This is a genomic window from Bradyrhizobium sp. BR 10261 (assembly GCF_019455395.1).
GTDB classification, from domain to species: domain Bacteria; phylum Pseudomonadota; class Alphaproteobacteria; order Rhizobiales; family Xanthobacteraceae; genus Bradyrhizobium; species Bradyrhizobium manausense.
Genome location: NZ_JACOFQ010000025.1, coordinates 1 through 56,437, shown reverse-complemented (window position 1 = coordinate 56,437; position 56,437 = coordinate 1). Strand labels below are relative to the sequence as shown.

Sequence of the window (56,437 nt, the reverse complement as noted above, 5' to 3'; positions counted from 1 at the left end):
CCGACGGTCTCCGTGTAGCGGCAGCGGGGCCGTGCATCCTTCGAGGCTCCCCGCGCGGCGCCTCGCACCGCGCGGCTCGCGCCTCAGGATGACAGTGTATCAGTGTCGCGTTGCCTCTAGCTCTCGTCATACACTCCAGCTACGCTCCACCCAACCATAAACGTCGGGAGGAAGCGTTGCCCAAGCTCGATCATCTCCGGCCCAGCGGCCTGCACCACAATCCCGCTTATTCCCACGTCGTCACCGCCTCCGGGGCGCGAACGATCTACATCTCCGGCCAGGTGTCGGTGGACGAAGAGGGGCGGATCGTCGGCGAGGGCGACATCGCCGCGCAGACCACGCAGGTGATGCAGAATCTCGGCCACGCCTTGAAGGCAGCCGGCGCCACCTACGCCAACATCGTCAAGATCACGACCTTCGTCGTCGGCTACAAGCCGGAGCTGCGCCCGATCATCGGCAAGGCCCGCTCGGCCTTCTTCGAAGGCATGGAGCCGCCGGCCAGTACACTCGTCGGCGTCTCCGCGCTGGCCGCGCCGGAATGGCTGATCGAGATCGAGGCGATCGCGGTGGCGGATTGAGACCGCAAGCCGCTTCCGCAAAACTTGAAAACAACCCCATGCACAGTAGAAGCGCCGTCTCGGAACGGCGCGTCATTTCGTTTTTCTAGAATTTACTTTGACCCGTCGGGCAAAACAGGAGTACTGTGCCATCATAGCCATCGTTGCGCGGCAGCGGCCGATCGAGGCAGGCGAGCGGCACCCGTTCTTCAAGGGCCAGCGGAACGACCTGCCGCAGCATCGCATACGCTTTCACGGCGGCTGATCCGCATGGGCAGGCCTTTGGCCGTTCGAAGCGTGATCCGCTGAACCGGCCAGACGTCGGCGTCCGCAGACAGGCGCATATCGAAGTTCCGGATCAGGACGGCCAGGATGATGGTGGCTTCCTGCAGCGCGAAAGAAGAACCGATGCATGTCCGCGGGCCGATGCCGAACGGCAGATAGGTGAACCGCGCAATGGTGGACCGCGCGTCCGGCAGGAAGCGCGACGGGTCGAAAACATTGGGCCGGTCCCATATGGCCCTGTGCCGGTGCAGCACGTAAGGCGCGATCACGATCAGCGAGCGCCGCCCGACTTCGACGTCGCCCAGCAGGTCGCTCTCGAGGGCAGAACGGCTCAGCGCTGCGATCGGCGGGTACAGGCGAAGCGCCTCCTCCACGACCGCTCTGGCTACGACAAGCCGGTCGGCCAGGCCATCAGGCGAAGAGAGCTCGCGCTCGGCCTCTTCGCGGACGCGCGCGCGCCACTCAGGCGATTGTGAAAGCAGAAAGAAAGACCAGGTGAGCGTATTTGCCGTGGTCTCGTGACCGGCTGAAAGAAACGTCAGGATGTTCGAGCGGATCTCCGTCGAATCCAGCCGCTGGCCTGTCGACGGATCGAGCGCCTTCAGCAAGAGCGTCAAAAGATCGTCGGGGGCGTCGTCCCGGGCAAGCCGTTCGTGCCTCATCTGAACGATCCTGTCGATGATCCCCTCGAAATAGGCCATCGTGCGCCGCAGGCGCCCGTGGCCGGGACGCGGCACGAAGGTGGGCACCCCGAGCAGATCGAGCGCCCCGATGCGGCCGACCACGTCGAAGTAAGCGGTCATCGCCGAGCTGAATTCGCCGAGGTCGCCGCCGATTCCGTCGGAGAAGATCGTCAGCGTGAGCACCCTCAGAGTGATCAGGGTCATCTCCGCAGCAACGTCTATCGTGGTTGCTCCCAGCTTCGACCATTTCACCACCAACTCGTCTGCTGCCGTCAGCATCGCTCTCGTGAACGAATTCACCGTCCGCCGCGCGAACAACGGGGCGAGCGCTCTGCGCTGGATCTCCCACCGTTCGCCCTCGACGCTGAGCAGTCCGTCGGCGAGGCCCGAGGAGAGAATCCGGCGCTGGATGGCGTCTTTCGGATAATTCTTCGCATTGTCCATCAGCACGCGCTTGATGGCCTGCGGCTCGTGAACCAGGAACGCGTCAAGGAAAGGAAGGCGAAGCTTGCAAATCGGATCGCGGAAGAAGTCTTCGCTCCAGCATTCCAGCGGATTGCGCCTCAGCCGGATCAGGATGTCGACAAGGCCCAGCCGGCCCTGTGGAGGAACCGGCGCCGGGGGGCAGGGTTCGTTGCGATGCAACATGGGCGGCGAATGACTGAACCAGAATGTCCGAAAACGGGAAAAACCGGCAAAAGGTTCCAACCCTTCACCTTCTACTTGTCGCAGCCCCACGGATCAACCGCGTAAGCTTTTCCGCGCTGACGAAAAGCCTACGCTGCATCCGGAGCCATCGCGCAAGGATGATGCGCTCCGACTTCGACCTTCGGAACGATGAAGATCAGACGCCAGTCTCCCACCCAGCCTAACCATTGCGACGTAGATCACGAACACCATGACATGCGCGAGATAGAGTTGCCAGACGCGCCGCCAGAGGCGAGTCGCGCCGATAAGAAAGCCGTGGTCTCGCATCATGCGGCCGAAAACCAGAGCCGCCGTGTATCCCGATATGAACACGAACAAATCGGCGCCGTCGCTAAAACCGTAGTTGCGTGTTGGTCCAGTTCACGACGTTGTTCGGCATGTGGTTGAGAAAGATTGCCCAGTTTGCGACGCCGCGCAGCAGATCAAGACGCAGATCTCGCCCTTCCGAAAACATGGCTGCAATTTTCATGATTGCTCGCGGGTGTGGTTCCACCTGGCGAGTTCAAGATCGGCGCCTTGCTCCGCAAAGAAAGGCATCACTCCTCATCCAGGCCGAAGTCGAAGGTTGTTGCTGGGCCACCCTTGCGCACAGCGGCAAATCGATCGAGCGCCAGTGTCAGCACGACCGACCTGGAGTTCAAATCAGTAAGGCCAAGCTTCAGTGTTTTGCCGGACTCCAGTTCCGCTATGAGACGCGCATCCACCGGCGCCGCCGCGATGCAGATGTTGGTAAGGCACCAATTGAACGGGATCTGGGTTGGCTGCCCCTGGTCGATCGTGACCTCGGCTCCACGCTGCAGGTCGGCTCCTTGTGGTACGAACAACTGCAAGCGGGCCGGCCCGTCAGCGCGCTGGATCAGGTCGACCCGAGTCACAACCTGATCGAGATCGTCGCTTCCGGTAGATGTCGTCCGGCAGATCGTCGACCCGTCGGACGATTCGAAGCAAAGCTTTTGCCACTCCGAGTACTGTATCTTTTCTGGAACGCGCACTCGCGGAGGGTTGACCCGAAACCCAACCGTGGAAGGAGCGCTCGCTTGCTGTTGTGCATTGCCGGTTACAGAATTTTTATCAAGGAAGTCGCTGACAAGCGGAGACCAGATCGGCACCGCGTCAGGGGAATCGATCATGAAATGACCGTCGCTTCCAAATGCCGGCAGCATGCGATAGTCCGCGCTTCCTCCCGCTGCCAAGAATGCGTCATGCATCCGCTTCGTCAGCTCCGGCCCAAAATAAGTATCGTTCTTTGTGTATATCCACAGCATCGGCACGCGCGCAGTCCGACCGAACTCGCCGGTGGCAGCGACGAGCTTGTCCGGCCCGCAATTGTTGTTGGGCTTGCCGTCCACTCTGCCTCCACGTCCCGCTGCGAACGTGACGATGGCCTGAACTGATGGGGGGTTGAGGCTCGCAAGGGCGATCGACCCCCAGCCGCCGCCCGACTGGCCCACAACGACGACCTTGCCCGGCTGAATGTTCTTCTTCTTGCTCATGTAGTCGATGACCCACTCATTCAGAGTGGCAATCGCGAGGCCGGGACCACGAAAGTTCGGATTGTCGCAGCTGCCGATATGCGCAAACACGGACCCGTAGAGCCCCTGATCTTTATCATCGAGACTGCTGGCGCCATATCGTAGCGGGGAGATGACGAAATAGCCGCGCTTCGCGAACCATTGCGCGGCTGCGCGGTATTCGATGGTCGGGAACATCGTTCGTTCCTGGAGGCCCAGCGCAATCCCGTGGTTCATGATCACGAGCGGAAATGGGCCGTCGCCGACCGGCTTCACGACGAAGGCAAGCACGGGTAGTGCAAAGGGTAGCGCCCAGATTTCCTCTTGAATTCTTGGCGGTGCAGCAACGTCGTCTGCAGCGGCCGGAGAATGGAGAGGCGGCAGACAAGCCAGCAAGATCAGAGGGAAGAGAAGGCGCTTCAGCATCTTCCTGCTCCGTGGCAAGGTTTGCCGCAAGTGGAGATCAGAAGCAAAGGCATCGGAAATCCGCCGCTCCGAGGGGTACCCGAAAGCCTAGGTAGGCGAGATGCGAATTTGTTGATTCAGATCAAGCCTCAAGGTCCAGCAGCGCCAAGGTCGCAAACGGCGGACCGCTGTGTCGTGTTGACGGACTGCTTGTGGCCCGTTTGAGACCTAACGATGAGCACTGAAGATGTCGGCTCATCAGAAGGCATCGCGGCAGGACTAAACCGACGCGATTGCCCCTGAACGGACCTCGACGCTCGATTAGCCTGGCCCCGCGGCGCCACTAACCTCAAGCCCAACGGTGTCGTCAACCCGACGGAACCATGCACCGCAGAGCAATTTAACCCGCAGCGGCCCCTCTTGATTTGAGAATGCAAAGATGAGGAGGACAACATGCCGAACGGGTATTGGATCGGGCGCATCGATGTGATCAAATCCGAATACACCAAAGCCTACGGTCCCGCCCTCGCGGCGGTGCTCCGCAAATACCACGCGAAATTCCTGGTACGCGGCGGCACCTTCGAGGCGGTGGAGGGCAAGGCGCGCGACCGCAACATCGTGATCGAGTTCAAGGACTACGAAACCGCGCTCGCCTGCTACCGCTCACCTGAATACACCAAGGCGAGGGCACTGCGCGCGGGCGCCGTGGACATCGATATCATCGTGATCGAAGGCTACGACGGCCTGCAGCCCACCGATTGAGCCCCGCTTTGGCGGCGCGCACCACGCAGTTTGAACTTTGCCTCGTAGGTCGTTCGCACCGCCGAATGTCTCCTTCGGTCCATCAGCGACGTGACGACACCGCTCATTGAGGTCGGCTTAGCCGGGCGGAACGGACTGGATTTGCTCGCGCGCATCGCAATCGTGCACCCCACCGAAGGGCCAGAGGGACTGACCATCGCGGGTCGTCGCGCCTACAAGGCGTACTTTTATGAACTGAATAAGCTTGACTATATGAAGGCCAAAAGCTCCCCGTGGAGCGGTATTCGGCCCTGGGTCAACTCGACCGCTATGGAGACGTGGCCCGAGCCGCTGTCGAAAACCATCCCGACCTGATCATCTGTCTTGGCAGCCCACTTGCGCTGCGACTTAAACAATTAACGCCTACCATTCCGATTGTCGCTACGAGTGCTGATCCGGTCGCAGCTGGAATTCAGCCGCACAAAGAAATGACACAATGGCCCAGAGGCCGGCGTTACAGAATGGAAATTTCGTAGGCATGCTCTGCGGATGTCTACCGAGACCTAATTTACGACTGGTAAAATCACTCGGAATGATGCTCCGCGCTTGCCGTCCGACGATGCAGTTAGAGTGCCCTTATGATTTTCGACTATTGAGCGGCAGATAGCGAGTCCCAATCCTGTGCCATTCACCTTGGTCGTGACGAACGCCTCAAATATCTGCTCCAACCGTTCTGGATCAATTCCGGGTCCCGTATCGGCTATCTCCAAAACGGCGTTTCCGTTGCCATCCGATTTGGTTTTCAATCTCAATGTCCGATAAGTGGGCTCGACCGCTTCCATAGCCTGTATCGCGTTGCGAATCAGATTGGCGATGACTTCCTCGAGTTGAACGCGGTTAGCCATGATCCGTGGCAATTCCCCGTCCAATTCAATGGTTGTTTGGATGTGACCAAGATCCTCGTGGAGGAGCTGCAATACAGCACGCCCGGCAGCGTTTAGATCGATCGGACTCTTCTCCGCGCCAGCTCTCCCAAAGAGCTGACGTACATTGTTCAGAATTTCATTCGCCCGCTCGACGTCGACGACCATGTCATTCAACGCTGGTCGAACCTCTTCGAGATCAGGTTTGGCGACTTGAAGCATTGCTTGTGCCGCCTCCGCGTTGAGCCGGGCGGAGCTGAGCGGCTGCTTGATCTCATGCGAAATTGAAGCCAATGCCGCTTGCAAGGTCATGAGCTTGTTTTCCTGCTGCCGCAGGAGCTGCATGTTTGCGCGGGCCAATCGATCGTAAAGCCTGGTCGTTTCGCCAAGCAGGCGCACCAGAATGTAAACCGAGGTCGCGAGCAGGAACGTCCGGCCCGCGTAATAGCCAAGAGACCAGCGCGAAATGCTGAAGAAGATCGGAAGTATCTTGTCGGGCACCATCCCACCCAGAACCAGGATCAGCCAGTAATCGAGGATCGAGCGTCGGCGCATCCAGAGGACTGCAATTGCGGCGACAGTGACCGATAGCTCCGCAGCGGAAGCAATAGCGGCCCGCACGGGGATCATGTGGATGCGATCTGGGGCAAAGATGGCCGGCAAAAATTGCTCTCCCGCGGTGGTAACCCAAGTGAGGGCACACACAAGAATGCAGACGAGCGCCACGCACCAACCAATCGCGGGCACCGCCGAACCATGTTCCTTCGCGCGAGGGCGATCCCGGTCCTTGATCCAACCATAGGCCGCCATGAAAGCCGGCGAGCCGATGTGCCAGAAGATGTAGAGCCAGGTTGAGCTCTGTGGGCCCGCGCCCAAGAGGCCGTCCGTCGCAAAGGCGCCCGGAAATGTGAGCGCCTGGGGAATGACGATCAACGCCGTAAAGACGTAACCGCTGGCCAATATCAAAAGGGCAGTTGATCGTGTGATCGAATACTGGGCGAATAACAGCACAGCGGTGATGAGATCATTGGCGAACATGACCGCTTGCACTGAAGGAATGAACGCCGGAAACGGCCTCAACGGTATTTCCGCGAGCGGCGCGACGACGACAAAAGCAACCAGTTGCACGACGGCGAGGATGAGGACCACACGACGTTGCTGCGGCGTCGCGGGCAGGTCCGCGACCGCCAGAATGGAATGCTCGCGGGAGATGGCCTTGTTTTCCACGCGGTGCCTCTCGTTAGCGTGGACGATAGGATTTTGTGCCGAAACAATCCAGATCGCTGGCCTAGCTTTCAGATTACTATCCGAAGAAGTCGATCGACATCGCCTGAGGTCCGCTAGGCGTCAATGGCGCCCCTTTTGACTGACGACCGGGCGTTTCCGGTTTACTCTCGACTGCGGGCTCGCTTCAACGCCCCAACAACCACGTTCCTCAATGCAGAACGCAGTTGCCTCTTGCGTGTCCGCTCTCAATGGTGCGCGCCAGTGACCGGTTCTGGTACGAGTTCGACTTCGATCCCGACAATAGGCCTCGGATCAGGTCATGGCGGGCGCCCTCTGGCGGTTGTCTATCTCCGTCGCGTCAGTTTCCGGGTTCGCGAGACCCCCGACTGGAAACAGCGCGCGCGAGACCTTGCGGATGCTGTTGCGCGGCTTCATCCGCGAGCACGGCGAGCAATCGGCTCCGGTGAGGCTGCTAAATTCCCAACTCAGGCAACTCTCACTCCGACGCGCAGGAAAGTTGCAGGAATAGACGTGGCCTCCTTGCTTCTGTTCTGAGCAGTGAAAAGGCTCTCCATTTCCTTTTGCAGATCCGCCCTGCGTCCGTTCTTGTCCGCCGCTTCGAACGCGTTCATCGTGGGTCCGTAATAGTCCCGGAACACATTGACGAACTGTGCGGGTGTGCCCGGGAAGTTGAACGTGTAAGTATCCCGGACGAAGGAAATGTTTTCCTTTGGGATGCCGGCGGCTCCAAATCTCTCGATAACGTTGCTCTCGACCCCCCAAGTCATGGGGCTGACAAAGCCTTCCGGAGGAGGCGGAGTATATGACGCGGCAATCTTCAATATTTGTGCAACGAGGGTCGGATCGCCCGGAATCCAGTTTCCCATGATGATTTGCCCGCCCGGGCGGGTAACACGCACCATTTCCTTGGCGACATCAAACGGTCGTGGGGCGAACATTGCGCCGAAAATGCTTACTACTCGATCGAAGCTTTGGTTGGCGAGGTCATCAAGGTGGGAGGCATCACCTTCCTGGAAGCGGCAGTTGGAAAGACCCATCTCCTGCGCGCGTTTGTTTCCGGCTTGCACGAGGTTGCTGGCAATATCCACACCGGTCACGTCCGCACCGAGCTGAGCCTGGGGGATAGCCGTCGTCCCGTCACCGCATCCAAGGTCAAGAACCTTGATGCCCTTGGCGGGACCGAGCGACCTTGCAAGTGCGTCGCCACTCTCCCGCATGGTGGACGCGAGCCTGGTGAAGTCTCCCTTTTCCCAGAGTGCCTTGTTAGGATTCGTGCTCATTATTGTTCTCCAGCTCAAGTAGGCCCCACAGGGTCGTCGTCATCGGAACCGCCACTGCACGTCGTTGCGAATGCGCCGCCGACCTTCGCAACGTGACGACAGAACCAGAAAATGGAGCCGCCGGGGCCTGACTGCAGACACGCCATGGATAAGCGCGGCTCGAGCGAGTTGCGGCGGTCCACTGTTGGTCTCGCAAATTGCTTTAAGGGTTCAAATTCCAAGCGCCGTTGAGGAGTTTTTCCCGCAGAGCGGAGCAGATCGCTCCACTGCCGCGCGGCATCGGCAAACCACTTAAGGACGCGATGATCGAATAAGCTGCCTTCGCTTGCGGGGCTACAATGTCCGTTCTTGTCCGTTCTTGGGCCCGTAGCGGACATGGGCTTCGAACACCCTGACGTCCGGTCGGCGTCCAATTTGAGCGACCAAGATCACGGCGAATCTTGGCGAGCTGATCGCTTATCGCTATGGTTCATGAGGACTATCGGAGCCAGGGTGATGATCCGCCGCAAGGGATCCGACGACATCGATGCGCCGGGACCCACTCGGTGGCAGAGCTGTTGGCTCCCGGGCTCGAGTGCATTGCGGTATCGGGTGGGACGACGGTGCGATCGCTATTTCTCAGTGTCCTGGCATTGCTGTTCAGCCTCGTTGCCGGCCAGGCCATGGCGGAAAAGCGCATCGCTTTGGTGATCGGCATGGCCGAATACCGGCAGGTGCCGCGGCTGACCAATCCCGCACGCGACGCCGAAGCGATCGCGGCGCTGTTGCGCAAGGCAGGATTTGACCTGATCGAGAGCAAGCGGGACCTCGGCATCGCCGACCTTCGCCGCGCCATTCGCGAGTTCTCGGAAAGCGCGCGGCAGGCCGACATCGCTGTGGTCTATTACGCCGGCCATGGCATCGAGGTCGACGGAATCAACTACCTGATCCCGGTCGACGCCAAGCTCACCAGCGATTTCGACATCGAGGATGAGACGATCTCCCTCGACCGCCTGCTGCGCGCGCTCGACCCGGCCAAGCGCCTCAAGCTCGTGATTCTGGACGCATGCCGCGACAATCCCTTCGCCACGACCATGAAGCGGACGATCGCCAGCCGTGCGATCGGCCGGGGCCTAGCCAAGATCGAGCCGCCGATGTCGGACACGCTCGTGGCCTTTGCCGCAAAAGCCGGCGCGCTCGCCAGTGACGGGGACGGGCAGAACAGCCCGTTCGCGCTGGCGCTGGTCAAGCACATTACCGAGCCCGGGCTTGATCTCCGCATCGCCTTCGGCCGCGTCCGCGACGATGTGCTGAGTGCGACAGGCAACCGGCAGGAACCCTTCGTCTATGGATCGTTCGGGGGCGATACGATGTCGCTGGTGCCAAAGCCCGTCGATCCCGACGCCGAAGCGCGGATCGACTACGAGCTCGCCGCGCAGGTCGGCACCGTGCAGGCCTGGGAGTCCTTCCTCGCCAAACATTCCTCGGGCTTCCTTGCCAATTTGGCGCGCGAGCAAAAAGCGAAGGTCACCGCAGCCCAGCAGAGCCGGGACAAGGCTGATCAGGCGCGGCGCCAAGCCGAGGAGCAGGCCGCGCAGAAGACGGCCGAGTTCCTCAGGCAGCTCGAAGAGCAGAGCGCGCGCCAGACTGCGGAAGCCAAGAAGAAGCTTTCCGATCAGGCCAAGCGCGAGCTCGACGAAGCGCGTCAGCAGATCGCGGAGCAGGCCAAGAAGGAGCTGGATCAAGCGAGGCAGAAGCTCAGTCTCGCTCAGCAGCAGGCTGATGCGGCGCGGCAGCAGGTCGAGCAGGCGAAGGCTGAAGCGGCCGCGGAAGCCAGCCAGCAGGTCGAACAGGCCCAGCGCGAGAGCCCACAGCCATCGGGCAAAATCGCCGCGCTGACTCCGGACGAGCCGGCCTCGCCATCAGCACCTGCGATGGATCCGGCTGATATCGCGCGCCTGTTGCAAGCGCATCTGAAACGCGTCGGCTGCTACGGCGGCAGCGCCGACGGCAAATGGGACGAGAGCTCCCAGAAGGCACTCGGCTTGTTCAACACAAGCGCGCAAACCAAGTTCGATATCAAGCTCGCGAGCCTCGATGCGTTGGATGCCGTGCGCAGCAAGACCCGACGCGTCTGCCCGCCGGTCTGTCCCCAGGGCGAGCGCGTGGATGGCGATCGTTGCGTACAAAGCGGATGCGGCAACGGCTATGTGCTAAACAACAGCGGCGCCTGCGAGAAGCGTCCGGTGCCGGGGACAAAGTCGAAGGCGATCTCTCGTCAGGATCAACAGGTCACGCCTCATGTGCCATCGCGTCCCAGCGGGGCCGGAAAGTGCTTCACGTTGGGAGGCAAGCAGTACTGCGAATAGAGGCGCGGTCTGTCGCGCCGCTCGCCTCCAGTTAGCGAACGACGACGGAAAAATGCACGAGAAACTTCCCTGACTCGTTGCGCTGCCGATAGCTCACTTCGACGGTGAAATCGTCCGGTCCCGCGTACCCCTTTGACGGCTGGTAGGCGAACACATTCCCGTTCACGCCAGCGATGCCGTGCTTTGCTCTTTGGACCACGCGATTGCCGACAATGCTGGCGTGGGAGGGACCGTTGGGCCGATAGGGGCGTTCGCAAGCTTGATCCTGACCAACGGTCAGCGTCGCCTCATATCGGCAGTTGTTGCAAAAATCCCTTCCAGGGTTGAATCCCGGAGACGTGCACTCCGCTATCGCCGGGGCCGAGGAAATCACCAGAGACCCGAGGCAAAGCGGACCCAATCTCGACAACATACCGATGCCTCCCGGCTTCCGCTCGAATATCGCAAGCCTTAGGCCGCGCCTTCTTCGATCGCCGGAGCCGACCGGGGCGTGGAAACCAGCGCGGCGAAGCCCGCGAGCAGCGGCATGGCGAGAAAAAGAGCGACCGCAGCGACGTCAAAGGCGATGCCCGCGCTGCCGGCGCGGTGGGCGAAGACGCCCGCGATCGGCGGCAACGCCAGCATGCTCCCGTAGAACGCGGAGAAGTAGATTCCCATTCCGACCGCGCGCGCCTGGACGGGAAGCGCCCATGTCGGCAGGCTGGCGAAGGTCGCACCGGACAGGCCGGCCACCAGCCCCAGTGCTGCGAAGATGAGAACGTCGTGGTCGGACATCGGAATGGCTGCCATCCCGAGCGCGGCGAGCAGCAGGGACGCGGCGGCGATCCAGATGCCGAGGCCTCGCCGGATCGCAAGCGCGCCGCCGAGCGGAATGGCCGCGATGGTGACCCACAGCGCGACGCTGACGTGAGAGGCGGCGATCTCGGCCGTATAGCCCCTCTCAGTGAGAAGCAGCGGACCGAACGCAAACGCATTGGCGAAAGTGGCGTTGGCAGTGCCGGCGACGAGGCCTGCAATGACCACCGCGGCTGTGACGACCGCGCCTGGGAAGGCCGCGGACAACGGCACGACCGGCCGCGCCTGCTTCGGCAGCGCGACCAATAGGATCAGCGCCATCAGGGTCAGGATCGCCATTGCTATCGAGGCGCCGTTCAGCCCGAACTTGTCCGCGATCGGCGGCAACGCGACCAGCGCCAGCGCTATCCCGCACGGCCACGAGCCGGCGAAAGCCGCCATCGCAAGGCCGAACTGCCGACCAGTGAACATATCGGCGATCATCTTGGTGCCGGCGATGGTAAACACCACCGCGCCCGTACCCGCGACGATTCTGGCCAGCAGGCGCGCGTTCCAGTCGCTCGACAGATCGACGACGGCGCCGGCGAACATCAGCGCCGCGCACAGCAGAAGCGTCGTTCGTTCGCCGAGCCTTTGGACCACTATTCCTCCAGGAAGCGCAACCAGGACGCTGGGCGCCAGATAGGCGCCGACCAGGATGCCGAGCCGGGCGTAATCGAGGCCCTCCGCTCGAAGCAGCGGGCCGAGCGCTCCGACGCTTTCGAACTGCATGCCCATGACGCAGCGCACTGTGAAAAGCAGCGCCAGAATTCGCCATTTCGATTCCACGTGGCCCCCCCGGTCCAACGATTGTATCCGGCCAGTGTCACGGCGAAGCTCCCGCGAAGCAAGCCGCGATCTCGGCTTGACCCAAGAATTTGAGCCCAAACATCGAAAACTACGGGTCACCCCGGTTCCAATCGCATGAGGCGAGCAGAGGTCAGTCGGCCAGCGGCCTATGACACAGCCTGGGATGAATCCGGCCCGCTCATGTCTCGCAATAGAGCCATTGCTTCATCGGCCCTGTCGTCAGGCACGAAGAGGTGGTCGTGATGAAAGGCTGACACGGCATTGACGCTGATGCCGGCTGCAGCGAGACGCGCGGTGATGGCCGCCAGGAATCCGACGGCGTCGAGTGCGGAGTGGACTGTCAGGGTGATGAGGCGCGAGGGGAATGCAGGGTTGAGTCCTGCCGCTTCGGCCTCCTCACATGGGACGACCAGCGTCGTTCCTTCCTGCTCGCGGAACGTCAGCAGCGGGTTGAGTGATGCCGGAACAGGCTCGTTTGTCGCGATCGTGCAGAACACGAAGATGCCCGGCTGCAACTGTGGCTTCACGTTCTTCAATAGCGCGATGAGATCGCGTTCGGCTGGCATGGTGCTTCCACAAAGTCGTCCTGGCGAAAGCCAGGACGACCCGGGGATGAGACTTCGCGGGCGACGTACCATCACTCCTGCGCCTTCTCGGGCCCCTCATAGGCGATGCCACGAATAACGGCGTCATTGCCGAACTTCTTGCGCAGGCTGTCCACCGCACGCTCGGCGTGCGCGGCGCGGCGGTCGAGCATGTCGGTGTCGTCGGCGGGGGAGCCGTCGCGCAGGGCGCTGACGCCGGCGCCCATCAGGCGGAAGGCGGTGCCGTCGATCTCTTTCGCCAGCATCTCGCGGCAGATCGAGAAGATCTTTGCGGCAAGCTGCGTCGGGGCCGCGATCGACTGCGAGCGGGTGCGTTGGCGGAAATCGGCGGTCTTGAGCTTCAGCGTGATGGTCGAGCCGGCAAGCTCGCTGCTTTTCAGCCGCGATGATGTCTTCTCGCACAGCCGCCACAGGATCTTCTCCAGCGTCGCGAAATCGCGGATGTCGGTCTCGAACGTCGTTTCGCTGGAAATCGTCTTGGCGCCGCGATCGGCCTCGACGCGGCGATCGTCGATGCCGCGCGCGAGCCGCCAGAGCCGGCGGCCGTCGCTGGGAAACAGCCGCATCAGCTCGATCTCGTCGGCCTTTTGCAGATCGGCTATGAGGCGGAAGCCGCGCTGCATGAGACGTTCTTGCGTTGCGGGGCCGACGCCGAAGATGAAGCCGACCGGCCGCGAAGCCAGCATCGTCCGCGCTTCCTCCTGGTCGAGCGCGGCAAAGCCGCGCGGCTTGTCGAGATCGGAGGCGATCTTGGCCAGGAACTTGTTGCAGGACAGGCCGACCGAGACGGTGATGCCGACGTCGCGCTCGACCTCGCGGGCAAAGCGCGCCAGCACCTTTGCCGGGATCATGCCGTGCACCCGCTCGGTGCCGGAGAGATCGAGGAAGGCCTCGTCGATCGAGAGCGGCTCGACCAGCGGCGTCAGCGCCTGCATGGCCTGCCGCACCTCGCGGCCGACGCGGACGTACTTCGTCATGTTGGGCGGGATCACGGTCGCATGCGGGCAGGCCTCCAGCGCCTTGAACATCGGCATCGCCGAGCGGACGCCATAGGTGCGCGCGATGTAGCAGGCCGCCGAGACCACGCCGCGTTTTCCGCCGCCGATGATGACGGGCTTGTCGGCGATGTCAGGATTGTCGCGCTTCTCGACCGTCGCATAGAAGGCGTCGCAATCGACATGGGCGATGGTCAGCCCTGCAAGCGCCCGGTGGCGGACGAGGCGAGGGGAGCCGCAGGCGGAACAGCGCCGCCCGCCCATATCCTGATCGGCCAGACAATCCCGGCAGAAACAGCGGGGCCCGGCCGCCTCCAGGGCGGTCACGGCACGTCGCGCTCCCAGGTCCGGTCGCCGAGCGCATCGCCCAGCACCTGCCGCGCCGCGGCAACGTTGGTCGGATGCAGTTCCGAGGCCTTGGCAAAGGCCTTGACGGTGTCGTCATCGCGCAGCACGAAATCGAGCACGCTGAGCAGGAAATGCGGGTCCGAGGCGGCATTCCGGAGCGTCTCCGGACCGACCCCTGTCTCGGCCAGGAACAGGCCCAGCCTTTCAGGCTCGCCGGCGACGAAGGACAGCGCCTGAATCGCAACGATTTCAGCGACTTCGCGGGGGTTGTGAACAGGCTTTTTCACGGGCCCGGTTTGCCTTTCCGTTAACTTTCGGTGTCTACTTTGGACTATGCCCGAGTCTCGAGACTGAGTCTTTATGTTGAGGCTTGGGCGGGAGCCTTGCGGCCCCAGACAAGCAACTGGAAACCACATCGCAGAAAGTGGCCCCTCGGTTTAACCAAACTCAAGCGACTCTGGGGCTAGTTTGAATCCAGTTTTCGAAGCGCCGGAAAGCGGCGCCTGAGGCGTTTACATGCATCGGTCGTCGGGACCAAACAGGAGGGCGGGATGGCTAAGACCGTCCTGATCGTGGAAGACAACGAGCTCAACATGAAGCTCTTCCGCGACCTGTTGGAGGCGCATGGCTACCAGACCTCCGGCACCAGCAACGGTTACGAGGCGCTCGACCTCGTGCGCAAGATGCGGCCCGACCTCGTGCTGATGGATATCCAATTGCCGCAGGTCTCGGGGCTCGAGGTGACGCGCTGGATCAAGGACGATCCGGAGCTGCGTTCCATTCCCGTCGTCGCGGTCACGGCCTTCGCGATGAAGGGCGACGAAGAGCGCATCCGCGAGGGCGGCTGCGAAGCCTATTTGTCCAAGCCGATCTCGGTCGGCAAATTCATTGAGACGGTCCGGCGTTTTATCGGGTAGGAGTGAGTTTCGGTGTCCGCGCGTATCCTTGTCGTCGATGACGTTCCCGCCAACGTCAAGCTCCTCGAAGCCCGTTTGTCGGCCGAATATTTCGACGTGATGACCGCCTCGAACGGCACCGAGGCGCTGGCGCTGGCCCGCCGCGCCGAATGCGACATCATCCTGCTCGACGTGATGATGCCCGACATGGACGGCTTCGAGGTCTGCCGCCGCCTCAAGACCGATCCGGCCACCCACCACATTCCCGTCGTCATGGTCACCGCGCTTGACAGCCCGGCCGATCGCAATCGTGGTCTCGAGGCCGGCGCCGACGATTTCCTGACAAAACCCGTCTCCGACGTCGTGTTGATCGCGCGCGTGCGCTCGCTGACGCGGCTGAAGATGATGACCGACGAGCTGCGCATGCGCGCCATCACCTCGCTCGAGATCGGCATGCAGGCGCCCGAGCGCAGCGCTGTCGCCGATACCGGCAAGGGCGGCCGCGTCCTGCTGGTCGACGATCGCGAGTCGTCCTATGAGCGGCTGGCGTCGATCCTTGCCGCCGAGCACACTGTCGACGTCGAGCCCAATCCGACCGAAGCGCTGTTCCATGCGGCTGAGGGCAATTACGACCTCCTGATCGTCTCGCTCGATCTGAACAATTTCGACGGCCTCAGGCTATGCAGTCAGGCCCGCTCGCTGGAGCGCACGCGCCACGTGCCGATCCTGGCGATCGCGGAAGCGGAGAATTCGACCCGGCTGCTGCGCGGCCTCGAAATCGGCGTCAACGACTATCTGCTGCGCCCGCTCGACAAGACCGAGCTGCTGGCGCGCGCCCGCACGCAAATTCGCCGCCGCCGCTACACCGATCATCTGCGCGACAACGTGCAGAATTCGATCGAGATGGCGATCACGGACGCGCTCACCGGCCTGCACAATCGCCGCTACATGGAGAGCCATCTGGCAACGCTCGCCGAGCAGGCCGCGACGCGCGGCAAGCCGCTGGCGCTGATGATTTTGGACATCGACTATTTCAAGTCGATCAACGACAATTTCGGCCATGACGGCGGCGACGATGTGCTGCGCGAATTCGCGGTGCGCGTGCGCAAGTCGATCCGCGGCATCGATCTGGCCTGCCGCTACGGCGGCGAGGAGTTCGTCATCGTGATGCCGGAGACCGATCTGCACGTCGCCGGCATGGTCGCCGAGCGCCTGCGCCGCTCGATTGCCGGCGAGCCGTTCACCGTCCACAAGGGCACCAAGCGCATCGAGGTGACGATCTCGATCGGGCTGACCACGCTGGAGCAGAAGGGCGAGGCGGTCGCCGACGTCCTCAAGCGCGCCGACATGGCGCTCTATCGCGCCAAGCACGATGGACGCAATCGCGTGGTGTCGCACGCGGCGTGATAGTCGTGTGCCGTCGCTGGTGCCACACCCTCCGCTGTCATTCCCCTCGCAGGCGGAGAATCCAGTACGCTGCGGCGTCTCGGTTCAACCACAGCTGCCTCTGGAATGCTGGATTACCCGCCTTCGCGGGTGATGACACCGATAGGTGCGGCCACAGTTATGATTGCGGTGCGCGCTTGCCCTTCACCGGCTTCGCATCGCCGTCCACATCCACCCCCGCATTCCGCAGCAACACCTTTGCCGCTTCCTTGGCCGCGCGCGCCATTGCGGGATCGTCACGCACTAAATCCTGGGCGATGGAGCCGTCGACCAGCAGCACGAGCTGCGTTGCGAGCGCGTCCGTATCGGCGACGCCGAGCTCGGTCAGTCGCTCGCGGAACCAGACGCGGCGGCTTTCCTTGAAGGCGATGGCGATCTTCTTCACCGCGCGATCGGTGGGGCCGAGCTCGGCGACTGCGTTGACAAACGGGCAGCCGCGAAAATCCTTCGCTGCAAAGCGCCGCTCCAGTGAATCGAAGGTGGCGAGGATCTGCTCGGCCGGCGGCTTGTCGGAGGGACGGGCGCTGACGAAGCGGCGCTCCAGATAGGCCGCGATCAGCGCGTCCTTGGACGGGAAGTGGTTGTAGAGCGTGCGCTTGCTGATGCCGATCTCGGCCGCGATGGTGTCGACGCCGATGGCGCGAATGCCTTGCAGATAGAACAGTCTGTCGGCGGTCTGAAGGATCCGCTCTTTCATGTCGGATTTTTCGGCGGACGGCATAACACAGACCTGTGTAACAAGCGCCTTGACAGCGCCGTCCCCTTATAGACTAATTACACAGGTCTGTGTAACCAAAATCAACCGACAACGCAGATGCCGGCGCGCGGCCAGCGCCCATGAGGGAGAACAAAAATGCCCCTGTTGCAGGTCCTGCGTCCGGCATTGCCGATCCTGATCGGCGCCTCGATCATGCTGACGCTGAGCATGGGGCTGCGGCAGTCGCTCGGCATCTTCATGCCGCCGCTGACGCACGACATCCATCTCTCGGTGTCGGATTTCACGCTGGCGCTCGCCGTGCAGAACCTCGCCTGGGGTTTTCTCCAGCCGCTCGCCGGGGCGATGACGGTGCGCTACGGCTTCCGCCCGATCATGATCGCGGGCGCGCTGATGTACATCGTCGGCCTCGCTTTGATGGCCACGGCGAACGGGCTCGTCAGCATCATGATCGGCGCGGGCGTGCTGATCGGCACCTCGCTGGCCTGCACCGCGGCTGCGATCGCGATGTCGGTGGCGGCGCGCGCGGTGCCCGAGACGGTGCGCTCGACCGTGCTCGGCATCGTCTCAGGCGCCGGCTCGCTCGGTGCGCTGCTGTCGGCGCCGATCGGGCAGATGCTCAACGAGGGTTTTGGCTGGCGCATCGGCCTTGCCGGCTTCGTCGTCATGTCGGTGCTGATGATCCCCGCGGCGTGGTACGCCGGCCGCGTCGACGCCATTCCGCTGCCAAAGCCTGCTGCCGACGATATCGGCGACGCCACGGCCGCCTCCGTGACGAGGGCCGCGTTCGGCAACGCCTCCTTCGCGGTGATGACCTGCGCCTATCTCGTCTGCGGCATGCAGCTCGTGTTCCTCACCACGCATCTGCCGTCTTATCTCGCCATCTGCGGGCTCGATCCGATGCTGAGCGCGCAGACGCTCGGCATGATCGGAGGCTTCAACGTGCTGGGATCGCTGTTCTTCGGCTGGGCTGGCCAGCGCTGGAACAAGCTGGCGCTGCTGGGCGCGATCTACCTCCTGCGCTCGCTCGCGCTGGCCTGGTACTTCATGCTGCCGGCAACGCCGTTCTCGACGCTGCTGTTCGGCGCCATCATGGGCTTCCTGTGGATGGGCGTCGGCCCGCTGGTCGCCGGCGCGGTCGCCGAGATGTTCGGCCTGCGCTGGCAGGCGATGATTCAGGGCCTGGCCTTCATGAGCCACCAGATCGGCAGCTTCCTCGGCGCCTACGGAGGAGGGCTGATCTACGACGCACTCGGCTCCTATTCCATGGCCTGGCGCATCGGTGTCGCGCTCGGCCTTGCCGGCGGCATTGTCCAGATCGCATTCGCGCTGATCAAACCGACCGCGCCGCCCTTGCTGCGAACCGCGTAGGCATCATCAGCCGCTGCTCATCCGTTGGGCGATGCGCAGCTGCGTGAAGCAGCGCGCGGCGCAGTTGCCGCAAAGCAGCAAACTGGAATCGAAGCGCATTCAGCAGCTTGATTGAATCGTTTCGATGGTGCGAATCTTGCATATACTTTCAGCTGGAATTGGAACCGTCTCTGACGCTGTCCCGATCTGGCGACAAGGGAAAGGCCGATAAGCCATGAGGCTGGTCGATGCCAGTCTCCAGACATCGACGCTCGACGACCTCATCGCGCCGAGCCTCGATGATTTTGCCCCGAAAATCCGAGCCGATCACGCTGGCACTGTCGCTCCGGCGCGAATGATCATCCCTGCGGTTCCACTCAAAGCAATGCCCAGAAGCCAATCTCTTGCGCTTGATCTCTTGAGACTTGGGAGGACGATGATGGAGTCGAGAACATCCACGCGCCAAAGGCTCGTGACACTGGTGGTCGCGCTGTTGGGAATTGCGCTTCTCTACCTCGCCCTCGGCGAGGTCGCGCTCGCCGAGGATGCGGCCCCGCCCGCGTGCGGCGGCAAGATCCTCGAGAAGTGCACGCCCAATTCCGGCGACACCGCCTGGATGCTCACCTCCGTTGCGCTGGTGCTGATGATGACGGTTCCGGGGCTTGGGCTGTTCTATGGCGGCATGGTGCGCAAGAAGAACGTGGGCGACACCGTGATGACGAGCTTCGCGGTGACCTGCCTCGTCACCATCCTGTTCGCGATTCTGACCTACAGCCTGGCCTTCCGCGCCGGCACGCCGTTCATCGGCGGGCTGGATCGCATGTTCCTGAGGGACATCCTCAGCGACATCGGCAAGGGCGGGATCGGCAATCCCAATCCGCTCGCGGCGACGATTCCCGAAAGCGTCTACATCTGCTTCCAGATGACGTTCGCGATCATCACGCCGGCACTGATTGCAGGGGCGTTCGCCGAGCGGATGAAATTCTCCGCGATGCTCTGGTTCATCGGCCTGTGGGCGATCCTCGTCTACGCGCCGATCGCGCATTGGGTGTGGGGCCCCGACGGCATCTTCTCGTCCGGCAACGACGCCGCCTGGGTCAAGGTGCTCGATTTCGCCGGCGGAACCGTCGTGCACATCAACGCCGGCGTCGCGGGCCTGATGTGCGCCATCATGCTAGGCAAGCGCAAGGAAACGGGACCGGCGCACAATATGGTGCTGACCTTCATCGGCGCCTCGCTGCTATGGGTCGGCTGGTTCGGCTTCAACGCGGGCTCCGCGGTGACGGCAGGCATGCAGGCCGGCATGGCGATGCTGGTGACGCAGATCGCAACGGCGGTCGCCGGCTTCACCTGGATGCTGGTGGAGTGGTCGCTCAAGGGCAAGCCGACGGTTGTCGGCATCTGCTCGGGCGCGGTCGCGGGCCTCGTCGCCATCACGCCGGCGTCCGGTTTCGTGGGCCCGGTGGGGGCCTTTGTAATCGGCATCGCGGCCGGCGTCATCTGCTACTGGGGATGCACCGGACTCAAGGCCATGTTCGGCTATGACGATGCGCTCGATTGCTTCGGCGTCCATGCCCTCGGCGGCATCGTCGGCGCGCTGCTCACCGGCGTCTTTGCCGTCGAGCAATATGGCGGCACCGCGGGCGTGCTGGAAGGAAATCCCGGCCAGTTCGTCAACCAGTGCATCGGCGTCGCCACCGTCTTTGTTTACGACGCCGTCGTCAGCCTGATCATCCTCTCCGCGATCAAGCTGTTCGTCGGTTTGCGGGTGTCGGAGGATATGGAGCGCGACGGTCTCGACCTCGCACTGCATGGCGAGGTCGTGCACTAGCTGCGGTAGTAGCGCCACATCCGCAGAAAGGTACGATGGATCATGTCGGGCGGCTGATCGAACGGCTCGACATTGATCCGTACCATATTGGTGTGGCTCATCCGCCAGGGCAGGCGCATCAGCCAGCGCCAGGACGGTTGCTTGCGCCAGTCGGCCACGAGCGCGCTGGTGAGCGGTGCGTTCAGCACGATCTGCAGTTCATGCACCGTCATGGCGCGCTCGGCGATCTCGATGAGATCGATGCGCTCGATGGCGCGCCAGCGGATCAGTCCGAAGGACTGGATGAAGATGCCGTATTGGTTCGCGCCGATCGTGGGCCGGCCGGTCTCGAGCAGCGGAATGTTGTAGTAGGTGAACCCGGCCGCGAGTGCTGCGAGCGCAAGCCAGTAGATCGCGCCGGTGAGAAGCGCAGCCGTGCAGAAAATCGCGGCGAGCGCCGCCGTGACGTAGACCGGAAAATAGGTATCGTCGCGGCCGTAAGCGACCGAATAGCCACCGACATGTCCCTCGTCCAAGGCTGCGATCATGGATTTGGAGGCTACGACCATTGGTCGCAAATAAAAACGGGGTCGCGAGCGCCCCGTAAAACTCGGCAGCATTGGCCGATCTTACTTTGATCTCGCCGACTTGGCCGCCTGCGCGCTCATCAGGCAGGCAGGAGGGACGCCTGATCCTCCCTTGCGCGCCACGCGGCGATTTGCTTTTCGAGTTCGCGGCATACGTCGTCCACCACGCTGGCCCAGTCGCCGCGCGTCGTTTGCCTGAACAGCCGCATCGATCGATACCACGGGCTGTCGTCGCGCTCGATCAGCCAGCGCCAATCCGGATTGAAGGGCAGCAGCGTCCATACGGGCGCGGCTAGCGCGCCGGCGAGATGGGCGACGCTGGTGTCGACTGTGATCACCAGATCGAGACAGGAGATCAGCGCCGCTGTTTCGCTGAAGTCGGTGAGATGCTCCGCAAGGTCGACGATGTCATGGCGTTCGGCGCGGAAGGCGCGGTCCTGATCGCGAACGCCTTTTTGCAGGGAGACGAACTGGGCGTCGCAATCCAGCAGCGGCGCGAGTGTGCGCAAGGCCATCGATCGGTTGTGATCGTTCTTGTGGTCAGGATTGCCGGCCCAGACCAGGCCGACGCGGAAGCGATCGTGAGCGCCAAGCCGCTGTTCAAGCCGTTCTTCCCACGCTGTCATTCGCGTTGCCGGCGGCGCAGGAACGTAGCCTTGTGCGAGCGGGATCGTATCGAGCCGCGTCCCGAATGCGAGCGGCAGCGTTCCCAGAGGGCAGTGCAGGTCGAACGCCGGCGTCGAGCAGCGGCCGATGCATTCTGCGACCCCTTCGATGCCGCCCAGAAGCTGTTGGATCGGAGGTTCGACCTCCAGAATGACGCGCGCTCCTGATGCCGCCACCATGGGCACATAGCGGGCGAACTGGATCGCATCGCCCAGCCCCTCGTCGGAGTGCAGCAGGATGGTCTTGCCTGCGAGCGGCTGGTCGCCACGCCAAAGGGCTTGCGAAAATCCGCGATCGACCAGGCCGACTGAAGGCAACCGCCAACGCGCCTCACGCGCAAGCCAGCCGTGCTCGAAATCGCCGGTGAGGAGCTGAAGCGTCGCCAGATAGAACAGCGTCTGCGCATCGTTGGGCGCGGCCGCGAGCGATCTGTGCAGGGTCGCGAAGGCTTCGTCCAGCATTTGCAGATGCAACAGGACCACGGCTTTGTTGTTGAGCACGGCATGGAAATCGGGGCGGAGCGCGAGTGCGCGATCGAAGCAGGCAAAGGCCTGCTCGAGCCGGCCAAAGCGCCAGTGCAAGAGGCCGAGATTGTTGTGCGTCTCTGCGAGGGCAGGGTCCAGCGCGATCGACTTCTCGTAGTCGACCTCTGCTTCGTCGAAGCGGCCCAGCGCCGAGAGACAAACGGCGCGCATTTGATGCAGGGCCGCGGAGCTTCGGTTCAGCCTCTCGGCGATGTCAAAGCATTTTACGGCTTCGGCATGCCGTTCGAGTTCAAGCAGCAGCATGCCGCCATTGTGCGCGGCTTCCCAATAGTGCGGATTGAGCTTCAAGGCCTGCAACAGGTGCTGCGCCGCTTCGTTCTTGTGCCCGAGCTGCCAGAGCAGGTTGCCGAGGTGATTGCACAGGCCGGCATCGTCGGGCTTCAGGCTCAAGGCATGGCTGTAGTGGTGCCGTGCGTCCTCGAGCCGGCCCTGTCGCTCCAGCACTGTGGCGAGGCTGAGGAGATACTCGGCCTTCGGCGCTTGCCGGACGGCGCGGCCGATCCATTCCACGGCGGCGTCTGGCTGCTTCGCGTGAAAACAAAGCGCACCCAGGAGATGGAGCGCATCCGGGTGCTGCTCGTCCAGCGTCAGCGCCTGCTGGCAGCACAATTCGGCCTCGGCAATGCGCCCCGATTGAAAATGCGCAAAGCCGGCCTGGCAGAGTGCGGCCGGCGAGGTTCTTCCGGTTTGTTTGGCCGCCGCGGCCCGGCGCTCTCTGCGATTCATGATGATCCGAAGCGGCCTCGCGATCGAAGGCAGCGAGGCTGCGCGATCTAACAATGCCAGGATTTCGCGAGGCTTGTGGATGCCCGCCAATAACTCGCTATCAAATCGTCATCCCGAGGCGCGAGGCGCGACGCGCCGTGTGGCGAGCCTCGAAGGATGAACGCCCCGATGCAGCCGGGCCGTCGCCCTTCGAGGGCCGCTCAAGAAGCGGCCACCTCAGGGTAACGGATCACCTCAAACGAAAACGGGGCCCGAAAGGGCCCCGCAAAACGTATCGACGCTTTCGCCGATCTTACTTGATCTTGGCTTCCTTGAACTCGACGTGCTTGCGCGCGACCGGGTCGTACTTCTTCTTGACCAGCTTGTCGGTCATGGTGCGCGAATTCTTCTTGGCGACGTAGTAGAAGCCGGTGTCGGCCGAGGACACGAGCTTGACCTTGATGGTGACCGCTTTGGCCATGTTCTGAACCTCAGAGATGAAGGGAATCTGGAGCCGGCCAAACGGCCCGCGTTGGCCGGCAACCTAGCCAGAAACGGGGGGAAGTCAAGGATTTAGGGCCGCAAAACCACTCAAATCGGGCCTTTTACGCCTCGAAGAAGCGGTTTTTCGGCCGTGGCAGGCCCAGATTCTCCCTCAAAGTGGCCCCTTCATACTCTTTGCGGAAAATCCCGCGCTTCTGCAGCTCGGGGACAACCTTGTCGACGAAATCGTCAAGGCCGGCGGGCAGGAACGGGAACATGATGTTGAAGCCGTCGGAGCCGCGTCCGACCAGCCATTCCTCCATCTGGTCGGCAATGGTCTTGGCCGTGCCGACGAAGGACAGCCCGCCATAACCGCCGACGCGCTGGGCAAGCTGGCGCACGGTGAGCTTGTCGCGTCTGGCGAGATCCACCATGCGCTGGCGGCCGCTCTTGCTGGCGTTGGTCTCGGGGATCTCGGGGAGCTGTCCATCGGGATCGAAGCCGGAGGCGTCGGTGCCGAGGATGACCGAGAGCGAGGCGATGGCGCTGTCGTAATGCACCCGGCTGTCGAGCAGCGCGCGCTTCTCCTTGGCCTCGTCGACGCTGTCGCCGACCACGACGAAGGCGCCCGGCAGGATCTTGAGATGTTCAGGGTCGCGGCCGATCTTCTCCATGCGGCCCTTGATGTCGGCATAGAGCTTCTGCCCATCGGCGAGACTGCCGCCGCCGGTGAAGACGGCTTCGGCGGTCTCGGCCGCGAGCTGCTTGCCGTCTTCCGACGCGCCGGCCTGAACGATCACGGGCCAGCCCTGCACCGGGCGGGCAATGTTGAGCGGGCCGCGCACCTTCAGATATTTGCCGACGTGGTCGAGTACGTGCATCTTCGAGGGATCGAAGAACAGCCCGCTCTCGACGTCGCGCACGAAGGCGTCGTCGGCGAAGGAATCCCACAGGCCGGTGACGACGTCGTAGAATTCGCGGGCGCGCTTGTAGCGCTCGGCGTGCTCCATGTGGTCGTCGAGACCGAAATTGAGCGCGGCGTCCGGGTTCGAGGTGGTGACGATATTCCAGCCGGCGCGGCCGCCGCTGAGATGATCCAGCGAGGCGAAGCGGCGGGCGACGTGATAGGGCTCGTCAAAGGTGGTTGAACCCGTCGCGATCAGGCCGATGCGTTCGGTGACGGCCGAAAGGGCAGAGAGCAGCGTGAACGGCTCGAACGAGGTCACGGTGTGGCTGCGCTTGAGCGCGTTGACCGGCATGTTCAGGACGGCGAGGTGATCGGCCATGAAGAAGGCGTCGAACTTGCCGGCCTCGAGTTTCTTGATCAGCGTCTTGATGTGGCCGAAGTTGAAATTGGCGTCGGGCCAGGCACCGGGATAGCGCCAGGCGCCGGTGTGGATGCTGATCGGGCGCATGAACGCGCCAAGCTTGAGTTGCCGTTGTGCCATCGCGCCCAAAATCCCGTTCTGGTGTTGTTAGGGAAAGACATAGGCACGCCGGGGAACAGCGCCATTGGGGTGCCTAAGAAGAATTTTTTGTTTTTCGCGACACGCTCAGCACGTTTCCGTCATTCCGGGGCGCCGCGTTAGCGGCGAGCCCGGAATCCATTGGGCCGCGGTGAGCGTCGAGCGATGGATTCCGGGCTCGCGCCAAGGGGCGCGCCCCGGAATGACGGAGGAGAGAGCGAGCCATCGAACCAATCAACCGCTTGCGCCGACCAAGCCATGACCTTCGCTCCCGAGGAGACCTTTCATGGCCGGCGCAATGACCCTAGACGGCGGCATCGTCCGGATCGACCGGCCGATGCCGTGGTTCGGCCGGCTGTTGTCGCTGCCGCTGCTGGCGGCGAGCTTCTATCTGCTGTGGAATGTCGCGCTCGGCCTGCGCCAGGATTTCTCCGGCTTCGGCCGGCTTGCCGATGACCTTGTGCCGGTGCTGGTGTTTTCGGGCCTCGGGCTGCTCGTCGGCATTCCCGGCCTGATCCTGCTGACCTTCCGCAGCTTCGTCGTGCTCAACGAGAGGCTGCGCCAGATCGTCGTCACCAGGCAATTCGGCCCGCTGAACTTTCGCAAGTCGCGCGATCTCGCCGATTATCACTTCATCAGCATCACCGACGACTACGATCCCGAGCTGACGACCTACGACGTCAATCTCTGCGGCAACAAGGGCACCGAGCCGATCACGCTGCAGAGCTTCGCCAAGCGCGAGGATGCAAACAAGCTCGCCAGCGAGATCGGCCGCGTCTTGAAGCTGCCGGCGCGCGACTATGTCGGCACCGAGCCCGACGCGGATTAGAAAAGCACGCAGTTGGCATTCCGGGGCGCCGCCAAGCGGCGAGCTACGATGCGCAATTGCGCATCTGAGAATCCATGGCCGCAGAGACTGACGCGGATGGATTCCGGGCTCGCGCTGCGCGCGCCCCGGAATGACAGGTCAGCTCAAAATATCCTTCTGCATCTTGCCGCCGTAGAAATGGAAGAACGGCACCGGCGCGTCGTGGCGCAAGGGGCCGGTGGCAAGGCGGGCGTGGAGCTCGTTGAGCACGTTCCGCGTCATGGGATGCAGATCGGCGAGCGGCCTCGAGCCGAGCTCGACCCAGACCAGTTCGACCAGCTCCGCATCCGCATGGATCACGCCCTCGACGTGATGGGTGATCGCCGACGCATCGGCGGTGAAGAAGCGCGTGTCGAACCGCTTGACGCGGCCGGGCGGGGTGATCGCGCGGGCGATCAGGAACAGGCTGGAGGGATCGGGCAGGAGGCCCGCATCGGCGAACGGCTTCCAGGGGCCTTCGAGCCTCGCCTTGCCTTCAGCCTTGCGTCCGAGGCAGAGGCCGGTTTCCTCGCAGGCCTCGCGGATCGCGGCGATCGCCAGCGATTTGGCGCGCGAGGCCGGCGTCTTCGGGCTGCCCTTGGCGAGATTGGCCTCTAACTCAGGAGCGATGGGGGCCGCACACGGCACGCGATGATCATCCTTGTCGACGCGGCCGCCGGGGAAGACGAATTTTCCGGGCATGAACACGACCTTGTCGTGGCGCTTGCCGACCAGCACCTTTGGAATGCTGCCGCTGCGATCGACCAGGATCAGCGTTGCCGCATCCCGAGGGCGGAAATAGGGATGGTGATCGGCTTCCTTTTCCTCGTGGACTTTGGCCTTCTCGGCTGTCTGCGCCGTATCGCTCATATCCTCACCCAGACGGTTCTTGCTTATTGCTTACACAGGCGGAATACCATCCGGCGGGTTCTCGTCAAACCCGTGCATGCGCAGAGCCCATTGCAGGCCGACCACGGCTCCCTTCACCGGCTGCAGCAGGGCGAGCGAGGCGAAGAAGGTGAAGGGCAAATAGGCCACGAAGCTGAGCCAGACCGGCGTCGTGTAATTGGTCTCGATCCAGAGGATGGTGGGAACCACGATGTGGCCCACGATGACGATGACGAGATAGGCGGGCAGATCGTCGGCGCGGTGCGGCGTGAAGTCGAGGCCGCAAGAGGCGCAATGGTCCGCCGTCTTGAGGAAGGCGCGGAACAGCTTTCCCTGGCCGCAGCGCGGGCAGCGGCCGCGAAAGCCGCGCTTCATCGCCGCCCAGAGGTCGCGCTTCTCGACGAGGCCAGTCTCGCGCGTCCAGATTTTTGGCGCCGGGCTCATGGTCACCAAGCCTTGCCCTTGTTGCCTTTGCTCTTGCCCCTGTTCTTTCCCTTGTTCTTTTCTTTGCCCTTCGCCTTGCCGGATTTCTGCTTTGATGGCTTGCGTTTTTTATCAGGGCTGCGGCCGGGATGGGCCTTGAAGGAGGGGCGGCGTTGCGGATTGGGGCGCCTGCGATCGCGCGGGCTCGTCTCGCTGGAGGACGACAGCAGCTCGAAACGTAGCGCGCCTGCGACGGGGGCAGCTTCAATCAGCCTGATGTCGACGACGTCACCGAGCTGGTACATGGTGCCGCTGCGCGTGCCGATCAGCGCATGGCGGCTCTCGTCATAGTTGAAATATTCCGTGCCGAGGGACCGGATCGGGATCAATCCGTCCGCGCCGGTGTCGCTGAGCTTCACGAACAGGCCGGCACGGGTGACGCCGGAGACGCGGCCCTGGAAGGTCGCACCGATGCGGTCGGCGAGGTGATGCGCGATCAGGCGGTCGACGGTCTCGCGCTCGGCCTTCATCGCGCGCCGCTCGGTCAGCGAAATGTGGGCTGCGACTTCGCCGAGCGATTCCGGCGTCTCGCTGTCGGGCAGGGCGCCTTCGCCCAAGCCCAGAGCGCGGACCAGCGCCCGGTGCACGACGAGGTCGGCATAGCGACGGATTGGCGAGGTGAAATGCGCATAGCGGCGCAGATTCAGGCCGAAGTGCCCGTAATTTTCCGACGAATATTCCGCCTGCGCCTGGGCGCGCAGCACCACCTCGCTCACCAGCGGGTAGTAGTCATGGCCTTCGAGCTGGGCCAGCACGCGGTTGAACAGGGTCGGGCGCAGCGCGCCTGATTTGGTGAAGGGGACGTCGAGCGTCTCCAGGAATTCGGAGAGCGCGTGGACCTTCTCCAGCGTCGGCTCGTCATGGACGCGGTAGATCAGCGGCAGCGACTTCTTCTCAAGCATCTCGGCGGCCGCGACATTGGCGAGGATCATGAACTCCTCGATCAGCTTGTGCGCGTCCAGACGCTCCGGCACGACGACGCGGTCGACGGTGCCGTCGCTCTTCAAGAGGATCTTGCGTTCGGGCAGATCGAGATTGAGCGGATCGCGCTCATCGCGCGCGCGCTTGACGCAGGTGTAGGCTGCCCAGAGTGGCCTCAGGACCGGATCGAGCAGGGGACCGGTGGTGTCGTCGGGCCGGCCGTCGATCGCCGCCTGCGCCTGCGCATAGTTCAGCTTCGCGGCCGAGCGCATCAGGATGCGATGGAAGCTGTGCGACTTCTTGCGGCCATCAGGAGCGATGATCATCCGCACCGCGAGCGCGCCGCGCGGTTCGCCCGGCACCAGCGAGCAGAGATTGTTGGAGATGCGCTCGGGCAGCATCGGCACGACGCGGTCGGGGAAATAGACCGAGTTGCCGCGGTCGAGCGCATCGCGGTCGAGCGCGGTGCCCGGCCGCACGTAGAAACTCACATCGGCAATGGCGACATCGACGATGAAGCCGCCCTTGTTGTTCGGATCAGGGTCGGGCTGCGCATGCACCGCGTCGTCATGATCCTTGGCATCAGGGGGGTCGATGGTGACGAGGGGGACGTCGCGCCAGTCTTCGCGCCCTCCGAGATTCGCGGGCTCGGCCGCTTCCGCCTCGCGCTCGGCGGCGGCGGAGAACTGCAAGGGGATGTCGTGGGCGTAGATCGCGATCAGGCTGATCGCCTTCTCCGACTTGACCGAGCCGAGCTTCTCTTTCACGCGGCCTGAGGCGAGGCCAAAGCTGCGGGTGCGGACGATGTCGACGCTGACGAGGTCGCCGTCCTGCGCGCCCTTCGTGTCGGCGGCGGCGATATTCAGCTCGCGGTCGGCCATTTTCTTGTCGACGGGGATGAGCCGTCCGCCGCCTTCAGGCAGCGCGCGGAACACGCCGAGAATGCGGCTCTTGGCCTTGTCGATGAGCTTGATGATACGGCCGCGATAGGCCGGGCCTTCGCTCTCATCCGTGCGCTCGACCCGCAGCAATGCGCGGTCGCCGATTCCGGCGGCGGTGCCGGGCTTCGGCCTGCGCGGCATTTCGATCAGGATCTTTGGCGGCTCGCCGCTCTCGACCTCGTCCCATTCGGCGGGGGAGGCGATCAGCTCGCCGTCGCGGTCGCGGCCGGTGATGTCGGCGAGCAGCGTCGGCGGAAGGGCGTCCGGCTCGGAGACCGTATGGCGTTTCTTCTTGATGGTGCCGTCGTCGGCGAGTTCGCGCAAAATGCGCTTGAGCTCGATGCGATCGGCGTTCTTCAGGCCGAACTCGCGCGCGATGTCGCGCGTTCCGACCTTTCCTGGATGTGCCTTGATGAAGGCGACGATGGCTTGCCTGTCGGGAAAGCCACGGTCTTTCTTTGGTTTCACTTAACCTCTAATTCTTGCCGGCACTCTTCTTGGCCGGAGCCTTGGTGGCGGCGCTCTTGGTCGGCGACGTCTTGGCAGTCGTCGACACGGCAGCGCGCGCCTTGCTTGTGGATTCGGATTTGGCCGCGGCTTTCTTCGCGGCCGGTTTCTTTGGCTTCGGCGCGGTGTCGTCACCGTCCGCAGCCTTCTCTGCAGTCTTTTTGGCCTTGGCCGGTTTCGCGGCCTTCTTGGCTTTCGCCTTGCCGCCGCCCTTTCCGCCCCCTTTGGCCGCGCGCTCGTCGATCAGTGCGATCGCCTGCGCCAGCGTCACGGTGTCCTTTTCGAACTCGGCCGGGATGGTCGCGTTGACGCCTCCCGCGGTGACATAGGCGCCGTAACGGCCGCTCTTCACGGTGACGGTGCCGAGGGTGGGATGATCGCCGAGCGCCTTGCCGGGATCGGCACCAAAACGGCGGCTCGGGCCCTTGGCGACCTTCTCGGCAATCAGCGTCACGGCGCGGTTGAGGCCGATATCGAAGACTTCGTCGCCGGCCTCGAGGCTGGCATAGGTCTTCTCGTGCTTCACGAACGGCCCAAAGCGACCGAGACCGGCGGTGATCGGCTGGCCGGTCTCCGGATGTTTTCCAATTTCGCGCGGCAGCGACAACAGCTTGAGCGCAAGCTCCAGGTCGACATCGCTGGGCGAGGTGCCCTTCGGGATGCCCGCACGCTTCGGCTTCTCGCCTTCCTCATAATCCTTCTGCTCACCGAGCTGGATGTAGGGGCCGAAGCGGCCGGCCTTGACCCAGACATCGCGGCCCGTCTCCGGATCCTGGCCGAGCGAGCGGTCGGCGGTGGTCTCTCCGTCGGCGGCGAGCTGTCGGGTGTAGCGGCATTCCGGATAGTTCGAGCAGCCGACAAAGGCGCCGAACTTGCCGGCCTTCAGATTGAGCCGGCCGGTGCCGCAGCTCGGGCACTGCCTGATGTCGCCGCCGTCGGCGCGCGGCGGATAGATGTGCTGGCCCAGCATGTCGTCGAGCACGTCGAGCACCTGCGCGACGCGCAGATCCTTGATCTCCTCGACGGCGCCGATGAAGCCGGTCCAGAAATCCCTCAGCACCTGCTGCCAGGAGACTTCGTTGTTGGAGATGCGGTCGAGCTGCTCTTCCAGGTTGGCGGTGAAGTCATACTCGACGTAGCGGTTGAAGAAGCTTTCGAGGAAAGCGACCACGACGCGGCCCTTGTCCTCGCCATGCAGGCGCTTCTTCTCGAGCTTGACGTAGCCACGGTCCTTCAGCACCTGCAGGATCGAGGCATAGGTCGAGGGCCGGCCGATGCCGAGCTCCTCCATGCGCTTGACGAGCGAGGCTTCGGAGAAACGCGGCGGCGGCTCGGTGAAGTGCTGGGTGACGGAGAGCGACTGCCGCTTGATCGCCTCGCCCTGGCTCATCGCCGGAAGGCGGCGGGAGTCTTCATCCTCCTCGTCGTCGCGGCCTTCCTGATAGAGGGCGAGGAAGCCGTCGAACTTGACGACCTGGCCGGTGGCGCGCAGCTCCAGCGTGCGACCGCCGGCCTTGGCCGTGATGTCGACCGTGGTGCGCTCGAGCTCGGCCGATTCCATCTGGCTCGCGATGGTGCGCTTCCAGATCAGCTCATACAGCTTGGCCTGATCGGCATCGAGCCTGCGGCTCATGCTGTCGGGACGGCGCGTGAGGTCTGTGGGGCGGATCGCTTCGTGCGCTTCCTGGGCGTTCTTGGCCTTGGCCTGGTACTGGCGCGGGGCGTCAGGCACATAGGCGTTGCCGTAATCCTCGCCGATCACCTTGCGTGCCTGTGTGATCGCGGACGGGTCGATCTGCACGCCGTCGGTACGCATATAAGTAATGAGTCCGGTGGTCTCGCCGCCGATGTCGATGCCTTCATAGAGGCGCTGGGCGATGCGCATGGTGTGCGCCGGCGCAAAGCCGTATTTGCGGCTGGCTTCCTGCTGCAAGGTCGAGGTGGTGAAGGGCGCCTGCGGATTGCGGCGCGCGGGCTTGGCGTCGACCGCGGTCACCGCGTAGGTGGCCGCTTCCAGCGCCTTCTTGAAGTCCTCGGCCTCCGCGCCGGTACCGATGTCGAGGCGCTGGATCTTCTTGCCGTCGGCGCCGACCAGGCGCGCCTCGAAGGCATCGCCGCGCGGCGTCAGCAGGGTCGCGATCAGCGACCAGTACTCACGCGGCACGAACTTCTCGATCTCCAGCTCGCGGTCGCAGACGAGGCGCAGCGCCACCGACTGCACGCGGCCGGCCGAGCGGGCGCCCGGCAGCTTGCGCCACAGCACGGGGGAGAGCGTGAAACCGACCAGATAGTCCAGCGCCCGGCGCGCCATATAGGCGTCGACCAGTGCGCCGTCGATCTGGCGCGGGTTCTTCATGGCGTCCGTGACCGCCTGCTTGGTGATGGCGTTGAACACCACGCGCTCGATCTTCTGATCTTTCAGCGCGCGCTTCTCCTTCATCACCTCCAGCACGTGCCAGGAGATGGCTTCGCCCTCGCGATCAGGGTCGGTCGCCAGAATCAGGCGGTCGGCACCCTTCAGGGATTTGGCGATATCATTGAGCCGGCCGGCCGCCTTGGGGTCGACCTCCCAGATCATCTTGAAATTGGCCTCGGGATCGACGGAACCGTTCTTCGCGGGCAGGTCGCGAACATGGCCGAACGAGGCCAGAACCTCATAGGACGAGCCCAAATATTTGTTGATCGTCTTGGCTTTCGCCGGCGACTCCACAATGACGATATTCATGTAGTTCCAGTGACTTACGGGGAAATCTTGGGCCGATTTCCTCTAGATTCGGGTCGGCCGTTTCGTCCCGAACATGGGTGGTGGGGCGGGTCCTGTCAAATCGAAGGGTGTTGAATGCCCGCCTAATGGGAAAAGTTTCATATCGAGAAAGTTGCAAATTACCACCTTGGAGTTGCGGTCGCTGTCGGCGTAATGTCCCCGCGGGGCATGGATTCGGGTGGGACTGGTGGCAAAACCAGGACGGAAACGCGCGCGCGCCGCGTCGCGCGCGCAAGCACGTTCGCGCAACGAGGAGCCGGGCGAGGGCGGCGTTGACGAGGCGGTTGCCTTCATAGCCGAGCAGGTGGCCAGCTTGCGCAAGCTTGCCGAGCGCCACAAGCTGGGCGTGCTCCATTATCTCCTGGGCATGACCAAGCTGGAGGCCGATGAGCATTTGCGGCTGCGGAGCAAGCGCAAGCTGTCGTGAGGGCGCTGCTCCACAACGTCTGTCATTCCCCGCGAAGGCGGGGAATCCAGTACGCCGTGGCTTCTCCGTATCCTTCGCCGTCTCTGGAATACTGGATCGCCCGCCTTCGCGGGCGATGACACCGAGAGTGTGGTGACGGCTTGCCACAGAGTGACTAGCGCGCCTTATCCCGCCGACCGACGCCGCGGTGCCGGCCGCAGCTTTACCATTGTATCCGGCTGACTGAGCAGCCGGCCGTCCTCGGCGCGCAGTTCGAGCTTGCGCACCGGTAGGCCTTTTGCGCGATCGACCAGGATGGTCGTGATCTGCTCGGGATGATTGTCGAATTCCTCGCTCCATTGCCGCAGCGCGACCAGGATCGGGAAGAGGCCGCGGCCCTTCGGCGTCAGCACATATTCGTGGTAGGCGCTGCCGTCGGAGGCGGGGGCTGTTTCCAGAATGCCGTGGTCGACCATCGACCGCAGCCGCGCCGACAGGATGTTCTTGGCCATGCCGAGCTTGCTCTGAAACTCGCCGAAGCGGCGCACGCCGAACAGCGCCTCGCGAATGATCAGCAGCGACCACCAATCGCCAATCGCCTCCAGCGATCGTGCGATCGGGCAGGCATCACCCTCAAAACTCGTTCGCTTCACCATCGTGCTGGTCCTGTCGCATTCGCCCGGTCTTGGCGCCGATCACGCGGATGTGTGGTTGCATCATAAAACCATATGCCCTAGATGGCAACATAGTTTTATTATGCAACCACTGGAGACGAGCATGAGGCTGAAGAACAAGACGGCATTAATCACCGGCGGCAACAGCGGCATTGGCCTGGCAACGGCGAAGCTGTTCGTGGCCGAGGGCGCCAAGGTGATCGTCACCGGGCGCAACAAGGAGACGCTGGAGGCCGCGGCCAGGGAACTCGGCCCGAATGCGCTCGCGCTTGCGGCCGATGCGACCGACATTGCCGCGACCGAAGCTGCGATCAAGAAGGGCACCGACAAGTTCGGCAAGCTCGACATCGTGTTCGCCAATGCCGGCATCCCCGGCAACACGCCGCTCGGTTCGACGACGCATGAGGCTTTCGAAAAGGTGATCAGCACCAACCTCACCGGCGTATTCTTCACTGTTCAGTCCGCGCTGCTTTACCTCAACGACAACGCCTCGATCATCCTCAACGGCTCGGTGATCTCAGTGCTCGGCATTCCCGGCTATTCGGCCTATGGCGCGGCCAAGGCCGGCGTGCGGGCGATGGCGCGGATCATGGCCTCGGAACTGTCGCCGCGCGGCATCCGCGTCAACGTGGTCGCGCCCGGTGCGATCCGCACGCCGATTTGGGGCGCTGCGATTGCCACGCCCGAAGCCGAGAAGGCATTCGAGAAGCGCATCGGAATGTCGACACCGCTCGGGCGCATTGGCGAACCCGATCACATCTCGAAGACGGTGCTGTTCCTCGCCTCGGACGATGCCGCCCATATTCAGGGCCAGGAGATCTTCGTCGATGGCGGCGCGGCTGCGTCACCCGCCGGCGCGCCGATCTATCGCGGCTGATCAAATCAGTCTCAAACTGAATCGGCCGGCACTTACCGAAAATGGTTGCGCCGGCCGGTTCCCGCGTGTCGGGAGATGTATTTTCTGAAGCTTGCGTGACGCGTTGAACCTTTGCGTGCGCTGCCCAGACTTTTCTACGGGCAGGGGTCATAGGACTCATTTGAGGGAGCCCATCATGCCAAAAGCAGCACGCATTTTAGGTCCGATTTCAGACCCGCGTATTTACACTGAACGCTCCGCAGTTCCTGCCAAGCACCCCGACATGTCGGAGTTCATCGGGGTCGCCATCTTCTCCGGCATCGGCCTGCTCATGTCGCTCGTTGCCGTAATCCTGGGCATCCAGGGCTCCTGGTTTTAGCTTCGCAAACAATCTGCCGATCTGTCAGCCGCCGCAGCACCGCTCGCGGCTGACGTCGTCGGCGTAGCCTCAGGCCGCTTGCAGGCCCGTTGCGGCCTGGAGGGCCCCCGCAACCGCCTTTTCGCGATGTTCGGGCCCGAGATTGACGCCGTCGGCGGAGATGAATTCCAGGCTCGTGATCCCCATGAAGCCGAACACCCAACGCAAATAGGTTTCCAGATGTTCGCCGGCCGCGTACGGCGTCTCGGCGCCATAATGACCGCCGCGAGAAATCGCCACGATCACGCGCTTGTCGCCAACAAGGCCCTCCGGGCCGCTCGCGTCATATTTGAACGTCTTCCCCTTCACCAGCACGCGGTCGATCCAGGCCTTGAGCTGGCTCGGGATCGTGAAGTTGTACATGGGCGCGCCGATCACGACGATGTCGGCATCGAGGAACTCATTCAGGACGGTCTCGCTCGCGGCGAGGTCAGGTCCGAGCTCCGCAGGCGCGGGTGCGCCCTGGGCGGCGGCCAAGTGGGATCCGGACAAGTGCGCGAGCGGGGTCTCGGCCAGGTCGCGGTAGACGACCTCAAGCGAGGGCGTGGCCTGCCTGAGCCGGTCGACGATGGCGGCGGAAACCTGCCTGGAGACGGAGTGGGGGCCGAGAACGCTGGAGTCGATATGCAGGAGTTTCATTGGGGTCACCCATGGTATAGATTTGTAACCCGCACTACATGAGTGACTGTCAAAACCCCCGCAAGAACGCACTTTTTTGAGCCATGGGCACATCTTTGGAACCGACACACATCGATTTTCCTGCCGAACGGAAGCCCGATCCCAACCATTCCGACTGCCGCAACGTCGCCTCGATCCTTGCGCGGGTCGGCGACAAATGGAGCGTGTTCGTGATCATGATGCTCAGCGACGGGCCGAAGCGCTTCAATGAGCTGAAGCGAATGATCAACGGCATCTCGCAGCGGATGCTGACCCTGACGCTGCGCGGGCTGGAGCGCGACGGCCTCGTCACGCGCACGATTTTCCCGACCATTCCGCCGCGCGTTGATTATGAGTTGACCGATCTCGGCCACGGGCTGCAGCAGCCGGTGAAGGCGCTGGGCGAGTGGGCGATCGCGCACCAGGAGAAGATCGCGGCGGCGCGCACGCGGTTCGACGAGCGCAACAACGCCTAGATCAGCGACACCAGTCCGCCGCCGTGGTGTTCGAGCCGGCCGGCGAGCTCGAGCTCCAGCAGCACCATGCGCACGATCGCGGGCGAGGCGCCGGACAAGCGCACGAGATCGTCGATCGAGATGGGGGCGGGGCCGAGCAGGCCGGTGATCTGGTCGCGGTCGTGGCCTTGCGGATCGCTCTCGAACGGCTCGCTGTCGGGCTCGCTCGCGGGACTCATCAGCGGCCGCTCCACGATCGGCTGCACCGCATTGATGATGTCGGACGCTTCGGTGACGAGCGTTGCACCCTGCTTGATCAGATCATTGGTGCCGGCGGCGCGCGGATCGAGCGGCGAGCCGGGCACCGCGAACACTTCGCGGCCCTGTTCGGCGGCCATGCGCGCGGTGATCAGCGAGCCGGAGCGGTGTGCGGCTTCGACCACGACCACGCCGAGCGATGCGCCCGAGATCAGCCGGTTGCGGCGAGGGAAGTCGCGGGCGCGCGGCTCGTGGCCGAGCGGCATTTCCGAGATCGCAGCGCCCTGATGGTCGAGGATCGCGCTGAGCAGATCGCCATGCTCGGGCGGATAGATGCAGTCGTGGCCGCCGGCGAGCACCGCGATGGTGCCGCTCTCGACGCTGGCGCGATGCGCGGCCTGGTCGACGCCGCGGGCAAGCCCTGAGATGATGATGAAACCGGCCTCGCCAAGCTCCCGCGCGAGCTGGCCGGCGAATTTCAGGCCGGCCCCGGAGGCATTGCGCGAGCCGACGATCGCAATCATCGGCCGCATCAGCGTCGCTCTGTCGCCGCGTATGGCGAGCAAAGGTGGGGCATCGTCGAGCGTCGAAAGCCGCGCCGGATATCCCTCCTCGCCGGGCGCGAGCCAGGCGATGCCGAACTTTCGGCTTGCGGCGAGCTCGGCCTTCGCTTCATCCACGCTGCAGATACGCCCCGACCGCTGCGCGCCGCCGCGGCGGGCCAGATCCGGCAGCCGCTCCAGCGCCGCGCGGACGCTGCCGAAATGATCGACCAGCGAGCGGAAGGTGCGTGGCCCGACATTGTCCGAGCGGATCAGCCGCAGACGGTCGATCCGCTCTTGCTCGCTCAGCTCCACGTTCTTGTTGATGGCGTCCACGGTGTCTCCTTGTAGAGGCAGCATGGAACAACCTGAGGGCGTGAGCAAGCGTGGCATGCGCTTGCGCGGCCTTGTCGCAATGCTAAAAGCGATGCCAATAAGAAGGGTATTGCCATGATTTCACTCGCCGATCTCCAGCGCCGCATCGAAGCGGGCGAGCTTTCGCCCGAGCGCGCCATCGCCCAGTCGCATGCGGCGATCGAGGCCAAGGAGAAGGACGTCCATGCCTTCGTCCGCCACGACATCTCGGCGAAGGCGCAGGCCTCCGGTCCGCTGCGCGGCATCGCCGTCGGGATCAAGGACATCATCGATACCGCTGATATGCCGACCGAGATGGGCTCGGAGATCTATCGTGGCTGGCAGCCGCGCGCCGATGCGCCTGTCGTGATGATGTTGAAGCGGGCGGGCGCCACCATCATCGGCAAGACCACGACCACGGCGTTCGCATCGCGCGATCCGACGCCGACGCTCAATCCGCACAATCCCGGTCATACGCCTGGAGGTTCGTCGTCGGGCTCGGCGGCCGCCGTCGGCGCCGGCATGATCCCGCTGGCGCTGGGCACGCAGACCGGCGGCTCCGTGATCCGGCCTGCCGCTTATTGCGGCGCCGCCGCGATCAAGCCGTCGTTCCGGATGCTGCCGACGGTCGGCGTGAAATGCTATTCGTGGGCGCTCGACACGGTCGGCCTGTTCGGATCGCGCGCGGAAGATCTCGCGCGCGGACTTTTGGCGATGACCGGCCGCACCGAGTTCTCCGGCATTGTGCCGGCGAAAGCGCCGCGCATCGGCGTGGTCAGGCAGGAGTTTGCCGAGGCTGTTGAGCCGGCGGCGGAGGAGGGCTTGCAGGCCGCGATCAAGGCGGCCGAGAAGGCCGGGGCCAGCGTGCAGATCATCGATCTGCCCGAAGCGGTCAAGGAAGCCTGGCGCATCCATCCCATCATCCAGGATTTTGAGGCGCATCGCGCGCTCGCCTGGGAGTTTGACCAGCATCACGACGAGATCGCGCCGATGCTGCGCGCCAGCCTCGATGAGACCGTCGGGCTGACGCCGAAGGAATATGATGACGCGCGCCGCATCGCTCGCCGCGGCCGCCGCGAGCTCGGTGAGCTGTTCGAGGATTTCGACGTGCTGCTGACTTATTCCGCGCCCGGCACCGCGCCGGCCAAGGAGCTCGCCTCGACCGGCTCGCCCCGCTACAACCGGCTGTGGACGCTGATGGGCAATCCTTGCGTCAACGTGCCGGTGATGAAGGTCGGCGGCCTGCCTGTTGGCGTGCAGGTGATCGCGCGCTTCGGCAACGATCCCGGCGCGCTGGCAGCGGCGTGGTTTTTGGAGAATGCGCTGGCGAAATCAGGCTAGCGCGGGTTCGGCGGCGGGCAACGCGCGCTGGGTCGCGGCGCCAGTTGCGCCAAGCCAACGCTCGGCGGCCTCGCGGCCGCTTCGGTGCAGCAGGCGGATGAAGCCGCGGCCGAGATCGGTCGACGAGCGCTGCGCAAGTCCGTCAACAGAGTCTTCGGCCGCGATCTTGCAGAGCCGCAGCGCTGGCGCTGCGTGCGCCTGCGCCCATTCGATCGCTGCGATCTCGGCCTTGAGCGCGGCATTGGCCGCGATCTGGTCGAGACGGCGATCGATCGCGGCGAGCGTGATCGGTACATAGCTGTCGCGCGTCGGCGTGACCTGGACCAGGAGCAGATCGGCAGTCGTCGATTGCTGCGCAAGTTTCAGCAGCGGCGGATTGCCGCCGAAGCCGCCATCCCAATAGGCCTCGCCATCGATCTCGACGGCGCAATGAACGAGGGGCGGACAGGTCGAGGCGAGCGCGACATCCGCGGTGATGGCGTCGTTGGCGAAAATCTGCTGCTGGCCGTCGCGGATCCGGGTCGCCGCGATCAGCAGCTTCGGGCATTTCGCATCGCGCAAGGCGGCAAAATTGATGTCGCGCGAGAGCGCCTGGCGCAGCGGGTCGAGATCGAACGGATCGAACTGGCCGGAGCGCAGCGTCGGTCCGAAGGCGACCGAGCTTCCTGCCGGCGAGAAGCCGCCGACCAGCATCAGCGAGCGGAACGAGGCCTCGTGCATCAACCGGGTCCAGAACCGGTTCAGCCGGTTGCGCGCACCTTCGCGGCCGCCCTCGGCAAGGCCGCAGGCGAGGAGCAGCGCGTTGATGGCGCCGGCGCTGGCGCCGCTGATGGTGTCGAATTCGATGGATGGCTCTTCCAGGAGTCGCTCCAGCACGCCCCAGGTGAAGGCGGCAAAGGTGCCGCCGCCCTGCAGCGCCAGCGAGAGTTTCCGCGGAGGCCATTGCTGGGGGCGAGTCCGCGCAACGGGCGCGGCTGTCGTCACGACCGGCGCGGGCGCTTGCACGATGGTAGCGGGCGGTGGCGCCGGCGGAACGGGAGCGGGTTTTGGCGCGGGAGGCGGTGTAGGCGCGTCAGACCAGATATTGGTCGTTAGCAGCAGGCGGCTCGCCGCAGTGCTCTGCGAGCTACCGTCCTCATGCATGCCGTCAATCTTCTCGCTCATTCTGAGCAACCGCGTAACGCCATATCCACTGTCAGGATGACAGGCATGGAACCTGACCGCCACTAGCTCCCGCGTGTAGCGTGAGAGTTTCGAACAGGATTTGGCATATAATGCGGAAGAGGCGAGGCGGTATCCGTAGTTTTTCCGATCTTGGATTCGAAAGCGCTGTTTAGGCCTTCTCGCCGATGCGGCCTTCTTTTCCTGATTGCAGCCGCTTGATGTTCTCGCGGTGCATGTAGAACAGCAGCAGCGTCAGCACGACTGACAGCGAGGCCAGGGCGAGGTGGCCGAACCACCACAGAAACAGCGGTGTGATGAAGGCCGCCACCAGCGCCGAGAGCGAGGAGTAGCGGGTGGTGAAGGCTGTCGCGAGCCAGATCAGGCAGAATACCAGCGCCGCCGGCCAGAACAGGCCGAGCAGGATGCCGATATAGACGGCGACGCCCTTACCGCCCTTGAACTTGAGCCAGACCGGGAAGAGGTGGCCGAGAAAGGCGCCGAGACCTGCCAGCATCGCGGCATTGGGGCCGGCGATATAGCCTGAGATCACCACCGCCGCGGTGCCCTTGAGCGCGTCGAGCAGCAGGGTCGCCGCGGCGAGGCCCTTGCGGCCGGTGCGCAGCACATTGGTGGCGCCGATATTGCCGGAGCCGATCGAGCGCAGATCCTGCGTGCCGGCAAGCCTGGTCAGGATCAGCCCGAACGGAATCGAGCCGAGGAGGTAGCCGATGATGAAGGCCACCGGCAGGAATGCATCAAGCCCCATGGCGGCCTCTCCATGGCTGACATAACCAGCGCCCATTAGACATGCTCGTAAACCGTTCGTCCGCCGACGATGGTCCTGACCGCGCGGCCTGTAAAGCGGGCTTCGTCGAACGGGGTGTTCTTGCAGGGCGATTTCAGGTCGGCGGGATCGACCACCCAGGGGACATCGGGGTCGATCACCACGACATCGGCCGGGCTGCCCACGCGCAGGGTTCCGCCCGGAAGGCCAAGCAGTTCGGCCGGTCGCGTCGACATCGCCCGGATCAGCGTCTTGAGGTCGAGCTCCTCATTGTGGACCAGCCGCAGGCCCGCCGGCAGCATGGTCTCGAGCCCGATGGCGCCGGGAGCGGCTTCCGCGAACGGCAGGCGCTTGACCTCGACGTCCTGCGGATTGTGGTCGGACATGATGACGTCGACGAGGCCGGAGGCCACCGCCTCCACCAGGGCGCGGCGGTCGTCCTCCGTGCGCAGCGGCGGCGACAGTTTCAGGAAGGAGCGGTAGGGGCCGATGTCGTTCTCGTTCAGCGCAAGATGATTGATCGAGACCGAGGCGCTGACGGCAAGGCCGGCGTCGCGGGCGCGCTTCAGGATCTCGAGCGAGTCGATGCAGGACAGCGAGGCCGCGTGATAGCGGCCGCCGGTCAGCGCAACGAGGCGCATGTCGCGTTCGAGGATGACGGCCTCGGCGGCCTTCGGGATGCCCATCAGGCCGAGGCGCGAGGCGAACTCGCCTTCGTTCATCACGCCTTCGCCGACCAGGTCCGGGTCTTCGGTGTGATGCACGATCAGCGCGTCGAAATCGCGGGCGTAGGTCAGCGCGCGCCGCATCACCTGCGAATTGGTGACGCTGCGGTCGCCATCGCTGAAGGCGATGGCGCCGGCGGCCTTGAGCAGGCCGAACTCGGTCATCTCCTCGCCGCGCATGCCCTTGGTCAGCGCCGCCATCGGCTGGATGTTGACGATGGCGGTGTCGCGGGCGCGGCGCATCACGAAGTCGACGGTCGCGGAATTGTCGATGACGGGCGATGTATCCGGCTGGCAGATGATGGTGGTGATGCCGCCGGTCGCGGCCGCCTGGCTGGCGCTCGCAAAGGTCTCGCGATGGCTGAAACCGGGCTCGCCGACAAAGGCGCGCATGTCGATCAGGCCCGGCGCCACGATCTTGCCGGAGCAGTTGATGACGTCGGTCCCCTCGGGGACGCCGGCCGCCCCAATGCCGCGGCGGGTCTCGCGGATGATGCCGTCGGCAATCAGGACGTCGCCGGGGCCGTCGAAATCCCTGGAGGGATCGACGACGCGGGCGTTGGCGAGCAGGATCGGGCGGCGGTCGATCAGCATGGGCATCACGCGTTCGGCAGGTTACGGGCGAGTGCTTCCAGCACCGCCATGCGCACGGCAACCCCCATCTCCACCTGTTCGCGGATCAGGGATTGCGCGCCGTCGGCAACCGCGGTGTCGATCTCGACGCCGCGGTTCATGGGACCGGGATGCATCACCAGAGCATCGGGCTTGGCGTAGGCGAGCTTCTTCTGGTCGAGCCCGAAATAATGGAAATATTCCGATGTCGACGGCACGAAGGAGCCGTTCATGCGCTCGCGCTGCAGCCGCAGCATCATCACAATATCGGCGCCGTTGAGGCCCTCGCGCATGTCGCGCGCGACCTCGACGCCCATCCGCTCGATACCGGGCGGCAGCAGCGTGGAGGGGCCGACGACGCGGACACGGGCGCCCATGGTGTTGAGCAGGATGATATTGGAACGCGCCACGCGCGAATGCAGCACGTCGCCGCAGATCGCGACCACGAGGCCCTCGATCCGGCCCTTATTGCGGCGGATGGTGAGCGCATCGAGCAGCGCCTGGGTCGGGTGTTCATGCGCACCGTCGCCGGCATTGATCACGGAACCGTCGACCTTGCGCGCCAACAGTTCCACCGCGCCGGAGGCGTGATGGCGCACCACCAGGATGTCGGGGTGCATGGCGTTGAGCGTCATCGCGGTGTCGACCAGCGTCTCGCCCTTCTTGATGGACGAGGAGGACACCGACATGTTCATGACGTCGGCACCTAAGCGCTTGCCCGCGAGCTCGAACGAGGATTGGGTCCGGGTCGAGGCTTCAAAGAAGAGGTTCACCTGCGTCCGTCCACGCAGGACGGTGCGCTTCTTGTCAACCTGGCGGTTGAGCTCGACATATTCTTCCGACAGGTCGAGGAGGCCGGTAATGTCGGCCGCGGAAAGGCCCTCGATGCCCAGCAAATGCCGGTGGCCGAGGACGAAGGTCGATTTCGATGTCATTAAAGCGAGAGCTATAGGCGCGGATGCCTGATGGAGCAAGGGCCAATGCCGGGGCGGGGAGTTATCCCCTGATCAGTCGATTTGGCTGCTGTGGCGTGCCCTGTCTCCAAGGTCTCCGTCATGCCCGGGCTTGTCCCGGGCATTCACGATCTTCTATCGCATTTGACGCAAAAAGAACGTGGATGGCCGGGATAAACCCGGCCATGACGATCGGGAGACATCACGTGAAAGCAATAGTTGCTGCGGTCGCGGCAATCACGTTTGTCACATCCGCCCACGCCCAGTCGCTCCCCGGCGGCTTCGTCTATCTGCGGGATATCGATCCCAGCATCATCCAGGACATCCGCTACGCCACGCCGAACAATTTCGTCGGCCGTCCGCTCGCCGGCTATGGTGCCGGCGAATGCGTGGTGAAGCGCGAAGTCGGCCTGCGGCTGAAAGCGGTCCAGCAGGAACTTGCGACGCAGAATTTGTCGCTGAAAATGTTCGACTGCTACCGGCCGGCGCGGGCCTCGCTCGACATGGTGAGATGGTCGCAGAACGGCCGCGAGACCGCGGCCGATCGGCGTTACAATCCGAAGATTCCCAAGACCGAGCTGTTCCGCCTCGGCTATATCGCGAGCCGCTCGCAGCATTCCACGGGCGCCGCGCTCGATCTCACGCTGGTCGATCTCAAGGCCGACAATTCCGCCAGGATCGATCCGTCAAGGTCCTACGCTGATTGCACGGCGCCGGTCGCGGCGCGGCTGCCGGAAGGCAGCGTCGACATGGGCACCGGTTATGACTGCACCGATGAGAAAGGGCATACCGCAGCACCGTCGATCACGCCGGATCAGCGCGCCTGGCGCAGGCGGCTGGTGGCTGCGATGGCGAGGCAAGGCTTTGTGAACTATTCGAAGGAGTGGTGGCATTTTTCCCTGCCGGGGGCGGGCGGAGCGGCCTATGATTTCCCGATCCAGCCGCGGCGGACCTGATTCCGGCCCGAGACACGCCATGACCCAGCCTGTATTCGCGACCCACGAGGTCTTCAACCAGTCGCCGCCATTCGAGGACGTGAATCTGTTCACGGTCGATCAGCCGCTGGTCGAGTCCGTGAAGGCCAATGGCGGCGCCGCCGCGGAACGGGAGCTGTCCGAATTCGGCAGGCATTGGGGCTCGGCGGCGATGGCCGATCGCGGCCGCGTCGCGAACGAGAACACGCCCAAGCTCCGCACCTTCGATGCCAAGGGCAACCGTCGCGACCAGGTCGAGTTTCATCCTGGATATCACGAACTGATGGCGCACAGCGCGCATGCCGGCGTGCACAATTCGACCTGGACCGCGGACGGCAGGCCTGCGGGCGACGCGGCCGAAGTCATTCGCGCCGCGAAATTCTACATGGCCGCGCAGGTCGAGACCGGGCATCTCTGCCCGATCACGATGACGCGCGCCTCGGTCGCCGCGCTGGCGATGCAGCCGGATCTGCTCGGCAAGGTGATGCCGGTGCTGTCGACGAGAAGCTATGATCCGAGCTTTGCGCCGTGGTGGGACAAGCGCGGCATGACGCTCGGCATGGGCATGACCGAGAAGCAGGGCGGCACCGACGTGCGCGCCAACATGACGCGCGCGGTGCGCGACGGCAGCGCCTATCGCATCACCGGCCACAAATGGTTCATGTCGGCGCCGATGTGCGATGCGTTCCTGGTGCTGGCGCAGGCCGAGCAGGGGCTGACCTGCTTCTTCATGCCGCGCTTCGCGCCGGACGGATCGGTCAACGCAATCCAGTTCCAGCGGCTCAAGGACAAGCTCGGCAACCGTTCGAACGCATCGTCCGAGGTCGAGTTCGTCGGCGCCTATGCCGAACGCGTCGGCGAAGAGGGCAAGGGCATCCGCACCATCATCCAGATGGTGCAGCTGACGCGGCAGGATTGCGCGATCGCCTCAAGCGGCCTGATGCGCTCGGGGCTCGCGCATGCGCTGCATCACGCCCGTCACCGCAGCGTGTTCCAAAAGCATCTCGCCGATCAGCCCTTGATGCAGGCCGTGCTGTCGGACATGGCGCTGCATGTGGAGGCGAGCACGGCGCTGGTGATGCGGCTCTGCCGCGCCTTCGATCGCACGCCGCATGATGCTGCGGAGGCCGCCTATATGCGGCTGCTGACGCCCGCGATCAAATACTGGACCTGCAAGAGCGCGCCGTCATTCCTTTACGAGGCGATGGAGTGCCTGGGCGGCAACGGCTATGTCGAGGACGGCATTTTGGCGCGCCACTACCGCGAAGCGCCGGTCAATGCGATCTGGGAAGGTTCTGGCAACGTGATGTGCCTCGACGTGCTCCGCGCGCTCTCGCGCGAGGGCGAGGCGGCGGTGGCGGTGCTGCAGGCTCTCGGGGCCGAGACGAAAGGCCTGCCCGGGGCAGGCGAGGCCGTCGCCTTCATCGGCAAAACCTTCCGCCGCACCGATAGTGAAGGCGTTGCGCGGCTCGCGGTCGAGAAATTGGCGCTGCTGGCCGCGGCAGCCGCGCTCAACGGCGTGTCACCTCGTAACGCCGAACTGTTCGCCGCAACGCGCCTCGCGGACAATCACGCCAGCATGTACGGCGCAGTCGAGCTCGACAGCGGCGACGTGCGTATGCTGCTGGGGCGTGCGCTGCCGTGAGTAGCACTTACTCTCACGACTCGTCATGCCCGGGCTTGTCCCGGGCATCCACGTTTTTAGTCCGGCGCCCGAAGACGTGGATGGCCGGGACAAGCCCGGCCATGACGGCGTCTCGATAACCTGTAGCCTTAACGAAAGTCTCGCTGATGGACTCCCTCAATCCCGACCATCCGCCGCTGACCGAGACGCCGGCGCAGCCGCGCGTCTGGAAATTCTGGGGCACGGCATTGTGGGGTTTCATGCTCCTTGTCGCGATGTTCGTCGGACAGATCGGCGCGGTTGTGTTGCTCGTGGTGAGTCGCGGTCTGTCGCTCGACCTCGCATCGATGCAGCTCGTCGGCGCTGAGCCTCAGGCGCTCGCACTGTCGGTCATCACCGGGCTGCCCGCGACGCTTCTCGTGGCGTGGCTTGCCATTCGCATCAGGAAGGCATCTTTTGTCGATTATCTCGCACTGCATTGGCCGTCATGGCGGCAAATCCTGCTGGGTGCGGTCGGTCTCGTCCTGATCGTGCTCGCATGGGAGATTGTCTCGCGTTCGCTGGGCCGCGAGGCGACGCCTGGCTTCATGACCGATCTCCTCAAATCCGGTCGCGACAAGGGCGGCGCGGTGCTGCTTCTGTTCGCCTTCAGCGTAGCCGCGCCGATGTCGGAAGAGGTGCTTGCGCGCGGCTTCCTCTATCGCGGCTGGTCGGAGAGCTTTCTGCGTGTGCCCGGCGCGATCGTGCTGTCGTCACTGGTGTGGACGGTGGTGCACATCCAGTACGATCTCTACTTCCTTGCCGAGGTTTTCTCGATCGGCCTGTGGTTCGGCTATATGCGCTATCGCGCGGGCTCGCTGTGGCTCACCATCGTGCTGCACGGACTGAACAACATGACCGCGGTGGTGCTGACGACGTGGCTGGGGGGCTAGCTCAGCGCTCGCAATGACGGTGTCGAGAGAGATGCGCTCCACTAACGGCGTGTTCTACGCCACCAGCGCGATCGCGATCGGCATCGTGATTGCCGCCAGGATCGTCTGCAGCGTGATAATCTGCGCCAGCAATGGCGCATCGCCGCCCATCTGGCGAGCCAGCACATAGGCGCTCGGCGAGGTCGGCACCGCTGCGCAGATCGCGACGATCGCGAGGTTGGTGCCTGTCAGCCCGAACCAGGCGGCAAGCGCCAGCGCAAGCACCGGCATCAGCACCAGTTTGAACGCCACGCCGATCGTCGCCCCCAGGCTCGGACGGAGCAGGCCCTTGAGCTGGAGGCCGGCACCGGTGACGAGCAGGCCGATGGCGAGCGAGGAGCGGCCGAGCGCGTCGGCGACCTCGTGCCAGATCTTTGGCAGCGGCAAATGGACGACATTGATGACGATGCCGATGGCGCAGGCCCAGATCAGGGGATTGCGGATCACGGTCATGGCGATGGCACGCGCGGATTGCTTCTCGGGCGAGGCGTAATGCGCGAGCACGGCGACGCTGAACACGTTGACCAGCGGGATGATCGCGACCATCGCGACCGAGGCCAGCGCGAGCCCGACCTCGCCGTACAGATTGGCGGAGACGGACAGCGCCACATAGGTCTGCCAGCGCGTCGCGCCCTGGAAGATCGAGGTGAAGGCGGGACCGTTGATGTCGAGCCGCGACAGGGCCGGGCGCAGCGCGAGGCACAGCAGCGACATCGCCAGCGCCGAGAGCAGCAGCGCGCCGCCGACGCCGGCGACCGGAACTTTTGAGAGATCGGCCTTCACCAGCGTCTGGATCAGCAGCATCGGGAACAGCACGAAATAGGTCAGCCGCTCCAATCCGTGCCATTGCGTGTCGAGGCGCATCAGGCTGTGCCTGAGCACCACGCCGAGCACAATGAGGATGAAGACCGGCAGCAGGGCCGCGACCACGACGGCCATGAATCAGCCATTTCCCGATGCTGCGCGAAGATTGGCGAGCCGGTCGAGCGCGCCCTGGAGGATGAAGATGGCGGCGTGCTCGTCGATCACCTCGGCGCGCTTGGCGCGGCTGACATCCATGCCGATCAGCTCGCGCTCGACCGCGGCGGTCGACAGGCGCTCGTCCCAGAGGCCGATGGGCAGTGGGGTCAGATTGGCCAGATTGCGGGCAAACGCCCGTGTCGACTGTGCCCGCGGGCCCTCGCTGCCGTCCATGTTGATGGGCAGGCCGAGCACGAAGCCGACCACCTTGCGCTCGGTGGCGATGGCGAGGAGGCGGGCGGCATCCTGCTTGAACTGCTTGCGCTGGATGGTCTCGACGCCGGTCGCCAGCCGGCGGTCCGGATTGGACACGGCAACGCCGATGGTCTTGGTGCCGAGGTCAAGACCGACAAGTGCGCCGCGTTCGGGCCAGTGGGTTGCAGCATCGACGAGGGGCAGGATAAGAGCGGGCATGAACTAGCGCATATCATGCCGCGATGGTTTCGTCGTCCTGCTTCAGGCAGGCGGCAAACCCGACAAGCGCGCTGGTTTGATGGCCGGCACGGCGCTGGATGAACAGCGTCTCGACGCGCGCATGCGACGGGCCCAGCGCGTGCATGGTCACGCTGCCGGTCATGGCGCTCCGTTCGATCACCGCGCGCGGCAGCAGCGTGACGCCCATATCGGCGGCGACGCAGCCGATCATGCCGTCCAGCGTGCCGAGCTCGAAGCGCGCCGCCGAGGGCCAGCCGAACTCGACAAAGATCTGCTCGAGGCGCTGGCGGTAGGTGCAGCCGGTGCGGAACACGAGCGCGGTCGGGCCCGACTCGGTCGTAGCCGCGCGCAGCTCGGCGAGCGAGCCCCAGCGCCGTGCGCTGACCAGCACCAGCTCTTCGCGGAATGCGCTTGTCACGGTGAGGTCGTCATGCGCGATCGGGCCGGCGACGAAGGCGCCGTCAAGCGTGCCTTCGAGTACACCGGCAACGAGATCGGCAGTCGGCGATGTGCGCAAGGACAGGCGCACGGCGGGAAAGCGGCGGTGGAAATCGGCCAGCAACGGCGCCAGGCGCACCGCAGCCGTGGTCTCCATCGAGCCGATCGACAACGGTCCCTTCGGCTCGCCATCGTCGCGCGCCGCGAGCAGGGCTTCGCGCGACAGCGCGGCCATCCGCTGGGCGTAGGGAAGGAGGCGCTTGCCGGCGCCGGTCAGCGCCATGCCGCGGCTATGGCGTTCGAACAATGGCGTGCCGATCTCGGCCTCCAAGGCCTTGATGCGCTGGGTGACATTGGATTGCACCGTGTTGAGCTCTTCGGCGGCGCGGGTGATGCCGCCGGTGCGGGCGACTGCGGCAAAGGTCTTGATGTCGCTCAGTTCCATGGCGTCGTTCCGCTTTTGTGATGGCAGCGTTCGCAACAATTCATTTTTCGAGAATGCTAGACGCGCCTAGTCTCCGTGTCCAGATCGGGGAGAGGCCATGCCCATTGCGACGCCGCTGACGCGGCTGCTGGAGATCAAGCATCCCGTCCTGCTGGCTCCGATGGACGTCATCGCAGGTAGCCGTCTGGTGACGGCTGTTAGCTCCGCCGGCGGTTTCGGCATTCTCGGCGGCGGCTATGGCGAGAAGGCGTGGCTGGAGCAGGAGACTGCGGAGCTCGCCGAGTTGCGTGCGCCGTTCGGGATCGGCTTCATTACATGGAGCCTCGCCAAGCGGCCCGAGCTGCTCGACATCGCGCTCGCCGCAAAGCCGACCGCGATCATGTTGTCGTTCGGCGACCCCGTGCCGTTCGCGCCGCGGATCAGATCCGCCGGCGCGCGGCTGATCTGCCAGGTGCAGGACGAGACGATGGCGCGGCAGGCGCTCGATGCCGGCGCCGATATTGTGATCGCGCAGGGGACAGAGGCGGGCGGCCACGGCGCCTCACGCACCACCGTCGATCTCGTGCCCGCCATCGTCGACCTCGCAGCGGGCCGTGTGCCTGTGGTGGCGGCCGGCGGCATCGCCGACGGCCGCGGTCTCGCCGCCATGATGATGCTGGGCGCAAGTGGCGTGCTGCTCGGCACGCGCTTCTATGCGAGCCGTGAGGCCGACGGCGCCGAAGAGGCCAAGCGGCGCATCTGCGCGGCGAGCAGCGGCTCGACCGTGCGCGGCATCATCTTCGATCTCTCGCGCAACAATGTCTGGCCGGCGCCGTTCACGGGACGGTGTTTGGTCAATGACCACGCCCGCCGCTGGGTCGGCCGCGAGGTCGAGCTGATGCAGAATGTCGCCGCAGCTTCGGCAGAGTATGCGGCGGCGAAAGCCGCGGGCAATTTCGACGTCGCTGCCGTGATCGCGGGCGAGGCGGTCGGCCTGATCCATGATATTCCGCCGGCGGCCGAGATCGTCGAGCGGATTTCGTCCGAGGCCGAGCAGCTTTTGGCCGGCCGACGCAACTCGATCGCATCGTTCGCCTGAACCAAGAGAGACATGCCATGTGGCCTGACCGTCGACTGATCGATCTGTTCAAGACCGAATTCCCGATCGTGCTGGCGCCGATGGCCGGTGTGATGGATGCCGAGTTGGTGATCGCGGCCGCGCAAGGTGGCGCGCTCGGTTCGCTGCCTTGCGCGATGCTGTCGGCGGAGCAAGCGCGTGAGCAGGTTGGTCTCATTCGCCAGCGCGTCAAGGCGCCGGTGAACATGAACTTCTTCTGCCACAACCCGGTCGATCTCACGGGCGAGGCCGAAGCGCGGTGGAAGCAGCGGCTTGCGGGATATTACACCGAGCATGGTCTCGATCCGTCAGCGCCGATCAACGCGGCGAACCGCGCACCGTTCGATGACGCCTTCTGCAAAGTCGTCGAGGAGCTGAAGCCGGAGGTCGTCAGCTTTCATTTCGGCCTGCCGGAGCCGGCGCTGCTCAAGCGCGTGAAGTCGGCCGGCTGCCTCGTCATAGCTTCTGCCACGACGGTGAAGGAAGCGGTCTGGCTCGAACAGCGCGGCGTCGATGCCATCATTGCGCAGGGCGCCGAGGCCGGCGGCCATCGCGGCATGTTCCTGACGGACAAGATCGCCGAGCAGCCCGGCACGTTTGCGCTGGTGCCGCAGGTCGTCGATGCCGTGAAGGTGCCGGTGATCGCCTGTGGTGGCATCGCTGACGGGCGTGGCATCGCCGCGGCCTTCGCGCTCGGCGCCGCCGGCGTGCAGATCGGCAGCGCGTATCTGCGGTGCCCAGAATCCAAGGTCACGCCGGGAGGGCGCAAGGCGCTCGCCGAGGCGGGTGACGATTCCACCGTGATCACGAATGTCATGACCGGGCGTCCGGCGCGCGGGGTCCAGAATCGCCTGATGCGCGAAGCCGGGCCGATCTCACCCGACGCGCCGCCGTTTCCCCATGCGGCGACCGCGCTGGGGCCGTTGAAGGCGGCGGCCGAAAAGCAGGGCAGGGTGGATTTCACCAATCTCTGGGCCGGACAGGCGATTGCGCTCGGCCGTGAGGTCCCGGCAGCCGAATTGACCCGGGATCTCGCCAAATCGGCGTTCGCCCGCATGAAAGCGCTGGCTGGATAGGGGAAAGGCGCCGGTTGCGGCGCAAAACCGGCCTCTGCTATACGGCACATAGGTTTTGCCGTGAGAGGCCTTATATAATGTCCGTCGACGCCACCACCGTCCGCCGCATCGCGCATCTGGCGCGCATTGCGGTTTCCGAGGACGAGGTTCCGCATCTGCAAGGCGAGCTCAACGCCATGCTCGCCTTTGTCGAGCAGCTCTCGGAGGTCAATGTCGAGGGCGTGGAGCCGATGACCTCGGTCACCCCGATGCAGATGAAGAAGCGGCAGGACGTGGTCAATGACGGCGGGATCGCCGACGATATCGTTGCCAACGCGCCGGCGACCGAGGGGCACTTCTTTCTGGTGCCGAAGGTCGTCGAGTAACTTGCATAGCGTTTTCGAGCGAAGTGGATACCGGTTCGCGTAAAGAAAACGCGTCAAACTAAAGAGTCTTAGGACGTGCTCCGATGTGTCTGCTTTGCGACGATGAGAAGGCCTATCAGGCCTACATGAATTACCTCGACAAGATGGAACGGCAGGGCAAGGCTGCCGATCCCAATGTCGCCGTCAATGAAGTGCTCGACGAGCTCCAGGCCGCCGCGAATGCGGCCGCCAAAAAAGACGACCCGGCCAACGACAAGACCCTGTCTCCGTTCTTCTGCAGCCCGATCAATAAATGACCGATTTGACATCGCTGACGCTCGCCGAGGCCCGCAAGGGTCTCGCCGACAAGACGTTCACGTCGCTCGAGCTGACCGACGCGCATCTTTCCGCGATCGAGCAAGCGCGCCTGCTCAATGCCTATGTTCTGGAGACGCCGGACCAGGCGCGCGCGATGGCTCGCGAGGCGGATGCCAAGCTCGCCAAGGGCGAGGCGGGCCCGCTCGCCGGCATCCCGCTCGGCATCAAGGATCTGTTCGCGACCAAGGGCGTGCGCACCACGGCCTGCTCGAAAATCCTCGGCAATTTCGTGCCGACCTATGAGTCCACGGTGACCTCGCAGCTCTGGCGCGACGGCGCCGTGATGCTTGGCAAGCTCAACAATGACGAGTTCGCGATGGGCTCGGCCAACGAAACCTCGTGCTTCGGCCCCGTCGGCAATCCCTGGCGGCGCGAAGGCAGCAACACCACGCTGGTGCCGGGCGGCTCGTCCGGCGGCTCGGCCTCGGCGGTCGCCGCGCTACTCTGCATGGGCGCGACCGCGACCGACACCGGCGGCTCGATCCGCCAGCCGGCGGCGTTCACCGCCACCGTCGGCATCAAGCCGACTTATGGCCGCTGCTCGCGCTGGGGCATCGTCGCCTTTGCCTCCTCTCTCGACCAGGCGGGTCCGATCGCGCGCAGCGTGCGCGATGCCGCGATGCTGCTGCGCTCGATGGCCGGCCACGATCCGAAGGATACCACCTCGGCCGACATTGCCGTGCCGGACTACGAGGCGGCGATCGGCAAGTCCGTGAAGGGCATGAAGATCGGCATCCCCAAGGAATATCGCCTCGACGGCATGCCGGCCGAGATCGAGAAGCTATGGAGCGAGGGCGCCGCCTGGCTCAGGAGCGCCGGCGCCGAGCTGGTCGAGGTGTCGCTGCCGCACACGAAATACGCGCTGCCGGCCTATTACATCGTGGCGCCGGCGGAGGCCTCGTCCAACCTCGCGCGCTATGACGGCGTCCGCTATGGCCTGCGCGAGTCGGCTAAGAATATCATCGAGCTCTATGAGAACACCCGCGCCAGCGGCTTTGGCGCGGAGGTGCGCCGCCGCGTCATGATCGGCACCTATGTGCTTTCGGCCGGTTATTACGACGCCTATTATTTGCGGGCCCAGAAGGTGCGCACGTTGATCAAGAAGGATTTTGAGGATTGCTTCGCCAAGGGCGTGGACGCGATCCTCACCCCGGCGACGCCGTCGGCGGCCTTCGGCATTGGCGAGAAGGGCGGTGCCGATCCGGTCGAGATGTATCTCAACGACATCTTCACGGTGACCGTGAACATGGCGGGCCTGCCTGGTATCGCCGTGCCATCAGGCAAGGACGCACAGGGCCTGCCGCTCGGGCTTCAGCTGATCGGCCGCCCTTTCGAGGAGGAGACGCTGTTCTCGCTCGGCGAAGTGATCGAGCAGGCTGCCGGCCGCTTCACACCCGCGAGGTGGTGGTGAATGTCGCTGATTTCATCGCGAGCCTCGACGGCGCGGCACCCGCGCCTGAGCTGAACGCGCCGCTTAGGGGTCTCTGGTGGGCTGCGAAGGGCGACTGGGACCAGGCGCACAAGATCGTTCAGGACGATAACAGCCGCGACGCCGCCTGGGTGCACGCTTATCTGCACCGCGTCGAAGGTGACCTTGGTAACGCCGGCTACTGGTATCGCCAGGCGGGCCAGGTCACGGCAAAGGATTCATTGGAAGCAGAGTGGCAGCGGATCGCTGCCGCGCTGCTCGGGAGCAAGACATGAGCACGGCCACGCACAAGCTTCTCAAAGGCGCCACCGGTGACTGGGAGGTTGTCATCGGCATGGAGATCCATGCCCAGGTGACGTCGAACTCGAAGCTGTTCTCGGGTGCCTCGACCGCGTTCGGTGGCGAGCCGAACACGCAGGTGTCGCTGGTCGACGCGGCGATGCCGGGCATGCTCCCCGTCATCAACGAGGAATGCGTCAGGCAGGCTGTCCGGACCGGTCTTGGGCTGAATGCGACAATCAATCTTCGCTCGGTGTTCGACCGCAAGAACTATTTCTATCCCGATCTGCCGCAGGGCTATCAGATCAGCCAGTACAAGTCGCCGATCGTCGGCGAGGGCGAGGTGCTGCTCGAGCTCGAGGGCGGCAGGACCGCCACCGTCGGCATCGAGCGGCTGCATCTGGAGCAGGACCCGGCAAAGATGCTGCACGACAAATTGCCGTCGCAGTCCCTGATCGATCTCAATCGCTGCGGTGTGGCGCTGATGGAAATTGTCTCCAAGCCCGACATCCGCGATGCCGAGCAGGCCAAGGCCTATGTGACCAAGCTGCGTTCGATCCTGCGCTATCTCGGCACCTGCGATGGCGACATGGAGAAGGGGTCTCTGCGTGCCGACGTCAACGTCTCCGTGCGCAAGCCCGGCGGGCCGCTCGGCACCCGCTGCGAGATCAAGAACCTGAACTCGATCAACTTCATCGGCCAGGCGATCGAGTACGAGGCGCGGCGCCAGATCGAGATCATCGAGGATGGCGGCAAGATCGACCAGGAGACGCGCCTGTTCGACGCCAGCAAGGGCGAGACGCGCTCGCTGCGCTCCAAGGAGGAGGCGCATGACTACCGCTATTTCCCCGATCCGGATCTGCTGCCGCTCGAGTTCTCGCAAAGCTTCGTCGACGAGCTGAAAGCAAAGCTGCCGGAGCTGCCGGACCAGAAGAAGGCGCGCTTTGTCGCAGACTTCGGCCTGTCGGCCTATGATGCGAGCGTGCTGGTCGCCGAACGCGAGAGCGCGGTGTTCTATGAGTCCGTGCTGGACAAGCTCGCCAACCGCACCCGCGACGGCAAGATGGCGGCGAACTGGGTGATCAACGAGCTGTTCGGCCGTCTCAACAAGGAAGGCCGGGATATTACGGACTCTCCTGTTAACGCCGAGCAGCTCGCCGCCATCATCGACCTGATCGGCGAGGGCACGATCTCGGGCAAGATCGCCAAGGATCTGTTCGAGATCGTCTGGCAGGAGGGCGGCGACCCGCGCGCGCTGGTCGAAAGCCGCGGCATGAAGCAGGTGACGGATCTTTCGGCGATCGAAAAGGTTGTCGACGACATCATCGCAGCCAATCCCGACAAGGCCGCGCAGGTGAAGGATAAGCCGCAGTCGCTCGGCTGGTTCGTCGGCCAGGTGATGAAGTCTTCAGGCGGCAAGGCCAACCCGCAGGCGGTCAACGAGCTGCTCAAGTCCAAGCTCGGCATCTAGCGTCGCGCGTTCGGGCGAGGTGACGACACGCTTCGTCACCTCGCATCAGCCTCGCGATGCGACGCACGCAAGCGTCGTCGATAGCGTTATCATCCCATCCGAGCGTGACGCGGCGAGGCGAATCGCAGCTCGCGCGATTCGCTCAAAACGGCGACTTGCACACGCTCAGACGAGCGCTTCCGCCGTTAAGCATGAAAATAATTTCGTTGCCAAAAATCGCGACTCAGAGTCCGCGACTCCGCCTCGCGAGGCGACCGCTCGCATAGTCGCGCGCTTCATCGCATCGATCGCGCGCGATGCGCGCGTGCAGAATCATACTTGCTGCATAGTGTTTTCATGCAATCGCATTGCACGACCGCGTCGGTACAGCGCGACGCATTTGCGATCGCGAACGCGTGTCTCCCCTGACCGGCAAATCAAGCGCGGCTGGCCCACGCGCGCGGCGTCGTCAACACTTCCTTAAGTGAGAAGATGTTTTTTTCGTCGTGTTGGTGTATTCGGGGTGAGTGCATTCGATCCCCGAATGCGCACAGCGATTAAAGCCATCTCACACATCGGAGGGCAACATGGCCAAGAAAGCGAAGAAGGCGAAGAAGGCGAAGAGCGCAGTGAAGAAGACTGCGAAGAAGACCCGCAAGGTCGCGAAGAAGAAGAAGTAACTTCGACTTCTGAAGTTGCCGGCTCCTGGTAGCCGGCACGTCATCAGCGCCTCCTAGAGGTTCTGGTCGACGAAAGAGGGTGTCGGCGAGACATCAGGTCAACGGTCGGATCGTTCGACTTTACGGTCCGGCAGAAGAAACAGAGTTTTCTTCGTTCGGTGCGGTCTCCCTCAAAAGGGCTCCGCAATTCCACAAGCGGCCTTCGGGCTCATTTGGAATCTGGTCCTGACGTGTTCGCCGACGCCCTCGTTCCCTGAGGCCGGGGTATTGCCGGCAATCCCTTTCCCCACATTGTTGATCTGACCGCGAGGCGTGCGCGCGCGGCCGTGGCCACTCTGCCCTGGATTTATCTGAGGCAAGCAAGAGCCGCGGCACGATTGCACGCTGTTCTCGCGGCGCTTCCCCATTCTCGGTGTCATCGCCGGCTCCAACCGGGCGATCCAGTACGCCGAGGCGACAGCGGTTGAAGCGATGGGCCGCGGCGTACCGGATTCCCCGCCTGCGCAGGGACGACGGGGCGGACGCGGTCCGCCACCGTGCGCGATGGTTATCGATGTCCGAAAACCGCAGGGTAAATCTATTCTGACGAATCGCAGAAATGCCTGCGAATCAGGGACTTCTTCAAGTTCCCGCAGGCGAGGGGCGGCCTCGCGTTTACGTCTGCTTCATCGCGATACTTAAACTGCCATTCAAATTTGCCCGCCATCATCGCCTTCAACAAGCCGGCAAACGGCATCGGGCGAGAAGCCCTGGGGATGAGTTGAACAGCGCGCGATCCGGAAGGGATCACGCACATCAGAGTTGGACGGGAGCCGCCCTCGGGGATTCGAGGGGGTCAAAAGAAAAAGGGGATGCGTTATGTTTCAGGGGACTTTCGATCTCGATACGGCGACGCCGATCGATGCAAGCGCGCTGTCGGACGTTCTGTTCGAGCGCGGGATCTACTGGGCGAGCGGTCGCGCCGGCCTGGTCGACCTCGTTGCCGCGCACAAATGGTTCAACCTCGCCGCCCTGAAGGGCCGCAAGGACGCCATCGCGCTGCGTCAGGAAGTGGCCAGCCAGATGTCGGATGCCGAGATCTCGGCTGCGCAGCGCGAGGCGAGGGCCTGGGTGTCCGCGCATTGAGCCATCTCCGTTTCATTGGAACGGGGACAGCGCCGTGGACCGTGCTCCACCCGTGGAGCGCCAGCCTGACGGGCGAGAGATCTGCCGCCGGCTTTCAGCGGTGCTATCGGGTCATTTATGAGCGGCCCGAGACATAGGTGACAAAATGTACCGGACACATGGGTTACACTTTC

At 64.0% G+C, this 56,437-nt stretch carries 54 protein-coding genes and 1 pseudogene; 26 read left to right on the top strand and 29 right to left on the bottom strand.

Annotation, left to right across the window (positions count from 1 at the left end; genetic code table 11):
• Positions 1-176 precede the first annotated feature (176 nt).
• Positions 177-578: a RidA family protein gene (locus tag HYH07_RS26225; RefSeq protein ID WP_057751440.1), complete on the top strand. Its 402-nt coding sequence runs from the start codon at positions 177-179 to the stop codon at positions 576-578.
• Between the two features lie 188 nt (positions 579-766).
• Here the strand turns inward: HYH07_RS26225 and HYH07_RS26220 are convergent, their stop codons facing one another.
• From HYH07_RS26220 to HYH07_RS36745, 3 genes and pseudogenes are all read right to left on the bottom strand, one after another.
• Positions 767-2,233: a cytochrome P450 gene (locus tag HYH07_RS26220; RefSeq protein ID WP_228749770.1), complete on the bottom strand. Its 1,467-nt coding sequence runs from the start codon at positions 2,231-2,233 to the stop codon at positions 767-769.
• Positions 2,234-2,395: 162 nt separating this feature from the next.
• A pseudogene (gene opgC, locus HYH07_RS26215) lies at positions 2,396-2,702 on the bottom strand (OpgC domain-containing protein); the annotation flags it as partial.
• A gap of 67 nt (positions 2,703-2,769) precedes the next feature.
• Complete coding sequence (locus tag HYH07_RS36745) at positions 2,770-4,170, bottom strand: invasion associated locus B family protein (RefSeq protein WP_220005209.1); 1,401 nt, start codon at positions 4,168-4,170, stop codon at positions 2,770-2,772.
• 432 nt (positions 4,171-4,602) lie between these two features.
• On the opposite strand from HYH07_RS36745, the gene HYH07_RS26205 reads away from it, so the two are divergent.
• The 3 genes from HYH07_RS26205 (at position 4,603) to HYH07_RS36850 (ending at position 5,426) form a co-directional block, all read left to right on the top strand.
• Positions 4,603-4,911 carry a DUF1330 domain-containing protein gene (locus HYH07_RS26205; protein WP_220005208.1) on the top strand — a complete coding sequence of 103 codons (309 nt, stop codon included), beginning with the start codon at positions 4,603-4,605 and terminating at the stop codon, positions 4,909-4,911.
• A gap of 90 nt (positions 4,912-5,001) precedes the next feature.
• Entirely contained in the window at positions 5,002-5,265 is a 264-nt protein-coding gene (locus HYH07_RS26200) for a hypothetical protein (protein ID WP_220005276.1), read from the top strand.
• Positions 5,184-5,426: an ABC transporter substrate binding protein gene (locus HYH07_RS36850; RefSeq protein ID WP_220005207.1), complete on the top strand. Its 243-nt coding sequence runs from the start codon at positions 5,184-5,186 to the stop codon at positions 5,424-5,426. Before HYH07_RS26200 ends, HYH07_RS36850 begins: the two co-directional genes overlap by 82 nt.
• A 27-nt stretch (positions 5,427-5,453) precedes the next feature.
• Here HYH07_RS36850 and HYH07_RS26190 read toward each other — a convergent pair whose 3' ends face one another.
• Positions 5,454-7,040, bottom strand: coding sequence for an MASE4 domain-containing protein (locus HYH07_RS26190; RefSeq protein WP_220005206.1), 1,587 nt, complete (start codon positions 7,038-7,040; stop codon positions 5,454-5,456).
• A gap of 485 nt (positions 7,041-7,525) precedes the next feature.
• Positions 7,526-8,341 carry a class I SAM-dependent methyltransferase gene (locus HYH07_RS26185; RefSeq protein ID WP_220005205.1) on the bottom strand — a complete coding sequence of 272 codons (816 nt, stop codon included), beginning with the start codon at positions 8,339-8,341 and terminating at the stop codon, positions 7,526-7,528.
• Between the two features lie 545 nt (positions 8,342-8,886).
• Between HYH07_RS26185 and HYH07_RS26180 the strand changes: the two genes are divergently transcribed.
• Positions 8,887-10,689: a caspase family protein gene (locus HYH07_RS26180; RefSeq protein ID WP_312016694.1), complete on the top strand. Its 1,803-nt coding sequence runs from the start codon at positions 8,887-8,889 to the stop codon at positions 10,687-10,689.
• A gap of 31 nt (positions 10,690-10,720) precedes the next feature.
• Here the strand turns inward: HYH07_RS26180 and HYH07_RS26175 are convergent, their stop codons facing one another.
• The 5 genes from HYH07_RS26175 to HYH07_RS26155 form a co-directional block, all read right to left on the bottom strand.
• Positions 10,721-11,101: an Ig-like domain-containing protein gene (locus HYH07_RS26175; RefSeq protein WP_220005204.1), complete on the bottom strand. Its 381-nt coding sequence runs from the start codon at positions 11,099-11,101 to the stop codon at positions 10,721-10,723.
• Positions 11,102-11,139: 38 nt separating this feature from the next.
• Positions 11,140-12,312 carry an MFS transporter gene (locus HYH07_RS26170; RefSeq protein WP_220005203.1) on the bottom strand — a complete coding sequence of 391 codons (1,173 nt, stop codon included), beginning with the start codon at positions 12,310-12,312 and terminating at the stop codon, positions 11,140-11,142.
• Positions 12,313-12,479: 167 nt separating this feature from the next.
• Entirely contained in the window at positions 12,480-12,899 is a 420-nt protein-coding gene (locus HYH07_RS26165; RefSeq protein ID WP_220005202.1) for an ACT domain-containing protein, read from the bottom strand.
• A gap of 71 nt (positions 12,900-12,970) precedes the next feature.
• Positions 12,971-14,260, bottom strand: a complete 1,290-nt coding sequence (locus HYH07_RS26160) for a DNA polymerase IV (RefSeq protein WP_220005201.1) — start codon at positions 14,258-14,260, stop codon at positions 12,971-12,973.
• The gene (locus HYH07_RS26155) at positions 14,257-14,568 is read right to left on the bottom strand and encodes a DUF3572 domain-containing protein (RefSeq protein ID WP_220005200.1); all 312 of its coding nucleotides are present in this window, start codon (positions 14,566-14,568) and stop codon (positions 14,257-14,259) included. Before HYH07_RS26155 ends, HYH07_RS26160 begins: the two co-directional genes overlap by 4 nt.
• Positions 14,569-14,832: 264 nt before the next feature.
• Here HYH07_RS26155 and HYH07_RS26150 point away from each other — a divergent pair, with 264 nt between their 5' ends.
• A complete protein-coding gene (locus tag HYH07_RS26150; protein WP_008130064.1) occupies positions 14,833-15,198 on the top strand; it encodes a response regulator in 366 nt (121 codons plus the stop codon).
• A gap of 12 nt (positions 15,199-15,210) precedes the next feature.
• The gene (locus HYH07_RS26145) at positions 15,211-16,584 is read left to right on the top strand and encodes a PleD family two-component system response regulator (protein WP_220005199.1); all 1,374 of its coding nucleotides are present in this window, start codon (positions 15,211-15,213) and stop codon (positions 16,582-16,584) included.
• A 157-nt stretch (positions 16,585-16,741) separates the two neighbouring features.
• On the opposite strand, the gene HYH07_RS26140 is transcribed toward HYH07_RS26145, so the two are convergent.
• Positions 16,742-17,320, bottom strand: coding sequence for a TetR/AcrR family transcriptional regulator (locus HYH07_RS26140; RefSeq protein ID WP_220005198.1), 579 nt, complete (start codon positions 17,318-17,320; stop codon positions 16,742-16,744).
• Positions 17,321-17,476: 156 nt separating this feature from the next.
• Here HYH07_RS26140 and HYH07_RS26135 point away from each other — a divergent pair, with 156 nt between their 5' ends.
• Positions 17,477-18,709 carry an MFS transporter gene (locus HYH07_RS26135; protein ID WP_220005197.1) on the top strand — a complete coding sequence of 411 codons (1,233 nt, stop codon included), beginning with the start codon at positions 17,477-17,479 and terminating at the stop codon, positions 18,707-18,709.
• 415 nt (positions 18,710-19,124) lie between these two features.
• Positions 19,125-20,519, top strand: a complete 1,395-nt coding sequence (locus tag HYH07_RS26130; protein ID WP_283842855.1) for an ammonium transporter — start codon at positions 19,125-19,127, stop codon at positions 20,517-20,519.
• On the opposite strand, the gene HYH07_RS26125 is transcribed toward HYH07_RS26130, so the two are convergent.
• The 4 genes from HYH07_RS26125 to HYH07_RS26110 form a co-directional block, all read right to left on the bottom strand.
• Positions 20,516-21,046 carry a hypothetical protein gene (locus tag HYH07_RS26125; protein ID WP_220005196.1) on the bottom strand — a complete coding sequence of 177 codons (531 nt, stop codon included), beginning with the start codon at positions 21,044-21,046 and terminating at the stop codon, positions 20,516-20,518. The two genes, HYH07_RS26130 and HYH07_RS26125, sit on opposite strands and share 4 nt — an antisense overlap.
• A gap of 119 nt (positions 21,047-21,165) precedes the next feature.
• Complete coding sequence (locus tag HYH07_RS26120) at positions 21,166-23,022, bottom strand: tetratricopeptide repeat protein (protein WP_220005195.1); 1,857 nt, start codon at positions 23,020-23,022, stop codon at positions 21,166-21,168.
• Positions 23,023-23,314: 292 nt separating this feature from the next.
• A complete protein-coding gene (gene rpmG, locus HYH07_RS26115; RefSeq protein ID WP_057756569.1) occupies positions 23,315-23,482 on the bottom strand; it encodes a 50S ribosomal protein L33 in 168 nt (55 codons plus the stop codon).
• 124 nt (positions 23,483-23,606) lie between these two features.
• Positions 23,607-24,932 carry an LLM class flavin-dependent oxidoreductase gene (locus HYH07_RS26110; RefSeq protein ID WP_220005194.1) on the bottom strand — a complete coding sequence of 442 codons (1,326 nt, stop codon included), beginning with the start codon at positions 24,930-24,932 and terminating at the stop codon, positions 23,607-23,609.
• A 304-nt stretch (positions 24,933-25,236) separates the two neighbouring features.
• On the opposite strand from HYH07_RS26110, the gene HYH07_RS26105 reads away from it, so the two are divergent.
• The gene (locus tag HYH07_RS26105) at positions 25,237-25,779 is read left to right on the top strand and encodes a hypothetical protein (RefSeq protein ID WP_220005193.1); all 543 of its coding nucleotides are present in this window, start codon (positions 25,237-25,239) and stop codon (positions 25,777-25,779) included.
• Between the two features lie 138 nt (positions 25,780-25,917).
• Here HYH07_RS26105 and HYH07_RS26100 read toward each other — a convergent pair whose 3' ends face one another.
• Genes HYH07_RS26100 through topA form a run of 4 tightly spaced genes read right to left on the bottom strand, consistent with a single transcriptional unit; the run spans position 25,918 to position 32,262 of the window.
• Positions 25,918-26,667, bottom strand: coding sequence for an NUDIX domain-containing protein (locus HYH07_RS26100; protein WP_220005192.1), 750 nt, complete (start codon positions 26,665-26,667; stop codon positions 25,918-25,920).
• Between the two features lie 30 nt (positions 26,668-26,697).
• Positions 26,698-27,138: a DUF983 domain-containing protein gene (locus tag HYH07_RS26095; RefSeq protein WP_220005191.1), complete on the bottom strand. Its 441-nt coding sequence runs from the start codon at positions 27,136-27,138 to the stop codon at positions 26,698-26,700.
• Complete coding sequence (rnr, locus tag HYH07_RS26090; RefSeq protein WP_220005190.1) at positions 27,132-29,498, bottom strand: ribonuclease R; 2,367 nt, start codon at positions 29,496-29,498, stop codon at positions 27,132-27,134. The genes HYH07_RS26095 and rnr overlap by 7 nt, the downstream gene beginning before the upstream one ends.
• A gap of 7 nt (positions 29,499-29,505) precedes the next feature.
• The gene (gene topA, locus HYH07_RS26085) at positions 29,506-32,262 is read right to left on the bottom strand and encodes a type I DNA topoisomerase (protein WP_220005189.1); all 2,757 of its coding nucleotides are present in this window, start codon (positions 32,260-32,262) and stop codon (positions 29,506-29,508) included.
• 226 nt (positions 32,263-32,488) lie between these two features.
• Here topA and HYH07_RS26080 point away from each other — a divergent pair, with 226 nt between their 5' ends.
• On the top strand, positions 32,489-32,728 hold the full coding sequence (locus tag HYH07_RS26080; protein WP_220005188.1) for a hypothetical protein: 240 nt from the start codon (positions 32,489-32,491) through the stop codon (positions 32,726-32,728).
• A 164-nt stretch (positions 32,729-32,892) separates the two neighbouring features.
• Here the strand turns inward: HYH07_RS26080 and HYH07_RS26075 are convergent, their stop codons facing one another.
• Positions 32,893-33,363: a helix-turn-helix domain-containing protein gene (locus HYH07_RS26075; RefSeq protein WP_220005187.1), complete on the bottom strand. Its 471-nt coding sequence runs from the start codon at positions 33,361-33,363 to the stop codon at positions 32,893-32,895.
• Positions 33,364-33,484: 121 nt separating this feature from the next.
• On the opposite strand from HYH07_RS26075, the gene HYH07_RS26070 reads away from it, so the two are divergent.
• Positions 33,485-34,258 carry a glucose 1-dehydrogenase gene (locus tag HYH07_RS26070; RefSeq protein ID WP_220005186.1) on the top strand — a complete coding sequence of 258 codons (774 nt, stop codon included), beginning with the start codon at positions 33,485-33,487 and terminating at the stop codon, positions 34,256-34,258.
• A 175-nt stretch (positions 34,259-34,433) separates the two neighbouring features.
• Positions 34,434-34,616, top strand: a complete 183-nt coding sequence (locus tag HYH07_RS26065; protein WP_220005185.1) for a hypothetical protein — start codon at positions 34,434-34,436, stop codon at positions 34,614-34,616.
• Between the two features lie 69 nt (positions 34,617-34,685).
• Here the strand turns inward: HYH07_RS26065 and HYH07_RS26060 are convergent, their stop codons facing one another.
• A complete protein-coding gene (locus HYH07_RS26060) occupies positions 34,686-35,294 on the bottom strand; it encodes an FMN-dependent NADH-azoreductase (protein WP_220005184.1) in 609 nt (202 codons plus the stop codon).
• 83 nt (positions 35,295-35,377) lie between these two features.
• Here HYH07_RS26060 and HYH07_RS26055 point away from each other — a divergent pair, with 83 nt between their 5' ends.
• Positions 35,378-35,788 (top strand): helix-turn-helix domain-containing protein, encoded by a 411-nt coding sequence (locus HYH07_RS26055; protein WP_220005183.1) that lies wholly within the window; start codon positions 35,378-35,380, stop codon positions 35,786-35,788.
• On the opposite strand, the gene dprA is transcribed toward HYH07_RS26055, so the two are convergent.
• Positions 35,785-36,927, bottom strand: coding sequence for a DNA-processing protein DprA (gene dprA, locus HYH07_RS26050; protein ID WP_220005182.1), 1,143 nt, complete (start codon positions 36,925-36,927; stop codon positions 35,785-35,787). The two genes, HYH07_RS26055 and dprA, sit on opposite strands and share 4 nt — an antisense overlap.
• 90 nt (positions 36,928-37,017) lie before the next feature.
• Here dprA and HYH07_RS26045 point away from each other — a divergent pair, with 90 nt between their 5' ends.
• On the top strand, positions 37,018-38,262 hold the full coding sequence (locus HYH07_RS26045; protein ID WP_220005181.1) for an amidase: 1,245 nt from the start codon (positions 37,018-37,020) through the stop codon (positions 38,260-38,262).
• Here HYH07_RS26045 and HYH07_RS26040 read toward each other — a convergent pair.
• The 4 genes from HYH07_RS26040 to HYH07_RS26025 all read right to left on the bottom strand — a co-directional run bounded on the left by HYH07_RS26040 (position 38,254) and on the right by HYH07_RS26025 (position 42,482).
• Positions 38,254-39,426 (bottom strand): patatin-like phospholipase family protein, encoded by a 1,173-nt coding sequence (locus tag HYH07_RS26040; RefSeq protein WP_220005180.1) that lies wholly within the window; start codon positions 39,424-39,426, stop codon positions 38,254-38,256. The genes HYH07_RS26045 and HYH07_RS26040 overlap by 9 nt on opposite strands.
• Positions 39,427-39,595: 169 nt before the next feature.
• On the bottom strand, positions 39,596-40,192 hold the full coding sequence (gene plsY, locus HYH07_RS26035) for a glycerol-3-phosphate 1-O-acyltransferase PlsY (protein WP_057756533.1): 597 nt from the start codon (positions 40,190-40,192) through the stop codon (positions 39,596-39,598).
• 35 nt (positions 40,193-40,227) lie between these two features.
• The gene (locus tag HYH07_RS26030) at positions 40,228-41,529 is read right to left on the bottom strand and encodes a dihydroorotase (protein ID WP_220005270.1); all 1,302 of its coding nucleotides are present in this window, start codon (positions 41,527-41,529) and stop codon (positions 40,228-40,230) included.
• A gap of 5 nt (positions 41,530-41,534) precedes the next feature.
• Positions 41,535-42,482, bottom strand: a complete 948-nt coding sequence (locus HYH07_RS26025) for an aspartate carbamoyltransferase catalytic subunit (RefSeq protein ID WP_143845774.1) — start codon at positions 42,480-42,482, stop codon at positions 41,535-41,537.
• Positions 42,483-42,685: 203 nt separating this feature from the next.
• Here HYH07_RS26025 and HYH07_RS26020 point away from each other — a divergent pair, with 203 nt between their 5' ends.
• The 3 genes from HYH07_RS26020 (at position 42,686) to HYH07_RS26010 (ending at position 46,030) form a co-directional block, all read left to right on the top strand.
• A complete protein-coding gene (locus HYH07_RS26020; protein ID WP_220005179.1) occupies positions 42,686-43,456 on the top strand; it encodes a M15 family metallopeptidase in 771 nt (256 codons plus the stop codon).
• Positions 43,457-43,475: 19 nt separating this feature from the next.
• On the top strand, positions 43,476-45,119 hold the full coding sequence (locus HYH07_RS26015) for an acyl-CoA dehydrogenase family protein (RefSeq protein WP_220005178.1): 1,644 nt from the start codon (positions 43,476-43,478) through the stop codon (positions 45,117-45,119).
• A gap of 146 nt (positions 45,120-45,265) precedes the next feature.
• Positions 45,266-46,030, top strand: coding sequence for a CPBP family intramembrane glutamic endopeptidase (locus tag HYH07_RS26010; RefSeq protein ID WP_220005177.1), 765 nt, complete (start codon positions 45,266-45,268; stop codon positions 46,028-46,030).
• Between the two features lie 54 nt (positions 46,031-46,084).
• On the opposite strand, the gene HYH07_RS26005 is transcribed toward HYH07_RS26010, so the two are convergent.
• The 3 genes from HYH07_RS26005 to HYH07_RS25995 are packed head-to-tail and all read right to left on the bottom strand — an operon-like array spanning position 46,085 to position 48,407.
• Positions 46,085-47,008, bottom strand: a complete 924-nt coding sequence (locus HYH07_RS26005) for an AEC family transporter (RefSeq protein ID WP_220005176.1) — start codon at positions 47,006-47,008, stop codon at positions 46,085-46,087.
• 3 nt (positions 47,009-47,011) lie between these two features.
• Complete coding sequence (ruvX, locus tag HYH07_RS26000; protein ID WP_220005175.1) at positions 47,012-47,503, bottom strand: Holliday junction resolvase RuvX; 492 nt, start codon at positions 47,501-47,503, stop codon at positions 47,012-47,014.
• A 13-nt stretch (positions 47,504-47,516) separates the two neighbouring features.
• Positions 47,517-48,407: a LysR family transcriptional regulator gene (locus tag HYH07_RS25995; RefSeq protein ID WP_220005174.1), complete on the bottom strand. Its 891-nt coding sequence runs from the start codon at positions 48,405-48,407 to the stop codon at positions 47,517-47,519.
• A gap of 97 nt (positions 48,408-48,504) precedes the next feature.
• Between HYH07_RS25995 and HYH07_RS25990 the strand changes: the two genes are divergently transcribed.
• From HYH07_RS25990 to HYH07_RS25955, 8 genes are all read left to right on the top strand, one after another.
• Positions 48,505-49,485: a nitronate monooxygenase family protein gene (locus tag HYH07_RS25990; RefSeq protein WP_220005173.1), complete on the top strand. Its 981-nt coding sequence runs from the start codon at positions 48,505-48,507 to the stop codon at positions 49,483-49,485.
• 17 nt (positions 49,486-49,502) lie between these two features.
• A complete protein-coding gene (locus HYH07_RS25985; protein WP_220005172.1) occupies positions 49,503-50,579 on the top strand; it encodes a nitronate monooxygenase family protein in 1,077 nt (358 codons plus the stop codon).
• Positions 50,580-50,656: 77 nt separating this feature from the next.
• Positions 50,657-50,944: an Asp-tRNA(Asn)/Glu-tRNA(Gln) amidotransferase subunit GatC gene (gatC, locus tag HYH07_RS25980; RefSeq protein WP_220005171.1), complete on the top strand. Its 288-nt coding sequence runs from the start codon at positions 50,657-50,659 to the stop codon at positions 50,942-50,944.
• Positions 50,945-51,027: 83 nt separating this feature from the next.
• Positions 51,028-51,240, top strand: a complete 213-nt coding sequence (locus HYH07_RS25975; protein ID WP_057756502.1) for a hypothetical protein — start codon at positions 51,028-51,030, stop codon at positions 51,238-51,240.
• The gene (gene gatA, locus HYH07_RS25970; protein WP_220005170.1) at positions 51,237-52,712 is read left to right on the top strand and encodes an Asp-tRNA(Asn)/Glu-tRNA(Gln) amidotransferase subunit GatA; all 1,476 of its coding nucleotides are present in this window, start codon (positions 51,237-51,239) and stop codon (positions 52,710-52,712) included. The genes HYH07_RS25975 and gatA overlap by 4 nt, the downstream gene beginning before the upstream one ends.
• On the top strand, positions 52,703-53,005 hold the full coding sequence (locus tag HYH07_RS25965) for a hypothetical protein (protein WP_220005169.1): 303 nt from the start codon (positions 52,703-52,705) through the stop codon (positions 53,003-53,005). Before gatA ends, HYH07_RS25965 begins: the two co-directional genes overlap by 10 nt.
• Positions 53,002-54,480: an Asp-tRNA(Asn)/Glu-tRNA(Gln) amidotransferase subunit GatB gene (gene gatB / locus HYH07_RS25960; protein ID WP_220005168.1), complete on the top strand. Its 1,479-nt coding sequence runs from the start codon at positions 53,002-53,004 to the stop codon at positions 54,478-54,480. Before HYH07_RS25965 ends, gatB begins: the two co-directional genes overlap by 4 nt.
• 1,517 nt (positions 54,481-55,997) lie before the next feature.
• A complete protein-coding gene (locus HYH07_RS25955) occupies positions 55,998-56,264 on the top strand; it encodes a hypothetical protein (RefSeq protein ID WP_057756490.1) in 267 nt (88 codons plus the stop codon).
• The last annotated feature ends 173 nt before the right edge of the window (positions 56,265-56,437 follow it).

Coding starts and splice junctions, on each gene's coding strand:
- HYH07_RS36745 (WP_220005209.1), bottom strand. CDS start 4,170: ATGCTGAAGCGCCTTCTCTTCCCTCTGATCTTGCTGGCTTGTCTGCCG.
- HYH07_RS26205 (WP_220005208.1), top strand. CDS start 4,603: ATGCCGAACGGGTATTGGATCGGGCGCATCGATGTGATCAAATCCGAA.
- HYH07_RS26185 (WP_220005205.1), bottom strand. CDS start 8,341: ATGAGCACGAATCCTAACAAGGCACTCTGGGAAAAGGGAGACTTCACC.
- HYH07_RS26175 (WP_220005204.1), bottom strand. CDS start 11,101: ATGTTGTCGAGATTGGGTCCGCTTTGCCTCGGGTCTCTGGTGATTTCC.
- HYH07_RS26165 (WP_220005202.1), bottom strand. CDS start 12,899: ATGCCAGCCGAACGCGATCTCATCGCGCTATTGAAGAACGTGAAGCCA.
- HYH07_RS26150 (WP_008130064.1), top strand. CDS start 14,833: ATGGCTAAGACCGTCCTGATCGTGGAAGACAACGAGCTCAACATGAAG.
- HYH07_RS26140 (WP_220005198.1), bottom strand. CDS start 17,320: ATGAAAGAGCGGATCCTTCAGACCGCCGACAGACTGTTCTATCTGCAA.
- HYH07_RS26135 (WP_220005197.1), top strand. CDS start 17,477: ATGCCCCTGTTGCAGGTCCTGCGTCCGGCATTGCCGATCCTGATCGGC.
- HYH07_RS26130 (WP_283842855.1), top strand. CDS start 19,125: ATGATGGAGTCGAGAACATCCACGCGCCAAAGGCTCGTGACACTGGTG.
- HYH07_RS26125 (WP_220005196.1), bottom strand. CDS start 21,046: ATGATCGCAGCCTTGGACGAGGGACATGTCGGTGGCTATTCGGTCGCT.
- HYH07_RS26120 (WP_220005195.1), bottom strand. CDS start 23,022: ATGAATCGCAGAGAGCGCCGGGCCGCGGCGGCCAAACAAACCGGAAGA.
- rpmG (WP_057756569.1), bottom strand. CDS start 23,482: ATGGCCAAAGCGGTCACCATCAAGGTCAAGCTCGTGTCCTCGGCCGAC.
- HYH07_RS26110 (WP_220005194.1), bottom strand. CDS start 24,932: ATGGCACAACGGCAACTCAAGCTTGGCGCGTTCATGCGCCCGATCAGC.
- HYH07_RS26105 (WP_220005193.1), top strand. CDS start 25,237: ATGGCCGGCGCAATGACCCTAGACGGCGGCATCGTCCGGATCGACCGG.
- HYH07_RS26100 (WP_220005192.1), bottom strand. CDS start 26,667: ATGAGCGATACGGCGCAGACAGCCGAGAAGGCCAAAGTCCACGAGGAA.
- topA (WP_220005189.1), bottom strand. CDS start 32,262: ATGAATATCGTCATTGTGGAGTCGCCGGCGAAAGCCAAGACGATCAAC.
- HYH07_RS26075 (WP_220005187.1), bottom strand. CDS start 33,363: ATGGTGAAGCGAACGAGTTTTGAGGGTGATGCCTGCCCGATCGCACGA.
- HYH07_RS26070 (WP_220005186.1), top strand. CDS start 33,485: ATGAGGCTGAAGAACAAGACGGCATTAATCACCGGCGGCAACAGCGGC.
- HYH07_RS26065 (WP_220005185.1), top strand. CDS start 34,434: ATGCCAAAAGCAGCACGCATTTTAGGTCCGATTTCAGACCCGCGTATT.
- HYH07_RS26060 (WP_220005184.1), bottom strand. CDS start 35,294: ATGAAACTCCTGCATATCGACTCCAGCGTTCTCGGCCCCCACTCCGTC.
- HYH07_RS26055 (WP_220005183.1), top strand. CDS start 35,378: ATGGGCACATCTTTGGAACCGACACACATCGATTTTCCTGCCGAACGG.
- dprA (WP_220005182.1), bottom strand. CDS start 36,927: ATGCTGCCTCTACAAGGAGACACCGTGGACGCCATCAACAAGAACGTG.
- HYH07_RS26045 (WP_220005181.1), top strand. CDS start 37,018: ATGATTTCACTCGCCGATCTCCAGCGCCGCATCGAAGCGGGCGAGCTT.
- HYH07_RS26040 (WP_220005180.1), bottom strand. CDS start 39,426: ATGAGCGAGAAGATTGACGGCATGCATGAGGACGGTAGCTCGCAGAGC.
- plsY (WP_057756533.1), bottom strand. CDS start 40,192: ATGGGGCTTGATGCATTCCTGCCGGTGGCCTTCATCATCGGCTACCTC.
- HYH07_RS26030 (WP_220005270.1), bottom strand. CDS start 41,529: ATGCTGATCGACCGCCGCCCGATCCTGCTCGCCAACGCCCGCGTCGTC.
- HYH07_RS26025 (WP_143845774.1), bottom strand. CDS start 42,482: ATGACATCGAAATCGACCTTCGTCCTCGGCCACCGGCATTTGCTGGGC.
- HYH07_RS26020 (WP_220005179.1), top strand. CDS start 42,686: ATGACGATCGGGAGACATCACGTGAAAGCAATAGTTGCTGCGGTCGCG.
- HYH07_RS26015 (WP_220005178.1), top strand. CDS start 43,476: ATGACCCAGCCTGTATTCGCGACCCACGAGGTCTTCAACCAGTCGCCG.
- HYH07_RS26010 (WP_220005177.1), top strand. CDS start 45,266: ATGGACTCCCTCAATCCCGACCATCCGCCGCTGACCGAGACGCCGGCG.
- HYH07_RS26005 (WP_220005176.1), bottom strand. CDS start 47,008: ATGGCCGTCGTGGTCGCGGCCCTGCTGCCGGTCTTCATCCTCATTGTG.
- ruvX (WP_220005175.1), bottom strand. CDS start 47,503: ATGCCCGCTCTTATCCTGCCCCTCGTCGATGCTGCAACCCACTGGCCC.
- HYH07_RS25995 (WP_220005174.1), bottom strand. CDS start 48,407: ATGGAACTGAGCGACATCAAGACCTTTGCCGCAGTCGCCCGCACCGGC.
- HYH07_RS25990 (WP_220005173.1), top strand. CDS start 48,505: ATGCCCATTGCGACGCCGCTGACGCGGCTGCTGGAGATCAAGCATCCC.
- HYH07_RS25985 (WP_220005172.1), top strand. CDS start 49,503: ATGTGGCCTGACCGTCGACTGATCGATCTGTTCAAGACCGAATTCCCG.
- gatC (WP_220005171.1), top strand. CDS start 50,657: ATGTCCGTCGACGCCACCACCGTCCGCCGCATCGCGCATCTGGCGCGC.
- HYH07_RS25975 (WP_057756502.1), top strand. CDS start 51,028: ATGTGTCTGCTTTGCGACGATGAGAAGGCCTATCAGGCCTACATGAAT.
- gatA (WP_220005170.1), top strand. CDS start 51,237: ATGACCGATTTGACATCGCTGACGCTCGCCGAGGCCCGCAAGGGTCTC.
- gatB (WP_220005168.1), top strand. CDS start 53,002: ATGAGCACGGCCACGCACAAGCTTCTCAAAGGCGCCACCGGTGACTGG.
- HYH07_RS25955 (WP_057756490.1), top strand. CDS start 55,998: ATGTTTCAGGGGACTTTCGATCTCGATACGGCGACGCCGATCGATGCA.